Origin of the sequence: Phycicoccus mangrovi (genome assembly GCF_018729305.1) — a bacterium.
Lineage (GTDB): Bacteria > Actinomycetota > Actinomycetes > Actinomycetales > Dermatophilaceae > Phycicoccus > Phycicoccus jejuensis.
The window spans coordinates 1-55,328 of sequence record NZ_JAHHWP010000008.1; the positions used below are offsets into that span (position 1 = coordinate 1).

The following is a 55,328-nucleotide window of genomic DNA, read 5'->3' on the forward strand; positions in this document are numbered from 1 at the left end:
CACCCACGTTCGGGGAAGGTCGGGGCGGTGTGGGGCGGCTCACGCTTGCCCGAGTTTGCATTTTGCTAACTGGAGCAAGCAGAATGGGGGCATGAGCAAGAACCCGCTGAACGACCTGGGCGAGAGCCTCGGCGAGTACCTGCGCGACCAGCGCCGGTCCGCCCGGCTCTCCCTGCGTCAGCTCAGCGAGCTCGCCGGGGTGTCCAACCCCTACCTGTCGCAGATCGAGCGCGGGCTCAAGCGCCCGAGCGCCGAGATCCTCCAGCAGCTGGCCAAGGGTCTCGAGGTCTCGGCCGAGTCGCTCTACGTGCGCGCCGGCATCCTCGACGCCGAGCACGCGCCCTCGTCGGACGAGGCGCCGGACGTGCGCCGGGCCATCGCCGAGGACCCGCGCCTCACCGCGCGCCAGCGCAAGACCCTCCTCGACATCTACGAGTCCTACGTCGAGGACGACGCCCGGCCCTGAGGCCGCACCGCCCCACGGCAGCGCCGCCCGCCGGGCCACCCAGACACCGTCAGTACTGCAGTCCCACCACGAAGGAGCCCACCATGGCCGTCAAGGACGACCTCCGCAAGACCGTCGACACCACCCCCCTCTACGCCCTCGCCGGCGCCACCGACCTCGCCGTCGAGAAGGTCCGCGAGGCCCAGAAGCGCGCCGACGCGCGCCGCGCCGAGATGACCAAGCGCGCCGAGGCCGCGCGCGCCGACCTCGCGCCGGCCGCCATCCAGGCCCGCGTCACCACGGTCGCCGGCCAGGTCAAGGAGCTTCCGGCGCTCGCCGTCAACCAGGGCCTCGTCGTCGGCGGCAAGGTCTCCGAGGGCTACGACGACCTCGTGACCCGCGGCAAGGACATCGTCGCCCGCCTCCGCCGCCAGCAGGCCACGCAGGACCTCGTCGCGCAGGCCGAGACGACCGTCGCGCAGGCCAAGGGCGCCGTCACGACCGCCCGCAAGGCCGTCGCCGAGGTCGAGCGCTCCGCCAAGGCCACCGTCACCGTCGGTCGCAAGGAGGCCGCGAAGGCCTCCGACGTCGTCGCCGAGACCGTCGAGCAGGACGCCAAGGTCGCCGAGACCGAGGTCAAGACCGCCGCCAAGCGCACCCGCACCGCGGCCAAGCGCACGAGCACGACGACCAAGAAGGCCGCGAAGAAGACGACCTCCTCCACGAAGGCCGCGACGACGAGCGCGCGCAAGACGGTCAAGGCCGTCGAGAAGGCCGTCGAGGCCGGCGCCGCCAAGGTCGGCGACTGACCCTCGCACCACCTCCCGGGGCCCGACCCCGTCGAGTGAACAGGACACGCCGTGTGGGCAGCAGCCCGCGCGGCGTGTCCTGTTCACTCGACGGGTGGGGCGGCGGTGGGGGCGCACCCGGCGGGACCCACCGGCGCTAGGGTCGCTGGCGTGTCCGACCCCGCCGCACCCGCCCCGCTGCCCGCCTCCTCGCTCGCGTCCTCCGCGATGCCCACCCCGCCCGCGCTCGCGGACGCCCCCGTCCTCGCCCACGTCGTGCGCGGCGGGGTCGTCGAGTCCGCGCACCGCGCGAGCGTCGCCGTCACGGCGCCCGACGGCACCCTCGAGCACGCCTGGGGCGCCGCCGACGACCCGGTCTTCCCGCGCAGCTCGAACAAGCCGGTCCAGGCCCTGGCGATGCTCCGCGCCGGCCTGCACCTGCCCCCGCCGCACCTCGCCCTCGCGAGCGCCAGCCACAGCGGCGAGCCGTTCCACCTCGACGGCGTCCGGGCGATGCTCGAGGCCGCCGGGTTCACCGAGGCCGACCTCCAGAACACCCCGGACCTGCCCTACGACCCGCAGGAGCGCGACGCCTGGCTCGCCGCCGGCCGCGCCGCCTCGTCCATCGCCCAGAACTGCTCGGGCAAGCACGCGGGGATGCTCGCCGCCTGCCGCGCCGCCGGGTGGGACCCCGCCACCTACATCGACCCGCAGCACCCGCTCCAGCGGCTCATGGACGCCACCCTCGAGGACCTCACCGGCGAGCCGGTCGCGGCGACGGCGGTCGACGGCTGCGGCGCACCGGTCATGGCCGTCTCGCTCGCCGGCCTCGCGCGGGCCCTCGGGCGGATCGCCGCCGCCGACCCGGCCACCGACGAGGGCCGGGTCGCCGACGCGATCCGGTCGCACCCCGAGATGCTCGGCGGGACCCGGCGCGACGTCACCGCGCTGATCCGCGGGACCGAGGGCGTCGTCGCGAAGGACGGGGCCGAGTCGGTCTACGCGGTCGGTCTGCCCGACGGCCGGGGCATCGCCCTCAAGGTCGCCGACGGCGGGCAGCGCGCCCGCCCGGTCATCCTCGCCGCGGTGCTGCGCCGGCTGGGCGTCGCGTCCGACGCCTACACCCGCCTCGAGGACGCACCCGTCCTCGGCCACGGCGCCCCCGTCGGGGCGGTCGTCGCCGTCGGGCTCGACGAGGGCGCTGCGTGAGGGCGGTCCTCCAGCGCGTCTCGCGGGCGGCCGTCCGGGTCGAGGGAGAGGTCGTCGGGTCGATCGACCGGCCGGGGCTCGTCGCCCTCGTCGGTGCGACCCATGACGACGGGCCCGAGCAGGTCGCGACGCTCGCCCGCAAGATCGCGGAGCTGCGCATCCTCCACGACGAGCGCTCGGTGCTCGACGAGGGCGCACCGGTGCTCGTGGTCAGCCAGTTCACGCTCTACGCGGACACCCGCAAGGGCCGCCGGCCGTCGTGGAACGCCGCGGCGCCGGGGCCGGTGGCCGAGCCGCTCGTCGACGCCGTCGTCGGGGCCCTGCGCGAGCGCGGGGTCGAGGTGGCGACCGGCCGCTTCGGGGCGCACATGGAGGTCGAGCTGGTCGGCGATGGCCCGGTGACCATCGTCCTCGACGTCTGACACCTAGGCTGTCGGCATGACTTGGCTCCGGTCCGCCCAGGACATCGTCTACCTCGTGCTCTCCGTGGCCGCCCTCGGCGTCGAGCTCTGGGCCCTCGTGGACTGCCTGCGCCGCCGCCCCGACGCGTTCGTCGCCGCCGGCAAGCGGACGAAGAACTTCTGGATGCTCGTGACGGGCGTCGCGGCCCTCATCGGGTTCGCCACCGTGGCGAGCCCGGCCGCGCTGGGGCTCCTCGGCATCGCCGCGCTCATCGGCTCCGGCGTCTACCTCGCCGACGTCAAGCCGGCCCTCGACCAGGTGACGGGCCGCGGCAGCACCGGCCGGCAGGGTCCCTACGGCCCCTGGTGAGGCGCGACGGCGGACCACGCGAGCGTCAGCTCACCGAGCCGCCAGCGTGACGGGCCGTCGACGAGCGGCCAGCCGGCCTCCCGCAGCGCCGTCGCCGTCGCGATGAAGCGCTGCCGCACGCCGTAGGACGCGAGCGGCGCCTGCCGCAGCCACGCGTCGTCGAGCGCCCCGAGCAGCGTGTGCACCGGCTCGCCGGGGACGTTGCGGTGGATGAGCGCCTTGGGCAGCCGCTCGGCGACCACCCCCGGCCGCTCGAGCCCTCGCAGCCGCCACGACAGGGTCAGCGTCTCAGGGCCGTCGGCGCCGACCGCCACCCACGCGGCGAGCCGGCCGAGCTCGTCGCACGTGCCGTCGACGAGCAGCCCGCCCGGTGCGAGGCGCTCGACGGTGGTCGCCCACGCCTGCCCCACCTCGTCCTCGTCGTACTGGCGCAGGACGTTGAAGGCGCGCACGAGCACCGGTCGCGCGCCGGCCGGCAGGGGCACCTCGAAGCCGCCGCGCACGAACCGCAGTCCCGGCCGCTCGAGGGGACGGGCGGCGGCCACCCGGGCCGGGTCGATCTCGATGCCGACGACCTGCACGTCCGGGCGCACCCGGCGCAGCCGCTCGTGCAGCTCGAGGGCCGTGACCGGCGAGGCTCCGTAGCCGAGGTCGACGACGACGGGCTCCGGCCCGGCCCGGCGCAGCCGCCAGCCCTGCGGCCCGGCGAGCCAGCGGTCGCACCGCCGCAGCCGGTTGGGGTTGGTGGTGCCGCGCGTGATGACACCCACGGGTCGCTGGCCGGCCACCGGACCAGCCTAGGGCGACGCAGCGCGGCATCCGCCCGCCGTCGAGGGACGTCCACCGCGCACCGGGTGCCCGGCCGGCCGACATACCCTTGAGCGGTGCTGACGTGGTGGCGCTCCGAGGGGCGGGAACAGCGGGTGAGCCTGTCGATGGTCTCGCTCGTGCTCTCGCTGACGGCCGCCCTCGTCCTCGGGCTGACCTCGTGGGTTCCTCGCGTGCTCGCCCGCGACATCGGCATCGTCGACGCCGAGCCCGGGCTGCTCCAGGTCTCCCAGAACGCCTTCGGGGTGCAGTCGCTCGGGGCCGGCCTCACCGTCACCCTCTACGACCGCGGGTTCCGGCTCTCGCGGGGCAGCACCGTCCTCGCCGACACGGTGACCAAGGGGGCGCCGGTCGTCGCGATGACCGGGACCGTCGACGAGACCGGTGACCACCCGCGCGAGACGGTCTCCCGCGTCTACTCGGCGGTCAGCATCGACGCCGTGAGCCGCGACGACGAGACCGTCACCTACAGCGGGGTCGTCCACGACGGGACGGGCAGCCTCCCGCTGCGCATCCGGTTCGAGCCGACCGACGGGCGCATCCGGATGGACGTCGCCGTTCGTGGTGCCTCCGCGGTCGCGGTCAACCTCGACTGGCGACCCGCGACCGTCGGCATCGCCCCGGCGCTGCCGGAGCGCAACCTGCGCGCCCGGGCGTACTGGGTCGACCCCGTCGAGACCGAGCAGCCGGCGTTCACGTGGGTGCTCGGGACCGACGTCTCCATCGCCCCGATCCAGGTCCCGCGCGCCGTCGACCTGCGCCAGGACGGCCGCATCGGGATCCACGTGTGGTCGCCGCGGGCCGTGGTGACCGTCACGGACACGCCCCGGCCGAGCGTGGAAGACTCGCTCCCATGATTGACCCGACCGGTGCGCCGCGCCCGCACCGCGTCGCCATGGTCACGGTGCACACCTCCCCGCTCGCGCAGCCGGGCACCGGGGACGCCGGGGGGATGAACGTCTACGTCCTCGAGGTCGCGCGCCGGCTCGCCCGCCTCGGGACGCAGGTGGACCTCTTCACGCGGACGACGAGCGCGGCGCAGGCCGAGGTCGTCGAGGTGGAGCCGGGCGTCGTCGTCCGGCACGTCGCCGCCGGCCCGTACGAGGGGCTTTCCAAGGAGGACCTGCCCGGCCAGCTGTGCGCCTTCGCCGCCGGGATGATGCGGGTCGCGGCCCACGCGCCCCTCGGCTACTACGACCTCGTCCACTCCCACTACTGGCTCTCGGGGCAGGTGGGGTGGCTCGCCGCCGACCGCTGGGGCGTGCCGCTCGTGCACTCGATGCACACGATGGCCCGGGTCAAGAACCTCCACCTCGCCGACGGCGACGAGCCCGAGCCCCGCGGCCGCGAGATCGGCGAGTCGCAGGTCGTCGAGGCGGCCGACCGGCTCGTGGCGAACACCGAGCGGGAGGCGCGCGAGCTCGTAGACCTCTACGACGCCGACCCGGCCCGGGTCGCGGTCGCCGCTCCCGGGGTCGACCTCGGGACGTTCACGCCCGGCCCGGTCGCGCAGGCCCGCGCCGAGCTCGGGCTGCCCGCCGACGCGGTGCTCCTGCTCTTCGTCGGGCGCGTGCAGCCGCTCAAGGCGCCGGACGTGCTCGTGCGGGCCGCCGCCGAGCTCGTGCGGCGGCACCCCGCGCTGCGCGAGCGGCTCGTCGTCGCGGTGCTCGGCGGGGCGAGCGGCGCCGGCGAGCGGACGCCGATGGGGCTGGACGCGCTCGCGACCTCGCTCGGGATCGGTGACCGGCTGCGGCTCGTCCCGCCGGTCGACCGCGCGACGCTGGCCCGCTGGTACCGCGCGGCCGACGTCGTCGCCGTCCCGTCGCACAACGAGTCGTTCGGGCTCGTCGCCGTCGAGGCGCAGGCCTGCGGCACCCCCGTCGTCGCCGCGAACGTGGGCGGGCTGCCGACGGCCGTCGGGGACGGTGGGCTGCTCGTGGACGGGCACGACACCGCCGACTGGGCGACGGCCCTCGGGCGGGTCGTTCTCGAGCCCGGGCTGCGGGACGCGTTGTCCGCGAGGGCGGTCGAGCACGCCCGCGGGTTCGGGTGGGAGCGGACGGCCGAGCGCCTGCTCGAGGTCTACGGCGAGGCGCTGGCCCGGCCGAAGGACGTCTCCATCCACGACGCGCAGCGCATCGCCGGTGTGCCGCAGGCGGTCATCCCGTGAGCACCCCCGACCTGCTCGCCACCGTGCGGGCGTTCCTCGACGAGTCCGGGCTCGAGTGGGAGGCCGGCGCCCGCGACGACGAGGTCGTCGTCGCGCTCCCCGGCGAGAAGAAGCTGAAGACCGTCGTGTCGCTCGTCTGCGGCGAGCAGGCGCTGTCGGTGTCGGCGTTCGTCATCCGCAACCCCGACGAGAACCACGGCGAGGTCTACCGGTTCCTCCTCAGCCGCAACCTGCGCCTGCCGGGGCTCGCGTACGCCGTCGACCGGTCGGGTGACGTCTTCGTGACCGGCCGGGTGCCGGCCGCGGGGGTGGACGCCGACCAGCTCGACCAGCTGCTCGGGGTCGTCCTGGCCGCGGCCGACGAGCCGTTCAACGAGCTGCTCGTCATGGGCTTCCTCTCCTCGATGCGCAAGGAGTGGGAGTGGCGGGTCTCGCGCGGCGAGAGCCTGCGCAACCTCGAGGCCTTCCGGCACATCCTCGAGCGGCCGGGCGACCCGCCGCGCGAGGGCTCCGCCTGACCCGGCTGCGGGTCCGGCTCCGGGCCGCGGCGCAGGGGTGTCCACGCGGGCGGATGGCGGGTCCCGCGTCGTCCGCGGCTCGCTAGGCTGGCGGCATGACGGAGCACACGCTGATCCTCCTGCGCCACGGCGAGTCCGACTGGAACCAGAAGAACCTCTTCACCGGATGGGTCGACGTCGACCTCACCGACAAGGGCCGCGCCGAGGCCGTGCGCGGCGGGCAGCTGATGCGTGACGCCGGCCTGCTGCCCGACGTCGTCCACACGTCGGTGCTGCGCCGCGCCATCACGACGGCGAACCTTGCGCTCGACGCGTGCGACCGCCACTGGGTGCCGGTGCACCGCAGCTGGCGCCTCAACGAGCGTCACTACGGCGCGCTCCAGGGCCTGGACAAGGCCGCGACCCGTGACAAGTACGGCGACGAGCAGTTCATGCTGTGGCGCCGTTCGTTCGACACCCCGCCGCCGCCCATCGAGACCGGCAGCGAGTTCGACCAGACCGGGGACCCGCGCTACGCCGGCGTCGACGTGCCCGCCACCGAGTGCCTCGCCGACGTCATCCCGCGGATGATGCCCTACTGGGAGAACGAGCTCCGCGCCGACCTCAGCGCCGGGCGGACCGTCCTCGTCACCGCGCACGGCAACAGCCTGCGCGCGCTCGTCAAGCACCTCGACGGCATCAGCGACGACGACATCGCCGGCCTCAACATCCCGACGGGCATGCCGCTGGTCTACCGGCTCGGCGAGGACTTCATGCCGACCGCTGCCGGCGAGTACCTCGACCCGGAGGCCGCGGCGGCCGCGGCGGCGGCGGTGGCGAACCAGGGTCGCTGAGCGCGGTCGGACGGCTCAGGCCGGGTTGGGCAGCACCGGCACCTCGCCGCTGGTGCCCCTGGCCGGCAGGCCGAGCCACCCCGTGTCCCGGTCGCCGAGCAGGGCCTGGCCGACCGGGGGCACGCCGGAGTGGACCAGGCGGCCGTCGGCGTCGCGCACGACGAGGCGGAACGCCGCTGCGTCGTCGGCGTTGACGACGGAGACCACCGCGGTGCGGCGCTTCATCGGCGTCACCTTCGAGACGGGGTAGGCGTTCGGGCTCGTCGCGAGCAGCTGGCAGGTGGCGCCGCCCTCGGGGACGACGACGAGGAAGCGGCCGGTGCCCGGCGGGTCGTCGTCGAGGCGGTAGACGGCCGGGGCGTCGGCCTGGTCGGACGCCACCGCGACGGCCGGGAGGACGAGGAACCCGCTGCGGCCCGAGCGCCCGTCGTCGCGGACGTCGAGCCGGCGGACGACGCCCCCGCCCGGGAGCCGCACGCTGCTGAGCAGGACGCGCCCGTCGCCGCCGGTGGGGGAGTCCGCGGCGGTGTCGAGGACGCTGCCGACGACCGGTGAGTCGCAGAGGACCTCGCCGCGCAGGTCGCGCCGGGGAAGGCCGGTGGCCGAGGCGACCTGGTCGAGGAGGCCGTCGAGCGGGGCCGCGGTGGCCGACGTGAACGCGGCGGCGTTCCAGTCCTCGGGGGTGACCGGCGGACCGTCGTAGGCCGAGACGGCCACGCGCCCGGCGATGCCCCACGGTCTGCCGGCGAGGGCGCCGACGCCGTCACGGAGCCGGACCGGGAGCGAGTCGCGTTCCACAGCACCGGTCTTCGTCGGGAGGACGAACGGGGAGAAGCGCGCCGACGTGACGGTCGGCCGGGTGAGCACGAGGAGGGCGGCGTCCTCGGCCCGCGGGACACCGACGGCGACGACGTCCTCGGCGCCGAGGATGGCGTCGAACCCGAGGCGTACCTCGTCGAGTCGCTCGGCGGGCGCGCGGGCGGGGCCGGTCCACACGCGCACCGAGGTGCTCGACGGACGCTCGCCGAGGAGGGTCGTCGCGACGACGGCCCTCGTGTCGTCGAGGTCGCCCGCCCACAACAGGCGGGTCCCCGGGCCGGCGCGGGCGACGAGGGCGAGAATGCCGAGGTCGCTGCGCAGCGGGCCGCGAGCCGGCCACCGGGACGCGGAGGCCCAGGCAGGGTCGTCCGGGCCGGCGGTCGTCGGGGCGGTCGAGGGGCGGGGTGGGGTGGCGGTGGTGCTGCTCGTCCGTCGGTCGACGACGGCCCAGGCGAGCGCGGCGGCGCCGGCTGCGGCGAGGCCGCCGAGCACCACAATGCGGCGGGAGCGCGAGGAGTGCTGGCCGGCGACGAGGGCGGCGGGGTCGGGGGGTTCGGGCTGGGAGCGGGCGAGGCGGACGACGAGGTCGTCGAGGTCCGTGCGCAGCCGTGCGTCGTCGGGGGCGAGGCCGACAGCGGCGCGGGCCTGCCGGTGCGCGGCGAGCATCCGGTGGTGGGTCTCCGCCGCGACGGGCGGGGTCGGTGTGGGGCCGTCGTCCCAGAGGACCTCGGCGGCGAGGGCCAGGCGCTGCTCCGGCGGGGTGGCGGCGAGGGCGTCGAGGAGGGCGGCGGGAACCGGGTCGTCGGGGTCGGCCACGAGCGCCGCGAGCTGGGGGAGGTGGGCGGGTGCCTCCTGCGCCTGAGATGCGGTGCCGGGGCGGGTCGGGGTGTGCGGGAGGCGGGTGACGAGCTCGCGGCGGGCGACGGCGGTGGGCGCGCCGTCCTCGACGGCGTCGGCCCAGCGCCGGCGGACGGCGACGAGGGCGTCGGTGGTGGCTCGGCGGGCGGCCACCGGGTCGAGGAGGGTGACGAGGGCGACGGCCTCGAGGTCGGGCCAGCGGGCGGCGACGAAGCGGTCGGCGTCGGCGGCGGTATCCGCGTCGGCCCGATGGCTCGTCGTCATGCGCCCATGATCACCCGGCGCGCCCGCCGGTGGGGCGGACCGGACGGTCGGGGGTCACGGCACGTTCCTGAGAGCGGCCGGGTCACATAGGTGCTCCCGGGATCCATGCGCCTCGGAAGGAATCCCTTGCCGGGTGGAAGGAATCCCTTGCCGCGCGGAAGGTTTCCCTTCCGCGCGCAGGGGAGACCTTGCCGAGCGGAAGGAATCCCATGCGGCGTGGAAGGAACTCTCTTCGGTGGGCAAGGGAAACCTTGCGGGGTGCAAGGGAAACCTTCCGCGGTGGAAGGGAAACCTTCCGCGGCGACAGGAGGCTGGGAGAGCACCATTGCTCCCGGCTCCCGGCTCCCGGCTCCCGGCTCCCGGCTCCCGGCTCCGGCTCCCGGCTCCCGGCTCCCGGCTCCGGCTCCCGGCTCACCCGTAGTAGGTGCCCGAGCCGCTGCCCACGTCGTAGAAGTCGAAGAGGTCGAGCACGTCGCGACCCGGCGGCGGGACGTCGTCGTAGAGGACCCGGCCGTCCGCCGCCCGCGCCACCACCCGCACGTCGCCCCCGGTGAACGCCGTCGTCAGCCGCGGCAGCGCGGCGCCGCCCCGCACCGGTGTCGGACGGCACAGCGGCGCCCCGCTCAGGGTGCGTAGCTGCACCGTCGCGGCGCGCGCCGGGGCGGTGACGAAGTACTTGAGGTGCTCGTCCGACCCCATGAGCGGGGTGACGTACGGTGCGCGGACCGCCGAGGCCGGGATGACGAGGGGCGCGTCTCCGTACTCAGCACTGCCGCCGCCCGCGCCTCCGCTCCGGAACGAGGCGAACCGTACGACGGCCCCGTCCGGTGTCCGCACGACGACGACCTCCGCAGAGGCCGCCCCCCTCTCCCCGAGGACGTCACGCAGGCTGTCGTCCGGGAGGACGTGGCCGGTGCGCTCGACCTCCAGCGAGCGGCGGGGCACGCCGAACGCAGCGGCGAGCTCGACCACCGTGCTCTCGGTGAACCCGCCCGGGCCGACGACCATGTCGTCGTCGGTCATCTCGCGGGGGAACGGGCCGTCGAGAGCGCCGAGCTGCAGCCGGGCGGCCGGCCCGGGTGACCGGGGCAGGACGGTCGTGGCGACGCCGTCGCGCACGGCGAAGCTGGTCCACGTACGGTCGACCCGGCCCCCGGGGGTCGGGCGCACGACGAGCGAGTAGCGCCCCTCGCGCACCCCGGGACGCGTCAGCGCGAGCAGCACGAAGCGTCGGCCGGACTGCACGGCGAGCCCGACGGCGTCCTGTGTGTCCCCCGCCCAGCTGTAGCCGAGCTGGAGCGTGGTGAGGCGCGACGCGGCGGTCCCCGCCGGTCCGCCCCACGCGCGCACCACGAACCCGTTGTCGGCGTCGACGGACGGGTCGGTCGACACGACGAGCCGTCGGTCCTCGACGTCCCCGGCGAAGAGCAGCCGGGCACCCTCGGCGTCCGAGGCGAGCATCGCCTGGACCCCGGGGTCCCGCGCGAGTGCTCCTCGAGGAGGCCAGCGGTCCACGGAGCCCCACGCCGGGTCGTCCGGCCCGGCGGTCGACGGGGCCGGGCGCGGGCCCCGGGCGACCGGGTCAGGGGTCGTCGGCCGCGACGCCACCGCCCAGCCGCCCACCCCCACACCGGCCACGGCCAGGGCTCCGACCACGACGAGCGAACGGCGGCGGACGCCGCGCTCCCGGGCCCGCACGAGGTCGGCGGGGTCCGGCGGGTCGGGCAGCGTGGCGGCGAGCCGGTCGAGGAGGTCGGCGAGGTCGATGTCCAGGCGGTGGTCCGCGGGCGCCGCCCCGGCCGCGGCGAGCGCGCCACGGTGCCCCTCGAGGAGCCGGTGTCGGGCGGCCGCGAGCGTGTCGTCGTCCGCGCCCCGCGCGCGACCGAGTCCCGCCCGGCCGAGGCCGCCGCGGTTCGGCACGAGCCGGTCCACCTCCTCGTCGGTCAGCTCCCAGAGCGGACCGGCGGCGAGCGCAGCCCGGACCGGGACCGGCTCGTGGGCCAGGGCAGCGAGGAGGGCACCGGGGACGGGGTCGTCGGGCGCGGAGGGGTCGCGCACCCCATCGCGCAACCGTTCCGGGACCGCGGTGCCGCCGGCCTCGCCGAGCGTCCGCATCCGCGCGAGGAGCTCGGTGCGCGCGGCCGCGGTCGGCGCGCCCTCCTCGACGACGTCGGACCACCGACCGTGCAGGGCGGCCACGGTGGACGCCGTCACCGCGCGGGCCCGGTCCGGGTCGAGCGTCGCGGCGAGCGCGACGGCCTCGAGGGCGGGCCAGCGCGCGGCCACGAACCCCTCGAACCCGTCCCCCTCGTCCTGCGTCACGCCGCCATGATCACCCACGAACGCGATCGTGTGCAGCCCTTCGCGACGAGCGGTCGGTCCGGACCCGCCGACGGGGCCAGGCCGACGTCAGAGCCGCGGGAGGACCCGCTCGGTGTGCTCACCCGGCTCGAAGATGCGCGAGGCCGGGCCGACGATGAGCGGGTCCGGGACCCCGACGAGGTCGACGTCCTTCGAGGCGTAGTCGACCCCGCTGAGCAGGACCCGCATCGCCTCGAGGCGGGCCCGCTTCTTGTCGTTGCTCTTGACGACGGTCCACGGGGCGTCACCGGTGTCGGTGTAGAAGAACATCGCCTCCTTGGCCTCGGTGTAGGCGTCCCACTTGTCGAGGCTCGCGAGGTCGGTCGGCGAGAGCTTCCACTGGCGCACTGGGTCGTTCTGGCGGGAGGCGAAGCGCGCGGCCTGCTCCTCCCGGCTGACGGAGAACCACAGCTTGACGAGGTGGATGCCCGAGTTGACGAGCATCCGCTCCAGCTCCGGTGCCTCGCGCATGAACTCGAGGTACTGGCTGGGGGAGCAGTAGCCCATCACGCGCTCGACGCCGGCCCGGTTGTACCAGGACCGGTCCATGAAGACGATCTCGCCGCCGCTCGGCAGGTGCTGGACGTAGCGCTGGAAGTACCACTGCGTCGTCTCGACCTCGGTCGGCTTCTCGAGCGCCACGACGCGCGCGCCGCGGGGGTTGAGGTGCTCCATGAACCGCTTGATGGCGCCACCCTTGCCGGCGGCGTCACGCCCCTCGCAGATGACGAGGACCTTGCCCCCGGTCTCCTTGACGTGCAGCTGCAGCTTGAGGAGCTCGATCTGCAGGCGGCGCTTGGTCCGCTCGTACTCGTCGCGCGGGAGCTTCCTGTCGTACGGGTAGCCGTGCTGCCACGCCTTGCCGGTCGCGGGCGCCCCGGCCCCGCCGGCCGCGTCCTCGACCTCCTCGAGGTCGTGCAGCTCCTCGAGCTCCTCGGCGTAGTCCTCCGTCACGGACCGGCGCTGGTCGTCCACGCCTCGAGCGTAGCCGCGTCGTCGCGGCCCGTCAGGGGGTCAGGCGACGGTGTGCTCGCCGACCTCGTCGTGGCCGCCGGCCGCCTCGTCGCCCCACTCGCCGGTGACGATCCAGATGACCCGCTCGGCGACCGACACGGCGTGGTCGGCGAAGCGCTCGTAGTAGCGGCCGAGGAGCACGACGTCGACCGCGGTCTCGGTGTCGTGGGCCCAGTCCCCGCCCGTCACGTGGGTGAAGAGGTCGCGGTGCAGGCGGTCCATCGCGTCGTCCTCGCGGGCGACGTCCCGGGCGGCGTCGACGTCGCGGGCCGCGATGACCGAGCCGGCCTTCTCGACGACGAGCTCGGCGACGGTACCCATCTCGCGGAAGGTGCCGCGCAGCTCCGGCGGGACCGCGGACGCGGGGTACCGCAGGCGGGCGACCTTGGCGACGTGGCGCGCCAGGTCGCCCATCCGCTCGATGTCGCTGCTCATCCGCATGCTCGTGACGACGACCCGCAGGTCCGTCGCGACCGGCTGCTGGAGGGCGATGAGGTCGAAGGAGAGGAGGTCGACCTGCTCGCGCATCCGGTCGATCTCGGCGTCGGCGGCGATGACGGAGTCGGCCAGGCTGACGTCGGCGTCGAGGAGGGCGGTCGTCGCGCGGCTCATCGCGGACGCCGCGAGGTGGGTCATCTCGACGAGGCTCTCGGCGATCCGGTCGAGCTCCTCGTGGTAGGCCTTGCGCATCACGGCTGGGGTCCTTCGTGGCTGGGGGTGCGTCGGCGCGCGACGGCAGCGGTCGGTCGCGCCGTCGCCCGGGAACCATCCCACCCGGGGATGAACCGCAGACGTGGCCGAGGTGAACTTCGGGCGTCCGGAGGCGCGGCAGGGCCCCGGATGGCGGGGAGCGGTCGGCGGACCCCCGTACCCTGACGTCGTGGATGCGACCATCGCGGCGAGCCTCGGCGGGGCGGCGGGCCTCGTCGTCGGCGCCGTCGCCGTGCTCGCGGCGCGCTGGTCCGAGCGCAGCCTCGACGACGCGCCCGTCGTCGACGAGCCGCCGCTGGCCCGCGGGGTCGGGGACGTCCTGTCGGTCCTGCGCTCCATCGCCGTCGTCGTCGACGCGTCCGATGCGGTGGTCAAGGCCTCGGCCCCCGCCGTCACCTACGGCCTCGTGCGCCACCAGGAGCTGGTCCACCACGAGCTGCGCCACCTCGCGCGCCAGGTGCGCCGCGACGGCGTCATCCGCGAGGCCGAGCTCGACCTCGCGCGCGGACCGAACCCCGACGGCAGCGTCGTCATGCGGGTGCGCGTCGCGCCGCTCGGCGTCGCGCACGTCCTCCTGCTCGCCGAGGACCACACCCACGCGCGCCGCGTCGAGGAGGTCCGCCGCGACTTCGTCGCCAACGTCAGCCACGAGCTGAAGACCCCCGTCGGCGGCATCTCGCTGCTCGCCGAGGCGGTGCTGGACGCCAAGGACGACCCCGTCGCGGTGACGCGCTTCGCGCAGCGGATCCGCGTCGAGGCCACCCGGCTCGGTCGGCTCGTGCAGGAGATCGTCGACCTCTCGCGCCTCCAGGTCGCCGACACCCTCCACGAGCCCGAGCTCGTCGACCTCGGCACCGTCGTCGTCGAGGCCGTCGACCGGGTCAAGGTCGCCGCCGAGGCCAAGGAGATCGAGCTCGGCCTCGCGACCGAGCGCGGGCTGCGCGTCTTCGGCGACCGCGAGCTGCTCGTCACCGCCGTGACCAACCTGCTGACCAACGCGGTCAACTACAGCGACCCCGGCACGAAGGTCGGGCTGGGGGCCCGCCGCGTCGACGAGACCGTCGAGGTCGCCGTCACCGACCAGGGGCAGGGGATCCCCGCGGCCGAGCTGGAGCGCATCTTCGAGCGCTTCTACCGCGTCGACGCCGCGCGCTCGCGGGCCACCGGCGGCACCGGCCTGGGCCTGGCCATCGTCAAGCACGTCTGCGCCAACCACGGCGGCGAGGTCACCGTGTGGAGCCAGGAGGGGCGCGGCTCGACGTTCACCATGAGACTCCCCGTCGCGGCCACCCCGGTCGACGACGACGACGCGACCGCGCCGGCCCCCGGCGCCGGGGTCGCCCGAGAAGAGAGCACCGCATGACGCGCATCCTGATCGTCGAGGACGAGGAGTCGTTCTCGGACCCGCTGAGCTACCTCCTGAGCAAGGAGGGCTACGAGGTCTCGGTCGCCGACAACGGGCACGACGCCCTGAGCGAGTTCGACGCCGGGGGCGCCGACCTCGTGCTGCTCGACCTCATGCTGCCCGGCCTCTCCGGCGTCGACGTGTGCCGAGCGCTGCGCCAGCGCTCGAACGTGCCGGTCATCATGCTCACGGCCAAGGACAGCGAGATCGACAAGGTCGTCGGCCTCGAGCTCGGCGCCGACGACTACGTGACCAAGCCGTACTCCTCCCGCGAGCTGCTGGCCCGCATCAAGGCCGTCCTGCGCCGCGGGGCCGAGCCCGAGGAGCTCCTGCCGACGACCCTCGAGGCCGGGCCGGTGCGGATGGACGTCGAGCGCCACGTCGTCACCGTCCGCGGCGAGCAGCGCTCGATGCCGCTCAAGGAGTTCGAGCTCCTCGAGATGCTCCTGCGCAACACCGGGCGGGTGCTGACCCGCGGGCAGCTCATCGACCGGGTGTGGGGCAGCGACTACGTCGGCGACACCAAGACCCTCGACGTCCACGTCAAGCGCCTGCGCGCCAAGATCGAGGACGACCCGGGGGCGCCGCAGCACATCGTCACCGTGCGCGGCCTGGGCTACAAGTTCGAGGCCTGAGGGCCGGCCGGGCGGCGCGCCGGGCCCGCGGCGCCGGCGCGCGGGGTCAGCTGGCGCTGGGCGACGGGGTGGCGCTCGGCGTCGCCGACGGGCTCGGCGCGAGGCCCTCGTAGTAGCGGTCGGACGGGAGCACCGGCACCTGGACGACGTTCTGCCCGGCCTGCCGGGTCGTGACGACGAGCTGGACCATCGAGCCCGGGCGCTGCGGCACGGTCGCGAGGGTGACCGCCTTGCCGTCGGCGGAGATCGCGTCGTCGGAGTAGGGCGCCACCGTCGTGGTCGTCGGGGACGAGCCCTCGAGCGAGAAGGACACCTCGACGGGGTCGCGACCCTCGTTGACCGCCTGCCCGACGATCGTGCCGGGACCGCCCTCCTCGTCCGAGACGATGACGAGGTTGCGCAGGTCCAGGCCCGGGATGGTGAGGGGCACGCCGTCAGCCGGGATGTACGGGTAGTCCGTCTGGACCGGCGAGAAGACGCCGCAGGCGGAGACCGTGAGGGTGGCGGCGGCGAGTCCGGCGAGCCGGAGGGCGGAGGCGGCGCGGGTCGTCACGCGCCCAAGGATAGCGGGGGGTCGGGTTCCGCCTCGCCCCGTGTCCCGGTGCGCGTCCTCGACCGGGCGTCGCGCCGCGCGGGGAGGCCGTCCCCACGGCGCGCCCGCGTCACGCGCGAAGCATGCCGCGGGGCCGTCTGTCAACCCCCGATTTTCTCCCGTGGATTGCCGTTTCAGGCCTCTGACCTGCGGAAACGTGCCGAGTTCCCGTTGGGCCGGATCGGCGTGTCGTGGTATTCTTGGGGCCTCGAAAGGGGACAACACCACATGGTTTTCAAGGTCGGCGAGACGGTCGTGTACCCGCACCACGGGGCCGCGCGCATCGAAGAGATCAAGACCCGCACGATCCGCGGAGAGGAGAAGCTCTACCTCAAGCTGAAGGTCGCGCAGGGCGACCTCGTCATCGAGGTACCCGCCGAGAACTGCGACCTCGTCGGCGTCCGTGACGTCGTCGACAAGGCCGGCCTCGACAAGGTCTTCGAGGTCCTCCGCACTCCGTACGCCGAGGAGCCGACCAACTGGTCGCGCCGCTTCAAGGCCAACCTCGAGAAGCTCGCCTCCGGCGACGTCATCAAGGTCGCCGAGGTCGTGCGCGACCTCTGGCGCCGCGACAAGGACCGCGGCCTGTCCGCGGGTGAGAAGCGGATGCTGGCCAAGGCGCGCCAGATCCTCGTCTCCGAACTCGCACTCGCCGAGAAGACCGACGAGGACAAGGCCGAGTCCATCCTCGACGAGGTCCTCGCGTCCTGACGCACCCGGTCGCCCCGGCGGCCGCTCCGACGTGACCGACGACGCCCACACCGCCCCGCGCGGTGTGGGCGTCGTCGTCGTCGCGGCCGGGTCGGGGACCCGCCTGGGCGCCGGGATGCCGAAGGCGTTCGTGCCCCTGGCCGGGCGCCCGCTGCTCGGCTGGGCGCTCGACACCGTCGCCCGCCTGCCGGGGCTGCGGTCGGTCGTCGTCGTCGCCCCGTCGGACCTCGCCGACCCCGCCGCGCCCGCGTGGACGGGCATCACCCTCCCGGCCGGGGCGGCCGTCGTCGCCGGAGGGGCGGAGCGCACCGACTCCGTCGCGGCCGGGCTCGCGGCCCTCGATCCCGCCTGTGACGTCGTCCTCGTCCACGACGCCGCGCGCTGCCTCACCCCGGTCGCGGTCTTCGTACGCGTCGCCGAGGCGGTGCGAGCCGGTGCGGCGGGGGTCGTGCCCGGGGTCGCGGTCGTCGACACGGTCAAGACGGTCGACGCGCGAGGGGTCGTCACCGGCACCCCGGACCGTGCGACGCTGCGCGCCGTGCAGACGCCCCAGGGCTTCCGCCGCGACGTGCTCGAGGCCGCCCACGCCGGTGGCGCCGGGGCCACCGACGACGCCGCCCTCGTGGAGCTGCTCGGCCACGACGTGCTCGTCGTCGACGGAGACCCTCGCTCCTTCAAGGTGACGACCGTCGACGACCTCGCCCACGCCGAGCGCCTGCTCGCCGGCGCCTAGCATCGGGGCATGAGCGTGCTGCCCCGGGTCGGTGTCGGTGTCGACGTCCACGCCCTCGCGCCGGAGGGGTCCGGCCGTGAGCTGTGGGTCGCGGGCCTGCACTGGCCGGGGGAGCGGGGCCTGGACGGGCACTCCGACGCCGACGTGGCCGCTCACGCCGCCTGCGACGCCCTCTTCTCGGCGGCCGGCATCGGCGACCTCGGGGCGCACTTCGGGACGGACCGGCCGGAGCTCGCCGGCGCCTCGGGGCTCACGCTGCTCGCCGAGGCCGCGCGCCTCGTCCGGGCCGCCGGCTTCGAGATCGGCAACGTCGCGGTGCAGGTCGTCGGCAACCGGCCGAAGGTCGGCACGCGACGGGCCGAGGCGGAGGCGGCCCTGTCGGCGGCGGCCGGCGCGCCGGTCTCGGTGAGCGGCACGACGACCGACGGCCTGGGGCTGACCGGTCGGGGCGAGGGGGCCGCCGCGATCGCGACCGCGCTCGTCGTCCCGCTCGCCTGACCCCGGCCGCGGCCCGGCCTCAGCCCACGGGTGGCGGGTCGATGCGCCGCGACCAGGTGACCTCCTGGGAGCCCGCGACGACGCACACGGTCGTGCTCGGGCAGTCGACGACGTCCGACTGGGTGTCCCGTCCGTAGCGCGTCCCCCCGGACCAGCCCGCGCCCCGCCACTGGACCGGCGCCGATGCGTTGGTATAGGGGTGGACGCCCAGGCACCAGTCGTCGGTCACGCAGGAGATGTCGCTGAGCCCGGTGCCGGGTCCGATGTCCTGCCCCGGGACCACGGTCCAGGAGCTGCCGTCCCACCGGGCGGTGGTGCCGATGCCGACGACGGCGAGGCACATCCGCGCGCTCGCGCAGTCGAGGACGACCGTGCCCTGCCGGGTGAGCGAGGCGGGGAGGGTGCGCGGGGTGCTCCAGGACCGGCCGTTCCACACCGACCACCAGCCGTCGAGCGCGGTGGCCATGCACCAGGAGGCTGCGGTGCAGCGCACCTCGGACTCCGACCCCTGGTAGGGCAGCCCGGTGAACGGCGCGCCCGCGGCGACGATCGACGAGCCGGTCCACCGCCAGGCGCGACCATCCATGTCGAGCGCCAGGCAGGAGGTGGCCGAGGAGCAGGAGGGGGTGCGCAGGTAGCTGCCGCGCGGCGCCGACCGCAACGGAGACCACCGGTTGTCGTTCGAGAGCGTCCGGTAGTGGCCCGCGTCGTCGACGGCGAGGCAGAAGCCGGTCGGGGCGCAGTCGGCCGTCGCGTGGCTGCGGAACGGCTGGCTCGGCCGACGCCACCCGGTGCCGTCGAAGCGGTAGGACCAGCCGTAGAAGTCGAAGGCGAGGCAGTCGGTCTCCGACGCGCACGACACCTCGGTGAGGTAGCCGGCGGTGGGGTCGAACACGCCCTCGGTCCGCCACCCGCCGGAGAGGCTCCAGCGGTGCTCCCGTCCCCGGTCGTCGACCGCCACGCACGGCGTCGCGCCACGGGGACAGGAGAGGTCGGCGACCATCCCGTTGCCGATCGGAGGGCCCGGGACCGACGCCCATCCGCGCCCGGTCCACCGCGTCGGCCGCAGCCACCCGTCGAGGCCGACGCACGTGGAGACGGACGCGCAGGCCAGCGCGGTGTCGGCGTTGGCCAGGGTGGGCTCGTGGCGGGCGCTCCACGTGGTCCCGGAGACGGTCCACGTCCCGTAGGCGCCGGACGCGATGCACCAGCTGCTCGTCGGGCACTCGACCTGGCGGATCGACCGACCCGGTCCGTCGAGCTTCGCCGTGCTCCACCGGCCGCCGACCAGCGTCGCGCGCCACGCCGAGCCGTCGCCGTCGGACTCACCGACGGCGACGCACCGCCCGGCCGCCTGGCAGGCGACGTCGAAGAACGTCGTGGCGCGCAGCGACGAGAGGTATTGGGGCGTGCTCCACCGGGTGCCGTCGAAGACGGTCGCGCGGGGTCCGGTGGTCAGCGCGACGCACCACGTGGGGGACGTGCAGGTGAGGCTGCGGACCTCGGTCCCCACCGGGGGCTGCGGTGTGTCCGCGGCGGACCGCCACGCGCCGCGCGTGTACTCGTGGGCGCCGTCCTCCCCGACGGCCAGGCACCATCCGACGACCGGGCACGACAGGTGCCAGGTGACCGACTGGGAGGTCCCCGGGGCCATCGTCACCGGTGCGGACCAGCCCGTGGACGTGCGCACGAGGTAGCTGCTGCTGCGGTCCAGCACCATGCACCACGTCGTCCGGGGGCACTCGACGTCCTGGGGTCCCCCGGACGGGGGCGCCAGGGTGGCGTGGGCCCAGCCGACGGTCGTCCGCGCCGTGACCTCGCGCGCCGGCGACTCCGCCCCGGCGTCCGAGACCGCGGCGACCGAGTACGAGTACGAGCGCTCCACGTCCAGGCCGGTGTCGGTGAAGGTCGTCGAGAGCCCACGATGGATCGCGGTGCGTACGCCGTCGTCCCCCACCCGCCGGACGACGACCGCGGACGGGGCCGGGTCGGTCGGGAGCGTCCAGTCGAGCCGCACGGACGTCGTGCCCGCGGTCGCGGTCAGGCCGGACACCGGGTCCACGGGGAGGGTGGTCGCCGTGACGCGCTGCGGCACCCGGCGGAGCCGGCCGTCGACGTCGTAGCTGCGGGCCTCGTAGCAGGACCTGGTCGTGGGGGCGAGGCCCCCGTCGACCCAGGAGGTGGTGGGCAGCGCGACGTCGACGGTGCGCAGGACCGTCCCCGCATCCGCGCAGTCGACGACGGCGATGCGCATGCCGACCGGGCGCGCGTCCAGCGGGCGCCGCCAGGACAGGGTGATGCTCCGGCTCGCCGGGGTGGCCACGACGGTGGACGTCGAGAGGTCGAGGGCGGCCCCCGTCACGGACGCCGGCGGGGACCACTGGCCGGCGGCGTCGCGTGCGAAGACCGAGTAGGACCACGTGCCGACCCAGTCCAGGTCGAGGTCGCTCCAGCGCGAGATGAGCCCCGAGGCGACCTGCGTCCCGTCGGTGGGTGTCGCCGGGGCGGTGGTGCCCGGGAGGCGACGGACGACGACCTCGGCGAGGTCCGCGTCGGTCGGCAGCGTCCACCCCAGGGCCACGGAGGTCCTCTGCGGCAGCAGGGACAGGCCGGTGACCGGACCCGGGGGCGCGTCGACCGTCGGCGCGGCGAGGGCGCCGGTCGGTGCGCCGACGAGGAGGGTGACGAGCAGAGTCGTCAGGAGCAGGCCGAGACGGCGGGTGGTGCGCACGCGGTGGGTCCCCCGGGATGGTGCGACGGGCGCTGTCGCTCGGCCCGGATGGCGTGAGTGTAGAGGGCCGACCGGCTGCGGCACAGGGGTTCTGCGCTCCGTCCGGTCGCGACGTCGGTCAGCCGACCGGAGCCGGGTCCACCGTCCACAGGGCCTCGACCGGCCCCACGACGACGCACCGGCGCGCCGTGGGGCAGTCGACGCTGTCGCCGTACGTCTCGCGGCCGTAGGGCCCCGCGTCCTCCCAGCCGTCGCCGGTCCAGCGGACCGGGCCCGTCGTGTTCGTGTAGGGGTGCACGGCGAGGCAGGTGGTGACCCCCGAGCAGGACAGGTCCGCCAGCCGGGCGCCGGGGGTCCGGCCGTTGAGCGTCAGCTCGGTCCAGTCGCGTCCGTCGTACCGCGCGGTCGCCCCGGAGTCCACGACGGCGAGGCACATCGAGCCGGTGGCGCAGTCCATGACGACGGTGCCGGCGCCGGCGAGCGCCCCGGGCAGGTGGGCACGGGTGCGCCACGTGGTGCCGTTCCACCGCGACCACCAGCCGCCGTTGGAGACCGCGATGCAGAAGGTCGCACTCGTGCAGCGCACCCGCACGTCCCACCCTCCGTCCGCGGTGCCGCTGAAGGGGGTGCCGGACAGCACGAGAGAGGTCCCGTTCCACTGCCAGGCCCGGCCGTCGATGTCGATGACCATGCACAGTGTGGACGAGTAGCAGTGGGGGCTGCCGAGCTGCGACGCACCGGAGAGAGCGCGCACCGAGGACCAGGTGCCGGCGCTCGACAGCGTGCGGTAGCGCGCCGGCGGCATGGACTCCACGGCGAGGCAGAAGCCGGACGCCGCGCAGTCGAGCTCCGCGGGGCCGGTGAGGGGCTTGCTCGGCGAGCGCCAGCTCGTCCCGTCGAAGCGGTAGAACCAGCCGCGCTGGTCCATCGCCATGCAGCTCGTCGCGGACGGGCAGGACACCCGGGTCAGCCCGCCGGAGGTGAGGTCGAAGGTGCCGATCCGTCGCCAGCCGGCGGCGGTGCTCCAACGGTAGTCGCCGCCGCGGTCGTCGACCCCGGTGCACGGGGTCGCGCCCTTCGGGCAGGAGAGCGAGGTGAGGGTCACCCCGGTCGCGACGAAGCGGGTGGCCGAGCCCCAGGAGGATCCGTTCCACCGCACGCCGCGGCCGCCCCCGTCGATCCCGATGCACGTCGACGCGGAGGCGCAGGTCACCGCCCGCTCGGCGTTGGACGTGGAGGCGGCGCGCTTGGCGCTCCACGTCGTCCCGGCGACCGTCCACGTGCCGTAGGCGCTGGAGGCGATGCAGAAGCTGCTGGTCGGGCAGTCGACCTCGTCGACGCCTCGGCCCGCCGTGTCGAGCGCGGCGGTGCTCCACCGGCCGCTGACCAGGCTCGCGCGCCACGCCGAGCCGCTCGTCGCGGACCGTCCGACGGCGAAGCACCGGCCGGCGACCTGGCACGAGACGTCGAGGAAGTCGACGCCGCGCAGGCTCGAGAGGTACGTGGGGGCGCTCCAGCGGGTGCCGTCGTAGACCGTCGCCCGGGGGCCGGTGGTCATCGCGACGCACCACGTGGGCGAGGTGCAGGTCAGGGCGGTCACCGTCGTGCCGGCCGGCGGCTGGGGCACCGAGGACAGCGGCTGCCACGCACTCCGCGTGTACTGGCGGACGCCGTCCGCCGACGCGGCGAGGCACCAGCCCACGACCGGGCACGAGAGCTCCGTGGGGCCGGACTCCACCGCCGGGTCGATGGCGACCGGGCTCGACCAGCCGCTACTCCCGAGGACCTGGTAGCGGTTCGAGGCGTCGGTCGAGAGGCACCACGACGTGCGCGGGCACTGGACGTGCTGGGGCGAGCCCGTCATCGGGGCGACGGTGGCGCGCGTCCAGGTGTGGACCGTCGTGGCCCCGACCGACGCAAGGGGTGAGGCCTTGCCGTCCGCGGTCATCGCGTTGGCCGTGTAGAGGTAGTGCTGCTCCGGCAGGAGGTTGCGGTTGACGACGCTGGTCCCGCGGCCCCGGTAGACCTCGACGGGCGAGGAGCTCGGCGCCTGCCGCCAGACGACGACCTCCGCCGGCGCCGGGTTGGTCGGCAGGGTCCACCGGAGGCTGACGGTGGTGCCGGAGACGGTGGCGGTCAGGTCCGTGACGGGGTCGATGAACAGGGTCTTGAACGCCGCCCGGCGCGGGGTGCGCTGCGTCCGCCCGTCCTGGTCGTAGGTGCGCAGGTCGTAGCAGTACTGCACCCCGGGGGAGAGCCCGGTGTCGGCCCAGGACGACGTGGGCCGGGGCACGTCGACGTGGGAGGTCTCCGTCCACGGGTCGCTGCAGCCGATCCGGGCGATGCGCAGCCCGGCGACGCGCTCGTCGGTCGGCAGGCCCCACTCCAGGGAGACCTGTGAGGCGGTCGTGGAGTGGGTGAGCGAGGCTCCGGGCAGGTCGAGGGTGGCGCCCGTGACCGAGACCGGGGCGGACCACTGGCCCGCGGCGTCGTGGGCGAAGACCGAGTAGGACCAGGTGTCGACGAAGTCGAGGCCGGTGTCGCTCCACTGCGTCAGCAGGCCGCTCGCCACCTGCGTGCCGTCGGTCGGCGTGGCCGGAGCGGTCGTGCCCGCCGCGCGGCGGACGACGACCTCGGCCAGGTCGGCGTCCGGCGGCAGCGTCCAGGCGAGGCCGACCCCGTCGCGCAGCGGCGTGAGCGTCAGCCCGGTGACCGGGCCGGGCGGGGCGTCGGCCGTGGGGGCCGCGACGGCGCCCGTGGGCGTGGTGGCGAGGAGGGCGACGAGCAGCGTCGTCAGGAGCAGGCCGAGGCGGCGGGTCGTGCGCACGATGGTTCCCGAGAGGTGCGACGGGCGCTGTGGTCCGGCCCGGATGCCGCGAGTGTAGGTTCGGCCGCCGACGGTGGCGAGGGGTTCTGCGAGAACCTGCAGCGAACGGTGGATGGCGCTCGGCCCGGAGGGTCAGCGGCCGCGCGGGCCGCCCTGCACGCGCCGGTCGGCCCCGACGATGCGGGCCATCCGCTGGAGCTCCGCGACGTGCCCGCAGAGCGCGTCACGGCCGGCGCCGGTGAGCACGACGGTCGTCACCTGGCGCCCCTCGCGCGACCCGCGCTCGAGCCGGGTGTAGCCCTTGCCCGACAGCGCCTTGAGGTGCTTGGACAGGGCGGAGTCCGACAGGCCGATCTCGTCGCGGACCTCGCCGAACTCTCGTCCGGCGCTGGGCACGAGGAAGGCGCAGATCCGCAGGCGGTGCGGCTCGTGGATGACGTCGTCGAACACCGGGTACGGCATGTCCGCAGGATACGTCGGCTTGCCCGTCGGGAAAGGGGCATCGGTCGCCCGCGGGCGGCCCGCCCCCGGGCCCCACCCCCCTCGGCACTGCCGTCGACGTCCGGCCTTCGCTAGCGTGGCGAGACCCAGCACCGCCCACCCAGGAGGAACCGTGCCGCAGACCGTCAAGGGCGTCGTCGCCCGCGCCAAGGGCGCCCCCGTCGAGCTCGTCGACGTCGTCGTCCCCGACCCCGGGCCGGGCGAGGCCGTCGTCGTCGTCGAGGCCTGCGGGGTCTGCCACACCGACCTGCACTACCGCGAGGGCGGGATCAACGACGAGTTCCCCTTCCTCCTCGGCCACGAGGCCGCGGGCCGGGTCGAGGCCGTCGGTGAGGGCGTCACCGAGGTGGCCCCCGGCGACTTCGTCATCCTCAACTGGCGGGCCGTGTGCGGGCAGTGCCGCGCCTGCCGCAAGGGCAAGCCCTGGTACTGCTTCGCGACGCACAACGCGACGCAGAAGATGACGCTCACCGACGGCACGGAGCTCTCGCCGGCGCTCGGCATCGGGGCGTTCGTCGAGAAGACGCTCGTCGCCGCCGGCCAGTGCACGAAGGTCGACGAGGCGGACGCGGCCGCGGTCGGGCTGCTCGGCTGCGGGGTGATGGCCGGCTTCGGCGCGGCGGTCAACACCGGCGGGGTCGGCCGCGGCGACTCGGTCGCGGTCATCGGCTGCGGCGGCGTCGGTGACGCGGCCATCGCCGGCGCCAAGGTCGCCGGCGCGACGACCATCATCGCGGTCGACGTGGATGCGAAGAAGCTCGCCTGGGCCAAGGACCTCGGCGCGACGCACACCGTCGACGCCTCCACCGAGGACGCCGTCGAGGCCGTCCGGGCGCTGACCGGCGGGCACGGCGCGGACGTCGTCGTCGAGGCGGTCGGGCGCCCCGAGACCTACGAGCAGGCGTTCTACATGCGCGACCTCGCCGGCACGGTCGTGCTCGTCGGGGTGCCGACGCCGGAGCAGCAGGTGACGCTGCCGATGATCGAGATCTTCGGGCGCGGCGGCGCGCTGAAGTCCAGCTGGTACGGCGACTGCCTGCCCTCGCGGGACTTCCCGATGCTCGTCGAGCTCTTCCGCCAGGGCCGCTTCCCGCTCGACGCCTTCGTGTCGGAGCGGATCGGCATCGAGGGGGTCGAGGAGGCCTTCACGAAGATGCACGACGGCGACGTGCTGCGCTCGGTCGTCGTCATGGGCGGGTCGGCGTGAGCGCGGCGGTCGCCGTCGACGGCGTCCCGACCTCGCCGGGCGGGGTGCGGGTCGAGCGGCTCGTGACGTCGGGCGTGTTCGAGCTGGACGGCGGCTCGTGGGACGTCGACAACAACGTGTGGCTGCTCGGGGACGACGACGAGGTGCTCGTCGTCGACGCCGCACACGACGCGCGCGCCATCCTCGAGGCGATCGACGGCCGGCGGGTCGTCGGCATCGTCTGCACCCACGGCCACAACGACCACGTCAACGCGGTGCCCGACCTCGTCGCCGAGACGGGCGCGAGCGTCTGGCTGCACCCGGACGACCGCGTGCTGTGGGACATGAGCCAGGACGAGGCGCCGGACGAGGACCTCGCCGACGGCACGACCTTCACCGTCGGTGACGTCGGGGTCGTCACGCTGCACACGCCCGGCCACGCGCCGGGGGCCTGCTGCCTCCACGCGCCGTCGCTCGGGGTGCTCTTCAGCGGCGACACCCTCTTCCAGGGCGGGCCGGGCGCGACGGGTCGTTCGCACAGCGACTTCCCGACCATCGTGCGGTCGATCAGCACCCGGCTGCTCTCCCTGCCGCCCGAGACCGTCGTCCTCACCGGCCACGGCGACGCGACGACCATCGGGGACGAGGCGCCACACCTCCAGGAGTGGCTCGACCGCGGCCACTGACCCGCCGGCTCACCGCGAGGTTCCGCGCCGTCACTGTCACGGCGCGGAACCTCGTCCGTGACGGGGATGTGTCCGCGTCCGGACGGAGCAACCGCGTCATCACTGTGACGACGCGGATGCTCAGGGCCCGGGCAGCAGCCCACGAGCCGCCGCGCGGTCGAGCGCGGCCCGGACGAGGGCGGCCACCCGCTGCGGGCTCGCCAGGTCGGCCCAGGTGAGGCGCACGACCTCGTAGCCGAGGGCCCGCAGTCGGTCCTCGCGCACCTTCTCGGCGGCGAGCGCGGCTCGTCCTTCGGCCCCCTCGTACTTGACGAGACCGTCGAACTCGACGACGACGCAGCCCTCGACGAGCAGGTCGACCCGGGCGAGGACGGCCCCGCGCCCGTCGGCGATGCGGACCTGCGACCGCACGTCGTGGCCGAGGTCGATGAGCATCAAGCGGGTCCGGGTCTCGCCCACGGACTCGCTGAGCGGGTCCGCGAGGTACATCCACCGGAGTGCGCGGGTGGCCCGGCGAGGGGACTCGGCCAGCTGCTCGACGAGGCTCGTCACCCGCACGAGGTCGCAGGACCCGTCGTGCAGCGCCCGGTCGGTCGCCACCACGACCGCATCGCGTCCCCCGCGCAGCGCGAGCTGGGCCAGGGCGACGTCGACGGGGACCGTCCGGCAGCCGTCGACGGTCTCGACGGGGAGGTCGGCTGTCGGATGGATGCGCAGGCCGCTCGCGCGGCGGACCCGCGTGACGGTGCCGCACACGTCGACCACGTCGAGGGGCACGTCGTGCAGGGGCAGCCCGTGGACGGCGAGGGCGCTCTGGTGGGTCGCGGCCTCGTGCGGCCGGCCCCGCGCGTGGAGGACGGCCCGAGTGCGCAGGTCGAGGCGACGCTCGGGCGTGGCCGGTGCCCAGACCGTGCCGAGGACGTAGGCGCCGCGCCGGACCCGGACGAGCGTCCCGGCGTCGACGAGCGCGGCGAGAGCGTTGGGGTCGACGTCGAGCCGGGTGGCGTCCGGGCTCGAGACGACGCCGTGCTGCGCGGTGGCGAGGGCCAGGAGTCGGTCGGACATCGACCGATCGTGCCCGGTTCGGCGATGACGCCCGGCGCGTCATCCACAGGCCCCGGCCGGCGAGGCCGTCGAGGATCCGCGTCGTCACGGTGACGGCGCGGAAGTTCCACCCGGACGGGGATGCATCCGCGTCCGGGCTGAAGAACCGCGTCATCACGGTGACGTCGCGGAAGTTCCGGGCGGTTGCCGCGATGCGGGGCGCCCGGGACCCGGCCGGTAGCCTGTCGAGGGTGACCCTCAGGCTGTTCGACTCCCTCACGCGCGAGCTGCGTGACTTCGTCCCCGTCGTGCCCGGCAAGGCGGGGATCTATATCTGTGGGCTCACGACGCAGGCGCCGCCGCACATCGGGCACGTCCGCTTCGCCGTCGCGTTCGACGTCCTGCGGCGCTGGCTGGCGGTCGGGCACGGCTACGACGTCACGCTCATCCGCAACGTCACCGACATCGACGACAAGATCCTCGCGAAGTCGGCCGAGGCCGGCGAGCCGTGGTTCGCGCTCAGCTACCGCAACGAGATCGAGACGGCCGAGGCGCTCGCCGCGCTCGGCGTGCTCCCGCCCACGTACGAGCCCCGCGCGACGGGCCACGTGCCCGAGATGGTCGAGCTGATGGAGACCCTCGTCGGCTCCGGGCACGCCTACGCCGCCGCGGACGACTCCGGCGACGTGTACTTCGACGTGCGCAGCTGGCCGAGCTACGGGGAGCTGACCCGCCAGAGCGTCGAGGACATGTCCGACGCCGAGGACGCCGACCCGCGCGGCAAGCGCGACCCGCGCGACTTCGCCCTCTGGAAGGGCCGCAAGGCCGACGAGCCCGCGACCGCGTCGTGGCCGACCCCCTACGGCGCCGGCCGCCCGGGGTGGCACCTCGAGTGCTCCGCGATGGCCCGCAAGTACCTCGGCGACACCTTCGACATCCACGGCGGCGGCGTCGACCTGCGCTTCCCCCACCACGAGAACGAGGTCGCGCAGTCGCGCGCCGCGGGGCTCGGGTTCGCCAACTACTGGCTGCACAACGCGTGGGTGACGATGGGCGGCGAGAAGATGAGCAAGTCGCTCGGCAACTCGCTGCGCGTCTCGGAGGTCGTGCGCGAGCACCGGCCGCTCGCCGTGCGCTACTACCTGACGGCCGCGCACTACCGCTCGACGATCGAGTACCACGAGGGCTCCATCGAGGAGGCCACCGCCACCGTCGAGCGCATCGAGGGCTTCCTGCGGCGCGCGCTGCCCGGTGTCGACACCCTCGTCCCCGACGGCTCGGCCGAGCTGCCCGTCGACTTCCGCGAGGCGATGGACGACGACCTCGGGGTCTCGGACGCGCTCGCCGCGCTGCACCAGGCCGTCCGTGCCGGCAACACCGCGCTCGACGACGGCGACCACGACGACGCCGCGACCATCGCGCGGCAGGTCGTCGCGATGGCCGACGTCCTCGGCGTCAACCCGCTCGACCCGCACTGGGCCGCCGGTGGGTCGGAGTCCGACGAGATGACGGCGGCGCTCGACGCGCTCGTCGCCGACCGCGTCGCCGCCCGGGCCCAGGCCCGCGCCGCCCGCGACTACGAGACCGCCGACGCCATCCGCGACGCGCTGACCGCGGCGGGGATCGCCGTCGAGGACACCGCCGCCGGAGCGCGGTGGACCATCATCCGAGGAAAGGGCGACTGACGTGGCCGGCAACTCCCAGCGCCGCGGCGCCGTGCGCAAGAGCAACAAGAAGGGCTCCACCGTCGGCTCCGGTGGCCAGCGCCGCCGCGGCCTCGAGGGCAAGGGCCCGACCCCGAAGGCCGGCGACCGCCCGAACCACAAGGCCCACAAGATGGCCAAGGCCGCCGAGAAGCGGGGCGGCGGCCGTCCGCCGCAGCGCTCGCCGAAGAAGTCGGCCGCCTCGAGCGAGGTCGTCGCCGGGCGCAACTCCGTCGTCGAGGCGCTGCGCGCGCACGTCCCGGTGACGACGATGTACGTCGCCGGTCGCATCGACTCCGACGACCGCGTCCGCGAGGCGATCAAGACCGCGACCGAGCGCTCCATCCCCATCCTCGAGACGCCCCGGGGCGAGCTCGACCGGCTGACCGACGGCGCCGTCCACCAGGGCCTCGCGCTCCAGGTCCCGCCGTACGCGTACGCCGACCCGCGCGACCTCGTCGACCCCGAGCAGCCGGGCATCCCGCTCGTCGTCGCCCTCGACGGGATCACCGACCCGCGCAACCTCGGCGCGATCGTCCGCTCCGTCGCCGCGTTCGGTGGCCACGGCGTCGTCGTCCCGAGCCGTCGCTCGGCCGGGATGACCGCCAGCGCGTGGAAGACCTCCGCCGGCGCCGCGGCCCGCATCCCGGTCGCGCAGGCCACCAACCTCACGCGGGCGCTCGAGGACTTCCGCAAGGCCGGGTTCTTCGTCATCGGCCTTGACATGGACGGTGACGTCGAGCTGCCCGACCTCGAGCTGGCGTCCGAGCCGCTCGTCGTCGTCGTCGGCTCGGAGGGCAAGGGCCTCTCGCGGCTCGTGCGCGAGACGTGCGACCAGATCGTGTCGGTGCCGATGAGCTCGGCGGTCGAGTCGCTCAACGCCGGCATCGCCACCGGGGTCACCCTCTACGAGGTCGCGCGCCGGCGTCGCCGCTGACGCGGGGGCTTGCGGGACAGGCCGGTCCGGCCCGTCGCTCCGGCTGGCGCGGGCGCCGGTGTGCCACGATCGAGGGGATCGCGGTCCACCGACGACCGCCGTCGCCGCTCGCGAGGAGGAAGACCGACGATGTCCGACCAGTACCCGCCGCCCCCGCCCACCGGCCCGGGCACGCCCCCGCCGCCCGGAGGCAGCGCCCCGCAGTACGGCACCCCGGCCCCGGCCGAGAACCCTTACGGCGCACCGCCGCCCGCGCCGGCGTATGGCTACGCCCCACAGACGGGTCCGGTGACGCGCCCGAAGTCGATGGACACCGCCGTCCTGCTCATGCGCGTCGGTGCGGCCCTGTCGATCGTGACGTTGCTGCTGAGCTTCCTCTTCGCCGGAGACATCCGTGAGCAGGTCGTGAAGACCCTCGAGGACTCCGGGCAGACCGTCGACCAGGCGCTCGTCGACACCACGGTGACCGTGGGCATCGCCTTCGCGGTCGTCCTCGGCCTGCTCGGTGCGGGCCTGTGGCTGTTCATGGCCTGGGCCAACGGCAAGGGCAAGTCGTGGGCCCGGATCGTCGCCACGATCCTCTTCGGTCTCTCGCTCCTGTCCTTCCTCGCCGGGCTCACGCAGGCGTCCCCGACGCTCTCGCGCGTCCTGAGCGTCGTGCAGATCGCCCTCGGCGGGTACATCGTGTACCTGCTGTGGCGCAAGGAGTCCTCGGAGTTCTACGCGGCGAGCAACGCGCCCCGCTACTGACGTCGCACCACCCACGGGGACGCCCCGCACCGCTCGTCGGTGCGGGGCGTCGTCGTCCACGGGCACGACGAGACCGTCTGCCCGCGAACCCGGCTCGTGCCAGGAGCGACGCCGCCGGACGAGCCGAGACCGCCCTCGCGTGCCTGTCGGCAGGCGGCGCGACTACGCGGGGGAGAGGAACTCGGCGCCGGGCAGGTTGCGCACCACGCCGAACACGAGCACCGCGAGGGCGATCGCGACGGGAAGCCAGTTCGGGACGACCGTGCGGACCGGGCGCCCCTGGCGCGCGCGCACCAGGCGGTAGCCGAGGTACAGGGCGACCGCGAGGTACAGCGGCGGCACGAGGGGATGGCGCTCGAACGCGGCGCCGACGTGACCGTGCAGCAGCTCGTAGGTGGAGCGCGTCCCCCCGCACGCAGGGCAGTACAGGCCGGTGGCCGAGTAGAGGACGCACCCCGGGTAGTGGCCGGCCTCGTAGGGGGAGTGGGTGGCGAGCCACGCCGCCCCACCGGCGACGGCGACCCCGGCCGCCCCCCACCACACGCGTGGCGAGAGGTGACCGAGACCGCCGACGGGGGTCGTCATCTCAGTTGGAGAGGTTCGCGGCGACGTTGGCCGCACCGAGGGCCATCAGGATGAGGGCGAGCACCACGGCGATGATGCCGGTGACGAACCCACCCTGGGCGAGACCGCGACCGGCCTGGCCGGTGCGGCCGATCTCCTGCTTGGCGAGGTAGCCGAGGACGGCGCCGCCGATGCCGAGCAGCAGCCCGACGATCGAGCAGCAGATGGCGAAGACGAGTCCGGCGATGCCGAGGACGAGGGCGATGACCGCCTTCGTGTTGTTGCCGCCGAGGCCACCGGCGGGGGAGCCGCCGGGGATGGGCATGCTCGGCGGCGCGGTGTAGCCACCGCCGGCACCGGGCGGCGGCGGGGGCGGCGGGTAGCCACCGGTGGCCGACGAGTCGCTCGGCTCCTCGGGCTCCGGCGGGGGCGGGTAGCTCCCACCGGGCGGGGGCGGCGGGGGCGGGGGCGTGCTGCTGCTCATGGGTCCTCCGTCGTCAGGGAGCCGACGGCTGCCGGCTCGCGTTCACCCTAGCGGCAGCGCGGTCGCGGACCTCGGCACTTCCCGGGCGTCACCGGAGGCCCCGCCGCCGCCACGGCCCAAGACGGGTCGAGGTGATACCCGACCGCCGGAAGGTCGCCCATCACCTCGACCCGGAGGGGTCAGGCCTTCGGGACCTTGATGACCGTCGAGTGGACGGCCTTGTCGGCGAGCGTCTGCCGGTTGTCGTCCCAGAGCATCCAGAGGTAGGACAGGTAGACGACACCGTTGACGACGCCGCTGACCAGCTCGCGCAGGAAGCAGCTGCCGGCGCCGATCGGGGCGCCGGTGCGGGCGTCAACGAGCCGCAGGCCCACGACCGACTTGCCGATGCTCTGGCCGCGGCGGCCCATCCGGAACACCCGGTTCCACAGCTGGAAGCCGACGCCGACGAACCAGAACAGCACCATGACGCCGATGCCGACGGCGATGAGCGCGCCGTTGGTGTCACCGTAGGTCGTCATCCCGTACTCGTCGACCCCGGTGCGGTCCGGCGCCCCGGCGACGATGAAGGGGATCCCGCCGAGCATCAGGAGGAAGGGGAGGAACGAGAGGCCGACGTCGACGAGGAGGGCGAGCACCCGGTCGCCGAACGACGCGACGGGGCCGAAGTGGGCCTCGACGTAGGGCACCGACTCGGGCACGGCAGGGCCGGACGCGTACGTCGACGCGGTGGTCCACCCGCCGTACGGGTTCTGCTGTGGCGCAGGCTGGCTCGGAGGCGCGGACGGGGAGGGCGGGGGCGGGGGCGTCGGCGCGGCGGTGCCGGACGGCGGGGCGGGCTGCTCCGGGGTGGGGGGCTGCTGGTCGCTCATCGAGGTCCTCCGTCGGCGTGCGGCGGGGCGCCGGCCCCGCGCCGTGGCGTTGCCACACCGACGATCCTAGGGGGCCGGCCGCATCCCGTCCCGGACCTCACCGGTCGGCGATGACCGGCAGCTCCTCGGTGTCGACCCCGAGGACCGCGCGCTCGTCCGGCTTGCCGGGGAGCACGTTGGCCACGTAGTCCTCGACGACCTCGCGGATGGGGATGTCGTGCTGCGCGCGCTCGGCCATGTACCACCGGTGCTCGAGCACCTCGTGGAACACCTCGGCGGGCTCGAGCTTCGCCACGAGGTCACGCGGCACGCCCCGGGTCACGGGCTCGTAGACCTGCGCGAGCCAGTCGTGGGCGATGATCTCCTCGTCTTCCCCCTGGCGCCCCGTCGCGGCCGAGTACACCTCGAGGTCGTTGAGCAGCCGGCGCGCCTGGTTCTCACGGACGTCGAGACCGGTCAGCCGCAGCAGCCGCCGCGAGTGGTGGCCGGAGTCGACGACCTTGGGCTGCAGCCGGATCGACGTGCCGTCGATGTCGGTGGTGATCTCCAGCTCGTCAACGTCGAAGCCGAGCTTGTTGAGGCGCCGGATGCGGTCGTCGACCCGCCAGCGCTCCGTGTCGTCGATGGTCTCGGCGTTGGTCAGCTCGGCCCAGAGCTCGCGGTAGCGGGTGACGATGCGCTCGCTGACGTCGACGGGGTCGCGCTCCTCCTGGAGCAGGCCGCCGGCGTCGAGGTCCATCAGCTCCCCGGCGATGTTGACCCGCGCGATCTCGAGGTCGTGCTCGCGCTGGCCGTCGCTCAGCCGGTTGCGCAGCTCGCCCGTCTCGGCATCGACGAGGTAGGCCGCGAACGCGCCGGCGTCGCGGCGAAAGAGGGTGTTGGACAAGGAGACGTCGCCCCACCAGAAGCCGGTGAGGTGCAGGCGGACGAGCAGCACGGCGAGGGCGTCGATGAGGCGGGTGGCCGTGCCCTTGCGCAGCGACTGGCTGTAGAGCGCGCGGTAGGGGAGGGAGTACTGGAGGTGCCGGGTCACGAGGCACGCGTCGAGCGGCTCGCCGTCGAGGCCGACGCGCCCGCTGACGACCGCGAAGGGCTCGACCGACGGCAGGTGCAGCCGCCGCAGGTTGCGCAGCATCTCGTACTCGCGGCGCGCGATGTCGTCCTTGATCTCCTTGATGGCCAGGACGCGGCCGGAGAGGCGGACGAACCGCACGACGTGCCGGGAGATGCCGCGGGGGAGCGCGGCGAGGATGTCGTCCGGCCACTCCTCGAGCGGGATGCGCCAGGGCAGGTCGAGCAGGGCGGGGTCGGGGCGGGCGGCGGTGAGCTCGAGGGCCATGACGGGCTTCCGGGGTCGGGGGACTCGGGACGGCGGGCGGGCCGGGGACGGGCAACGCCCCGGACGAGTGTCTCGTCCGGGGCGTCGTCGCGTGCGGGTGAGTCGGCGGAACGCCTCAGAGGCGCTTGCCGCTCTCGGGGTCGAAGACGTGCATGTGCTGCGCCTTCGGGTAGACGTAGACCTTCGAGCCCTTCGGGGGGACCGAGCGGCCGTCGACCCGGGCGATGAACGGCTTGGCGAGGTTGTCGTCGCCCCCGACGAGGCTGATGTTGCTGTCGGTCGGCGTGCCGTAGACGTACGCGTCGGCGCCGAGCTCCTCGACGACGTCGATCGTCAGCTCGAGGCCGTCGTTGTTCGTCGTGATCTCGACGTCCTCCGGGCGGACGCCGACGACGACGTGCGAGCCGCCGTGCTCGACACCCTCGCGGGGGATGGTGACCGTGTGGTTGCCGAACTTCGCGCCGTCGGACGAGGCCGGGACGGTGACGAGGTTCATCGCGGGGGAGCCGATGAACCCGGCGACGAACAGGTTCGCCGGGTTGTCGTACATCTCGCGCGGGGTCGCGCACTGCTGGAGGACGCCGTCCTTGAGCAGGGCGATGCGGTCGCCCATCGTCATGGCCTCGACCTGGTCGTGCGTGACGTAGACGGTCGTGACGCCGAGGCGGCGCTGGAGGCTGGCGATCTGGGTGCGGGTCTGGACGCGGAGCTTGGCGTCGAGGTTCGACAGCGGCTCGTCCATGAGGAAGACCTGCGGGCTGCGGACGATCGCCCGGCCCATCGCGACGCGCTGGCGCTGGCCACCGGAGAGGGCCTTCGGCTTGCGCTCGAGGTACTGGGTGAGGTCGAGGATCTTCGCGGCCTCCTCGACGCGCTTGCGGATCTCGCCCTTGTCGACGCCGGCGATCTTCAGGGCGAAGCCCATGTTGTCGGCGACCGTCATGTGCGGGTACAGCGCGTAGTTCTGGAAGACCATCGCGACGTCGCGGTCCTTCGGCGACAGGTCGGTGACGTCGCGGTCACCGATCCAGATCTTGCCGCCGTTGACCTCCTCGAGGCCGGCGAGCATGCGCAGCGAGGTGGACTTGCCGCAGCCGGAGGGACCGACGAGGACGAGGAACTCCCCGTCCTGGATGTCGATGTTCAGCTTGTCGACCGAGGGGGTGTCGTTGCCCGGGTAGATGCGGGTGGCCTCGTCGAACTTCACAGTTGCCATGGCGTCGTTGCCTTTCCTTCACCGGCAGGAACGTGCCGGACGATCCGTTGTAAAGGGGTGGAGCTCCCGCCTGCGTCGGTGCAAGCGGTTTCGCCAGTATGCCGGACGACCCGCCCGCGCCGCGAGGACCGTCCCAGGGGGTGGCGCGGCGGCCGCCCTTCCTCTGGCGCGTCCCGCCGGGAGTCCCTACGGTTGGGCCATGAGGATCGCGGACGTCGTCAAGCGCAAGGGTGATGCGGTCGTCACGGTGCGACCCGACGCCACCGTCACCGAGCTGCTGGCCCTCCTGGCCGAGCACCGGATCGGCGCGGTCGTCGTGAGCGGCGACGGCTCGTCGGTGCACGGCATCGTCAGCGAGCGCGACGTCGTGCGGCACCTGCACTCCGACGGTGCCGGCGCGCTCGACGCCCCCGTCGAGCAGATCATGACCGCCGACGTGCACACCTGCACCCCCGACGACTCGCTCGAGGACCTCGCCACGCGGATGACCGAGCGGCGCATCCGGCACGTGCCGGTCGTCGTCGACGGCGCGCTCGGGGCGATCGTCAGCATCGGCGACATCGTCAAGTTCCGGATCGACACGCTGCAGGCCGAGCGCGACCAGCTGCGCGACTACATCCAGCAGTAGCGCCCCCGGGACCCTGTCACCGCGGACCTCCGGGGGCGGCCCTCCCGGAACCTCCCGCTTCGCCGCGCAGGTGCTGCGTGCCGCGGGCGCATCCCGGTGCCGCGCCGCCCGGGTGTGCAGGAAGTGACACATTCGTCGGTTTCTGCACGGATGGGTCTCCGCGGCTGTGCAGCAATCGACACATTCGTCGATTCCTGCACGGATGGGTCCCCGCGGGTGTGCAGCAATCGACACATTCGTCGATTGATGCACGGGCGGGGCACGGGGAGCGCCCGGGGTGCACCCGTCCAGCGCGTACCCAGCCCCAGCGAATACCGTGGAGCCATGACCGCCGACGCCCCCGTGGACGGACATCCGTCCCCGGACCCCGACGACCCGGGGACGCACGCCCGGCTCGGGCCGTACCGGCTGGTCCAGCGGCTCGGCGAGGGCGGGATGGGCGTGGTCCACCTCGGGCTCGACCGCCACGGCCGGGCGGTCGCCGTCAAGGTCCTGCGCCCCCACGTCGCGCACGACCCGGACGCCCGCCGGCGCCTCGCCCGGGAGGTGGAGACGCTCGAGCGCATCCGCAGCCCCTTCGTCGCGCCCGTCGTCGACGCCGACGTCGACGGCGACACCCCCTACGTCGTGACCCGCTTCATCGACGGCCCGGCGCTCGACACCCACGTCGCGTCGCGCGGCCCGCTGCCCCCGCCGGAGCTGCACCGCCTCGCCGACGGCCTCGCCCAGGCGCTCGAGGCGATCCACGCCGCCGACGTCGTGCACCGCGACGTCAAGCCGGGCAACGTCCTCCTCGTCGACGGCGACCCGGTGCTCATCGACTTCGGCATCGCCCACGTCGTCGACGACGTCCGGCTGACGAGCGTCGGGCTCGTCATGGGCACGCCGGGCTACCTCGCCCCCGAGGTCGTCCACGGCGACGACGTCACCGACGCCACCGACTGGTGGGGATGGGCGGCCACGACCGCCTTCGCGGCGAGCGGCACGCCGCCGTTCGGCAGCGGCGGGATGAACGCCGTCCTCGCGCGGGTGGCGGCCGGGGAGCCCGACCTCGTGGCCGTCGACCCCCGCATCGAGCCCCTGCTCTACGCCGCGCTCTCGCCCTACCCGGACGAGCGCCCGCACCAGCACGAGGTCGTCCGGGCCCTCGAGCGCTACGCCCGCGGCGAGCTCGCGACCTCGGCCATCGAGGTCCGCCGCGCCCGGCCCGAGACCCGGGCCCTCCCGACCGCCGGCACCGCGGTCCTGCCCGTGCCCGCCGCGGCGTCACCCACCCCGCTGCCCCCCGTCGCCCCGCGCGTGCTCCCGCCGCCGCCCACCGGCGCGGGCCGACCCGGGCCGCCGCCCGGGGTGCTGCCGCCCGGCCCCCCGCCCTCCGCGCTGCCCCCGGGCCGCCTGCCCGGCGAGCCGGACGACGACGTGGACGAGGCGCGGGTCGACCCCCGGATCGGTCTGCCCAGGCGGTCGGGGGTGCTCCTCGCGCTCCTCGCCCTCCTCGCCGGGACGGCGGCGGCCGCCCCGCTCGTCGCCCTCGGCGCGCTCGCCGCGTGGATGGTCCTCGCCCGCACCGCCGACCGGTCGGTCACCTCGCTCGTGATGCGCCGCCACGACCGCGGAGCCCGCGGCACCGACGTCGCGGTCGCCGTGGTCAGCAGTCCCTGGCACGTCGTCGTCGGGGCGGTGGGCACGCTCGTCACCCTCGCGCTCCCGCTGCTCGTCGGGGTCTCGGCGATGTTCGCCGCGGCCCTCGTCGTGGGCGGCGCGACCTCCGCCTCGACGCGGGCGGACGGCGTGGTGCCGCTGCTCGCGGCCGGTGTCTTCACCGCCCTCACCGCCTGGTGGGGGCCCGGCGGCGCGAGCCTGCGCCGCGGCAGCCGCAGCCTCGTGCGGGGCGCCACCGGGCGTCCCCCGGTGCGGCAGGTGCTCGTCGTCGCGCTCCTCCTCGGTGGGGCGCTGCTCACCGCTCTCACCGCATCCCGCGGGGGGCCGGAGTGGTGGCCGCTGCCGCAGGCCCCCTCGTGGGTCGACCAGGTGGTGCCGCAGCTGTGACCGACCCCCGGACCCGACGGGCCCGCATCCTGCGCGGTGACCTGCCCACCGAGCCGATGCCGATGGCCGACCTGCTCCGCCGGACGCCGTACCGGCACGCCCGCATCCCCGGCGCCTCCGCCCCGGACCCGACGATCGAGCGCGGGCTCGACCTCGCGCTGCGCGTCGGTGCGCTGATGCTCCGCTGCGGGGCGGGCGCTCCCCAGGTCGAGGGCGCGATCGCCGCGACGGCCGCGGCCGCCGGCGTCGACCAGGTCGAGCTCGACATCACCCTCCAGTCGATCCTCGTCCAGGCGCGCAGCGCCGAGGGCCGCCAGCACACGATGCTCAAGGTCGTGCGGCACACCCGCTTCGACTACGCGCGCCTGGTCGCCGTGCACCGTCTCGTCGAGTCGCTCGTCGCCGGCGAGGTGACCCCCGACGAGGCCTCCGACCGGCTGCGGCAGATCAAGCGGACCCCCCGCACCTACCCGAAGTGGGCCATCTCGCTCGCCAACGCCGTGCTGGCCTCCGCCGTCGCGGTCGTCATCGGCGCGAGCGCGCTCGCGGCCCTCGCGACCATCGGGGTCGTCCTCGCGGTCGCCGGGATCGCCCGGCTGCACGCCCGGGTCGACCTGCCCGAGTTCTACGGCAACGCGATCAACTCCTTCGCGGCGACCCTCCTCGCCGGAGGCCTCTACGCCGTCGGGGCCACCGGGGCGATCCCCTTCACGGAGGCCGACTTCGCCTTCGTCGTCGCCGGCGGCATCGTCGCGATGCTGCCCGGACGCACGATGGCCTCCGCGATCGAGGACGTCATCTTCGGCTACCCGCTGACCGGCGCCGGGCGCCTGCTCGCCGTCCTGCTGTCGCTCACCGGGCTGATCATCGGGATCGCGTCCGGGCTCGGGGCGATGCTCACGCTCACCCGCTGGACCAGCAGCAGCTTCGTCTCGCCGGACGTGCTGGACCTGCGGGTCAGCCAGGCCCCGATCGTCCCGGCCCTGCTGGCGTCCCTCGTCGTCGGTCTCGCGGCCGGGGTCACCGTGCAGAGCCGCCGGGGGCTCATCCTCCCGATGGGGCTGCTGACCATCGTCGGGGTCGCGGTCTCGGCGGTGCTCACCCGCGGCCCGGGGGTCGGTTCCGTCACGGCCACCGGCATCGCGGCGGTCGTGGTCGGTGTGTTCGGCCGGCTGCTGGCCCAACGGATGGATGCTCCCTCCCTCGTGCTCGTCGTGCCCGCGAGCTTCGGCCTGCTGCCCGGTCTGACGATCTTCCGAGGCCTCTACGAGCTCGTCGCCCAGGGGCAGGACTCGGGGCTGCTCACCTTCCAGTCCGGTCTCTCGACGCTGCTGTCCGCGGGCGGGGTCCTGCTGGCCATCGCCACCGGGACCGTGCTCGGCGAGTACCTCGCCGCCCCGTGGGACCGCCACGTGCGCGGCTCGCGCCGCCCGCGCACCGACGCGGTCCCGCGCTGAGACACGCCTGAGCCCGGTCCCGGACCGCGCGGGGTGGGGGCCTACCCTCCTGCCCATGTCCTCCGCGTCCCGTCGCTCCCCGGCCGCGTCCCTGCGCCCGGTCGCCGTCGCCACCGTCGCGCTGCTGCTCGCCGGGTGCACCGGCGACCCCGCGCCGACCACCTCCTCGACCGCCCCCGCACCGACGAGCGCCTCGCCGACGCCGAGCCCGACGGAGGCCGCCGTCACGGTCGAGGGAGCCGACGCCGCCCTGACCAAGGCGGTGGCCGCCGTCTACGCGGGCTGCACCGGGGTCGAGGCGAAGGCCTCGCTCGGCACGTGGGGCAAGGAGAAGGTCGCGGTCGTCACCTCGGGCGACGACGTGACGCTCGCCGTCGGTCCGCGCTGGAAGGTCGTCGGTGGATGGTGGCCCTCGCTCGACAAGGGGGCCTCCCTCGGCAAGGGGCCGCGCTTCGTCCTCGTCATGGGCAGCGACGCGCGCTCGACGAACCTCAAGGGGTCCCGGGCCGACACGCTGCAGGTCGTCGGGGTTGACGGCAAGGGTGGCGCGGGGGTCGTCGGCATCCCCCGCGACCTCTACGTGCCCCTGTCGACCGGCGGCACCTCGAAGATCAACGCCGCCTTCGCCTACGGCGGGGGCCGGGCGCAGGTGCGGACGGTCGAGTCCCTGAGCGGCCTGCCGATCGAGGGCTACGTCGTCACGGGGTTCTCCGGGTTCCGCAAGATCGTCGACGACGCGGGCGGGCTGCCGCTGACGATCGCCCGCAGCTTCACCTTCCTCGGGCTGCTGGACGTCGAGAAGGGCCGGCAGAAGGCCGACGGCAACACCGTCCTCGCCTACGCGCGCGAGCGGAAGTCGCTGCCGGACGGCGACTTCGGCCGCTCCCGCCACCAGCAGGAGATCATCCTGGCGGCGGCGGCCGCCGCCCGGGCGCAGGGGGTCGGCTCGCTCGCGCGGGCGATGACCATCACGTCGCGGCACTCCGAGACCGACCTCGGCGCGGAGGAGGCGCTGACCTTCCTCGCGTCCTTCTACCGCGCCGACCCCGCCGAGGTGGACCACACGGTCGTCGACGGCGCGATCGGCACGAGCGCCGACGGGCAGTCCATCGTCAAGGTCACGTCCTCGACACGCAAGCCCTTCCAGCGGCTGGCCGACGGCCGCCTCTGACCCTCCCCGGTGCGCGCTACACCGCAGTAACCGTCGTCCTGACGACACGTACCGCGGTGTAGCACGCAGCTGACGGTGGGGGAGGGGTCAGGCGTCGCGGGGGCCGGCGGGCGGGCGCGGGGCCGGCCGTCCGGGGGCCGCCGGGGTGGGCCCGGCCGGCCGCGCGGGAGCCTGCGGAGAGCCCGAGCCACGCGGTGCGGGAGCGGGGGCCCCGCTGCCGAGCGCGCGCGCGAGGTCACCGGCGGCGCCGGGGCGGGCCGTGGCCTCCTCGTTGGCCGCGCGCACCGCGAGGTAGATCTCCTCGCGGTGGATCTGGACGTCACCCGGCGCCTCGATCCCGAGGCGCACCTTGTCGCCGCTGATCTCGAGGACCGTCACGACGATGTCGTGCCGGATCCGGATGGCCTCGTGGGGGCGTCGGCTCAGGACGAGCACGCGAGCACCCCCCGGCCGAGCATCCCGGCGCCGGTCATGCGGCCACCAGGGGCGCCCGGAGGGGGAGGTCCTGCCCGGTGAGGACGACCTGCTCGGCGTCGGAGGTGCGGGTGTTGACGACGAGGGGGGCGAGGAGGTTGGCCGTCGAGCGGGTGATGTCCTCGGCGATCGTCACGACGACGAGGACGAGGGCGTCCTCGGCGGTGGTCAGGTGCAGCCGGTCGGCCGTCGCGTCGTCGATCTCGGGGTGGTAGTCGGGGAAGAACGCGGCCGCGTCGGCGGTGACGAAGCTCGGGCCGGCGTCCCCGACGGGCGCGAGGTCGAACAGCCCGGTGGCGACCGCCCGCACCTCGTACTCGGTGGCGGGGAAGCCCACGAGGCCCTCGGGCAGGTGGATCCGACGGACGTCGAGGTCCGCCTCCTGGGTCTGCTGGGTCATCCGGTCCCTCACGTGGTCTCGTCGAAGAGGCGGCCGGCGGTGTCCCGGTCACGCCGTCCGGTGGCGGTGTAGGTGGAGCCGGCCCCGGCCCCGTGGAAGCGCGAGAGCGCCTCCTCGATGGCCTGTGCGCTCGAGGCGAGCAGCTCGCGGTTGGCGAGGGCCGCCTGGAGGAGCGCGGCGGTGGCCTCGCCCAGGGCGTGCCGGTGCTCGGCGAGCACCTGGTCCCAGGGCGCGGGCACGGCCTCGGCCAGCTCGCGCAGGCTGGCCTGCGGCGAGAGCCCGAGGGCCTCGGTCAGGGGGAGGAGGTCGACCGAGCGCGCGAGCTCCGAGGAGCGGATCGTCGCGATCGTGTCGTCGACCTCCCGGGTGGAGCGGGCGAGCCAGCCGGAGCGCGCGGTCTCGACGAGGGCCCGCTGCACCTCGATGCGGTAGGCGAGCACGTCGAGCAGCTCGCGGGTGCGCCACAGCGACTCGGACAGGTCCGCGCAGGCGGCGGCGATGTCGGTCTGGCTGTCGGGCACGGTGTCCTCATCGGGTCGGGCGGGGCGGACTTGAGCGGCTCCGCGGCACGGATCCCGCCCTGGGTCGTCCAGCCAGTCTGCCACGCGCGCGCGCACGCGTGGCGCAGGCGCGGATCGGCACGACAACCGGCCGTTCGGACGACCCCGGTTGACCGGTCGGAGACGCCCCCGGTGGCCGAAGGGATCGAAGTCGGCCCCGGAGCCTCCTACCGCTGGCGGCGGCGGCCGCGCGTCGGGAATCTGGACCCATGACCACCACGGCCTCCCCTGCGGCCCCCCGTCACGACGTGGACGCGCTCTGCCGCGAGCACCTCCCGATCGTCACCTACGAGGTGCGCGCCCTCAGCGCCCGCCTCCCCTCCCACGTGGCGACCGACGACCTGACGTCGGCCGGCCTCTTCGCCCTCGCGTCGGCCGCCGAGTCGTTCGACGCGAGCCGGGGCGTGCCGTTCGGCCGCTACGCGGCGACCCGCATCAAGGGGGCCCTCCTCGACGAGCTGCGCTCGATGGACTGGGCGACGCGCTCGGTCCGGACCCGGGCCCGCGAGCTCGACGCCGTCCGGGGCGCGATGACCTCCGAGCTGGGCCGCGAGCCGGGCGAGCGCGAGCTCGCCGACCGCCTCGGCGTCGGCGTCGACGCGGTCCGCCAGGTCTCCGAGGCCGTGCACCGCTCGGTCGTCGTGCGCCTCGACTCGCTCGTCGACGCCGGCGTCGCGGACGCCGCCCTGCCGCGTGACGAGCGCACCCCCGAGGACGTCGTGGTCCAGCGCGAGCGCGAGAGCTACCTCTCGGCCGCGGTCGCCGCGCTGCCCGAGCGGCTGCGCATCGTCGTCCAGGCCACGTTCTTCGAGGACCGGCTCCTCAAGGACGTCGCCGAGGAGCTCGGGGTGACCGAGTCCCGTGTCTCGCAGCTGCGCACGGAGGCCCTCGGGATGCTCCGCGACGGGATGCGCGCCACGCACGGCGAGGAGCGACCCGCCGCCGCGGCCGCCGCGACGACCGCCGCCGCCCGCCGCCGCGCGGGCTACTACGCCGACATCGCCCAGCGCGCCTCCATGGCGCAGCGGGGCTCCCTCGCCGGCCGCTCGGCCGGCGTCCGGTTCGCGGGCTGACCGCCCGCGACCACCCCTGAACGGCCCCGGCGGAAAAAGTTCGCCGGGGCCCTCAAGTCCCTCACGGCGCCGCCGATGAGGGGTGTGCCGCCCCGACTGGGAGCGGCACGGATCGCCACGGACGGCGGTCCGAGACCCCATCCAAGGAGGAAACATCATGGGTCTGCAGGTCAACACCAACGTCGCCGCTCTGAACACCTACCGGCACCTCAGCTCCACCCAGAGCTCGATGAACACCAGCCTCGAGCGCCTGTCCTCGGGTCTGCGCATCAACCGCGCCGCGGACGACGCCGCCGGCCTGGCGATCAGCGAGAAGCTGCGCGCCCAGACCAACGGCCTCTCCCAGGCCACGTCCAACGCCCAGGACGCGATCTCCCTCGTCCAGACGGCTGAGGGTGCGCTCAACGAGACGCACTCGATCCTCCAGCGCATGCGTCAGCTGGCGGTCCAGTCGGGCAACGACACGAACACCGCGGACGACCGCGCCGCCATCCAGAGCGAGGTGACGGCCCTCAACGAGGAGCTCGACCGCATCGCCAACACCACGCAGTTCAACGGGCAGAACCTGCTCGACGGCACGGGTGGCACCACGGGCACGTTCACCTTCCAGATCGGCGCCAACAGCGGCCAGACCGTCGACGTCACGTTCGACAAGGCGGACACGACCACCCTCGGCACCGGCTCCCTGGACGTCTCGACCGCGGCCGGCGCGGCGACCGCCCTGACCGCGATCGACACCGCGATCAAGACCGTCTCGGGCAACCGGGCCGACCTCGGTGCGGTGCAGAACCGTCTGCAGCACACCATCAACAGCCTGAGCGTCGCGTCGGAGAACGCGGCCGCCGCCGAGTCGCGCATCCGTGACACCGACATGGCGAAGGAGATGAGCTCCTTCAGCCGGAGCCAGATCCTCTCCCAGGCCGGCGTCTCGATGCTCGCCCAGGCGAACAGCGCCCCGCAGTCCGTCCTCAAGCTCCTCGGCTGAGCCTGAGCACTGACTGACACCGTCGCCCGGGTCCGGCTCTCGCACGGACCCGGGCGCACGGTCACCGCCAGCAGCGAGGAAGGAGCAGGACCATGCCGGGAGTCGACGGGCTGATCTCCGGCCTCAACACGACGCAGATCATCAGCCAGCTGATGACCGTCGAGCGGCAGTCCGGCGCGGGCCTCACCAAGGGTAAGACCGCCAGCCAGACGATGGTCAGCGTCCTCCAGTCGCTCAACACGCAGATGCTGTCGCTCCGCGACGCCGCGAAGTTCTTCGTCCCCGACCCGCTCCTCAAGACCTCGGGCTGGACGACCACGACCTCCACCTCCTCCGCCCCCAGCGCCGTCTCCGTCGTCACCGACGGCACGGCCCTGCCGGGGACCACGACCTTCACGGTGTCGAGCGTCGCCTCCGCCGGGTCCGCGGTCTCGAAGGGCTCGGTCGCCTCGACCTCGACCGCCGTCACCTCCGGCCCGGTCGTCGCCGCCAAGGGCCTCGCCGCGCTCGGCGCCTCGGCCCTCCTCTCCGGCACGACGCTCGCGGCCGGGTCCCACACCGTCAAGGTGACCCAGGCCTCCGGCGGCGCCACGCTCTCCGGCGTCCCGCTCGGCTCGACCGTGACCATCGGTTCCGGCGCCCAGCTCGTCGTCGACCTCGGCTCGGGTCCCCAGAGCATCAGCCTGGCCGCCGGCGTCTACACCCCTGCGGCACTCGCGGCCGAGGTGACCCGCGCGGCCGGCGGTGGCCTCACCGCGACCGCCGGCGACGACGGCGCGCTGCGCCTGGCCACCACCCGCGAGGGCAGCGCCGCCTCGCTGCAGGTCGTCTCCGCCGACCCCGCGCTCGGCCTCACCGACACGACCACGACCGCCCACGGCACCGACGGCGTCGTCGAGCTCGACGGCGTCGCGACGACGCTCACCGACCTCGGCCCCGGCTCCACCGTCACCCTTGCCGGCGCGGGCACGGACTCCGTGCAGCTCTCGCTCGCGGGCGGCCTGCGGGCCGGCACCGCGACCCTCGCGGACCTCGGCCTCGCGGCCGGGTCGACCATCGCCCAGGTCGCCTCGGCCGCGACCTCCTCGTCGCTCGGGCTGTCCGGAACGACCGTCAAGGTCGGCGACGCCGCCTACAAGCTCCAGCTCACCTCCGCGACCACCGGCGCCGCGTCCGACGTGATGGTCTCGGCCGGCGCGTTCGGGACGAGCGGCCTCGGCGACCTCGTCGAGCTGCAGACGCCGACCGACACCGTGCTGCGCGTCGGCACCGGCCCGGGCGCCTTCGACGTCCGCTCGGCGAGCAAGGACGTCACCGGACTGCTGCCGGGGACGACCATCACGGCGACCAAGGCCGACCCGACGACCCCGGTCACCGTCACCGTCGCCGGCGACTCCTCCGGCATCGCCGACAAGATGCAGGCCCTCGTCGACGCGGCGAACGCCGCCATCTCGTTCATCGGCGCGCGCTCGGGCTTCAACGGCGACACCAAGACCGCCGGTGTGCTGCTGGGCAACTCGCTGACCCAGAACATCGTGCGGCGGGTCACCGACGCCGCCGTCGGCGGCTCGGCCTCGCAGCCCTCCGCCGCCGGCATCACCGTCGGGCGCGACGGCAAGATCGCCCTGGACAAGACGGCCTTCCTCGCCGCCTACGCCAAGGACCCGGCCAAGGTGACGGCCAACCTCACGACGATGGCGTCGACCATCGCCGACGTCGCCCAGCAGGCCGCCGACCCGCTCAAGGGCTCGATCACCAACGCGGTGAAGTCAGAGCAGGGCCGGATCCGCGACTACACGAACCAGATCGCGTCCTTCGAGACGCGGATGTCGCTGCGCGAGGACACCCTCAAGCGGCAGTACGCCGCCCTGGAGTCCCTCCTCGGGACCGTCAAGTCCCAGGGCGACTGGCTGACCGGCCAGCTCAAGACCCTCCCGACCAACTCGAGCTCGAACTGAGCCAGGAGACGACGACGTGACCACCACCGCCACCCTGCGCCGCCTCTACCAGAGCGACTCCGTGACGACGGCCTCCCCGAGCCGCCTCGTCGTGCTGCTCTTCGACCGGCTCGTCAAGGACCTGCACCTCGCGACCATCGCCATCGAGAAGCGCGACATCCAGGGCTCGCACCACGCCCTGCGGCACGCGCAGGACGTCGTCACCGAGCTCTCGACCTCGCTCGACCTCGAGATGTGGCCCGAGGGTCGCGGCCTGGCCGCGCTCTACGACTACGTGGTCGAGCGCCTCGTCCGGGCCAACGCGACGAAGTCCCACGAGCTCGTCACCGAGGTGCTCGAGCTCGTCGAGCCGCTGCGCGAGGCCTTCACGACCGTCTCGGCCACCGCGGAGGCGTCGTGACCGTCGCCGACCTCTCCTGGGACGACGCGCTCGACGCGGTCGAGGGCGACCTCGCGCGCGCCGAGCACGCCGTGCGCTCGGGGGACCTCGTCGACCTCGCGGAGGTGCTCGGCCGCTCGCCGCGCACCACCGGCCCGCTGCCGGAGCGCCTCGCCCCTCGCGTCACCGCCGCGCTCGAGCGCACGCGCGCGCTCGAGGCCGAGATCGGCGAGCGGATGGCCGCCACGGTCCGTGCCCTCGGCGCCGACGAGCGCCGCCCGCACACCACCCCCGTCCGGCAGACGCCGGCCTACGTCGACGCGAGGGCCTGAGATGTCCAGCGCCTCCTCCCTCGGCATGGGCCTGAGCGCCCTCCAGGCCGCCCAGCGCGGCCTCGAGATCGCCGGCCAGAACATCAGCAACGTCAACACGCCCGGCTACACCCGTCAGCGCATCGACCAGGCGGCGGCGTCGAGCACCGACGTGCCGTCGATGTTCGGGCGCATCCCGGCGATCGGCGAGGGCGTCGTCGTGCTCGGCACGACCCGCATCCAGGACCAGCTCCTCGAGGTCCGTGCGCAGCAGACCCGCGGCGCCGCGACCGCCGCCACCCAGGTCGCCAACGGCTACTCGATGGTCGAGTCGGCCTTCGGCGAGCCGGGCGACACCGGGCTGCAGGCCGGCATGGCCGAGTTCTGGAGCACGTGGGGCGACCTCGCGACCGACCCGACGAGCAGCGCGGCCCGCACGAGCGTGCTCGAGGAGGGCGGCCGCCTCGCCTCCCAGTTCCGCGAGCTCGCCGGCCGGCTCTCGACCCAGTGGGGCGGCACCCGTGAGGCGCTCAACTCCTCGGTCGACCGCGTGAACCGCCTGGCCCAGGACGTGGGTGACCTCAACGACGCCATCCGCGCGTCCAAGGTCGCGGGCGTCAACACCTCCGAGCTCGAGGACCGCCGCGGCCAGCTCATCGGCCAGCTCGGCGACGTCGTCGGCGCCATCGCGCAGCCGATGGAGGACGGCACGATGACGCTGACGGTCGGCGGCTCGGTGCTCGTGTCCGGCGCGCACGTCAGCAGCCTCGCCGTGTCCGGCCCGTCCACCGGCCCCGGTGGCGCGAGCCCTGTGTCGGTCGTCTGGGCGGCCAGCGGCACCCCGGCCACGGTCGGCGCCGGCGAGATCGGCGGGATGCTCACGACGCTGGACAGCACGATCCCGACCGTCATGTCGCGCCTCGACGCCGTCGCCGCCTCGCTCGCGAGCACGGTCAACGCCCAGCAGGCCGCCGGGTACGACGCCACCGGCGCGACCGGGTCCCCGTTCTTCGCCGGCACCTCCGCGGCGTCGCTGCGCCTCGCGCCGCTCACCGCGGCGGGGGTGGCCGCCTCCTCGGCGCCGCCGCCGGCCAGCGACGGCAAGAACGCCGACGGGATGTCCGCCCTCTCGGAGCTGCAGTCCGGCCCCGACGCCACCTACCGCGACCTCGTCGTCTCCATCGGCGTCCAGGTGCAGGGTGCCTCGCGGCGGGCCGACGTCCAGACGGCGCTCGCCGGCCAGGCCGAGTCGGCGCGGCTCGGGGTCTCGAGCGTCAGCGTGGACGAGGAGATGGTCTCGCTCATGGGCTTCCAGCACGCCTACGAGGCGGCCGCGCGCTTCATCAGCGCGGTCGACGAGACGCTCAACACGCTCATGCAGATGGCACGATGACCATGTCCAGCGCCTCGCCCGTCCCCGGAGCACCGCGATGAACCGCGTCACGCCCAGCGCCACCCGCCAGCAGGTCGTCTCGTCGCTGCAGGCCAGCCTCGCGCGCCTGCAGGCGACCCAGGACCAGATCAGCTCGGGCAGGCGCCTCGGCAAGCCCTCGGACTCGCCGACCGACACCGCGACCGCGATGTCGCTGCGCTCCGAGAGCCTGCGCAACGAGCAGCTGCAGCGCGCGATGGACGACGGCGCCGGCTGGCTGGCCAGCGCGGACTCCGCCCTCATGCAGAGCGGCCCCCTGCTGCAGCGCGCGCGCCAGCTCGTGCTCGCGGGGACCAACGACACCAACAGCACCGACGAGCGCGCGGCGATGGCCGCCGAGCTCGACCAGCTGCGCTCGAGCCTGCTCGACGTCGCCAACACCCGCTACCTCGGCCGCGCGGTCTTCGCCGGCACGCAGGACACCGAGAACGCCTACGCGAGCAACGGGGCCTACCTCGGCAACACGACCGCGGTCGAGCGCCGCATCACGACGGGTCCGGACCGGCTGGAGGTCAGCATCGTGGGACCGCAGGCCTTCTCGACCCTCTTCGCCGACCCGAGCGACCCTGCCGGGGCCGGCATCCTGCAGCGGCTCTCCGACGCGCTGCGCAGCGGCGACAAGACGGCGATGGAGCAGGGCCTGAGCGACCTCGACGCCGCGAGCTCGACGCTGCGCACGAGCCAGAGCATCATCGGGTCGCGCACGACGCGGCTGGAGTCGGTCCGCAGCGTCAGCGAGACCGCGGCGACCCGCGCGTCGGTGCAGCTGTCGACCGTCGAGGGCATCGACCTCGCGAAGGCGCTGACCGACCTCAGCGTGCAGCAGACCGCCTACCAGGCGGCGCTCCAGGCGACGGCCAAGGTCGTCCAGCCCTCGATCCTCGACTTCCTGCGCTGACCCCGCAGCCGGTGTAGGCACCGGGAGGGGCTCCGCGCAAGCCGAGCGGGGAGGTCGGGCCGAGCGTCGGAACGTGACTCGGCCGTTCGGCCACACCGTCGTTGGCGCCTCAAGTCGCCCGGGGGGACGCCGATGGGGCAGGCGGTCATGGATGGCCGTCAGCCGCCAGGGACGCGCGGCGTACCCGACGCACCACCGTTCGCGGATGGTGCGTGACGCCTCCAGGAGAACCATGATCGACCCCGTCGGCGACAGCACGTTCCGTGCTCTGGGCCGGGCGCTCACCGGTCTGTCGGTGCGCCAGCGCACGATCGCGGACAACATCGCGAACCTCCAGACCCCCGGGTACACCGCCGCGCGCGTCGACTTCGAGAGCAGCCTCGCCTCCGCGTGGGCCTCCGGCGGCGACACCGGCTCCTCCGCCATCCGCACGATGGCGTCCTCCGACCCCGCCGGCCTCAACGGCAACAACGTCAACCTCGACGAGGAGACCCTCGCCGCCACCGAGACCGGCCTGTCCTACCAGCTCGGCGTCCAGGCGATGACCGACCGCTTCCAGCGCCTGCGCAACGCGATCGGCGGTGCGTGATGGCCCTCTTCGGTGCGATGAACACCGCGGGCAGCGGCCTCCTGCTGCACCGCACCTGGCTCGACGCGATCTCCGACAACATCGCCAACGTCAACACGGTCCGCCCGACGAGCGAGAACGCCTTCCAGGCCCGCTACGTCGTCGCCCAGTCCCGCGGCAACGGCACCGGCGTGGACGTCGCCGGCATCCAGCTCTCCTCCGCGCAGGGCCGGCTCATCCACGACCCGAGCAACCCGATGGCCGACGCGCAGGGCTTCGTCCGCGCCCCCGACGTCGACCTCGGCGAGCAGATGACCCAGCTGATCATGTCGCAGCGCGGCTACCAGGCGAACCTCGCGACCGTCGAGCGCGCCCAGGCGGCCTACCAGCAGGCGATCGGGCTGGGCCGCTGATGAGCATCAGCCCGATCTCGTCGCTCGGTGCGCTGCCCCCCGTCGGGGCGACCCAGCGCCCCGCCGGCCCCCAGGCCACCGGCTTCGGTGACGCCGTCACGCAGGGCCTCGAGAAGCTCGACCAGCTCCAGAAGGTCAGTGACACCAAGGCCGTCGAGGCCGTCACCGGCCAGCTGAGCGACGTCCACGACTACACGATCGCCGCCAACCAGGCGGCCGTCGCCACCCAGCTGACGGTCGCCGTCCGCAACAAGGCCGTCGAGGCCTTCACCGAGATCATGAGGATGCCCGTATGACCGGCCCGGACCCCAAGGCCCTCCTCGCGCGGGGCGGGAAGATGTTCTCCGACCTCACGGCCGGCCAGAAGATGGTCGCGATGGTCGCGGTCCTCGGGGTCGCGATCGGCGGCTTCTTCTTCGTCCGCTGGGTCTCCACGCCGGCCTACGCGCCCCTGTTCACCGGCCTCAGCGCCTCGGACGCCGGCGCCGTCACCTCCGCGCTCACCGACGCGGGCACGCCCTACCAGCTCGCCGACGGCGGCCAGACCGTCCTCGTGCCGCAGGCGCAGGTCTACCAGCAGCGCATCTCGCTCGCGGGCCAGGGCCTGCCGGCCGGCGGCGGCGAGGGCGCGACCGGCTACTCGCTGCTGGACCAGCAGAGCATGACGAGCAGCGACTTCCAGCAGAAGGTCACCTACCAGCGCGCGCTCGAGGGCGAGCTGGCCAAGACCGTCCAGGCGCTCGACGGCGTGCAGTCGGCCGTCGTCCACCTCGCGGTCCCGCAGGAGGACGTCTTCACCTCCGACGCGGCGAAGCCGACCGCCTCGGTCCTCGTCAAGACCGCCCCCGGCAAGACGCTCTCCTCCGGCGCGGTCGACTCGATCGTCAACCTCGTCTCCGGCTCCGTGCCGAAGCTCGCCGCGGCCGACGTCACCGTCTCGGACGCCACCGGCCAGGTCCTCAGCGCCGGCGGCAACGGCACCGGTGCCGGGGGGACCGACGCGCGCCAGACCCAGCAGCGCGCCGTCTCGGACGCCGCCGCCGCCAACCTCCAGTCGATGCTCGACAAGGTCGTCGGCCCGGGCAAGGCCGTCGTCCGCGTCGACGCCACGCTCAACTTCGACGCCCAGCAGACCGACCGCGAGACCTACATCCCGACCAAGCCGCAGACCACGACGCAGCTGCAGACCTCCAAGGAGACCTACACCGGCACCGGCGCCCCCGCCGGCGGTGTCCTCGGCGGCACGACGACCACGGGAACCGGTGGCACGGGCTCGTACTCGAAGACCGAGACCAGCCAGACCAACGCGCTCGGCACCCTCAAGGAGTCAGTCAAGAGCACCCCGGGAAAGGTCGAGCGGATGTCCGTCGCGGTCCTCCTGGACTCCGCCGCCTCCGCCTCGGTCAGCTCCAACGACATCACCCGCCTCGTCACCGCGGCCGCCGGCCTGGACCCCAAGCGCGGCGACCTCGTCGAGGTCACCTCGCTGCCCTTCGACACCTCCGCCGCCGCCGCGGCGCAGAAGGAGCTTGAGGCCGCCGCCGCGGACGCCAAGCAGCAGAACATGATCGACCTCGCCAAGACCGGCGGGCTCGCGCTCCTCGTCCTCCTGGCCCTCGTCTTCGGGTTCCTCCGCAGCCGCCGCCGCAAGGGCGACGCGGAGCCCGAGGAGCTCGAGTACTACCGCGTGCCCGAGGGCCCGGCCCCCGCCGACGCCGTCCTCGAGATGGCCGAGGCCCGCGCGGCCCTGCCGATGCGCGAGCCGGCCGAGACCCAGCTCGTCACCGCCGGCTCCGGCGCGGTCGAGTCGATGGCCCGCGACAACCCCGACGACGTGGCCCGCCTGCTGCGCGGCTGGATCTCGGAGGGGGCGAAGTGACCGTCACCGCCCAGCCGATGAGCGGCCTCCGCAAGGCGGCCCTGCTCCTCATCCAGCTCGGCCCGGACCAGTCGGCGCCGGTGCTGCGCTCGCTGCGCCCGGAGGAGATCGAGGCCCTCATGGCCGAGGTCGCCGCGATGGACGTCGCCGACGAGGAGTCGCGCGAGGCCGTCCTCGCCGAGTTCCAGGACATGGTGCGGGTCAGCAAGCAGCGCACCCGCGGCGGCTTCGACATCGCCGAGGAGATGCTCGTCAAGGCCGAGCACGAGCAGTCGCGCGAGATCCTCGGGCGGCTCTCGACCGCCATCAGCCACGCCCCGTTCGCGTCGCTGCGCACGGTCGACGGCGCCCTGCTGCGCCCCTTCCTCGAGGACGAGCACCCGCAGACCATCGCCCTCGTCCTCGGGCACCTCTCGAGCGAGCAGGCCGCGCTCGTCCTCTCCGGGCTGCCGGACGCGGTCCGCGCCGACGTCGCCCACCGCCTCGCGACGATGGACAAGACGAGCCCCGAGGTCGTCCGGGTCGTCGAGTCCCACCTCGTCCGCAGCCTCGCCACCCTCGGCGACGCCCGCGACCACGTGACCGTCGGCGGCCTCGACCCGCTCGTCGGCATCATGAACCGCTCGCAGCGCGAGACCGAGCGCGCCATCCTCCTCGGCATCGAGGAGCGCGACCCCACCCTCGCCGAGGACCTGCGCTCGAAGATGTTCGCGTTCACCGACATCGTCGACCTCGACGACCGGACGATCCAGCTCGTCCTGCGCCAGGTCGACGCCAAGGAGCTCGCGCTCGCCCTCAAGGGTGCGACGCCGGCGGTGCGGGACAAGGTGTTCCGCAACATGTCCGAGCGCTCCGCGGCCGCCCTCCAGGAAGAGGTCGAGGTGCTCGGCCCGGTCCGCACGGCCCAGGTCGAGGAGGCCCGCTCCGCCGTCGTCAAGGGCATCCGTGCCCTCGAGGAGGCCGGCGAGATCGTCATGTCCCGGGCGGGAGGCAGCGATGACCTCGTCCACTGACCTGCGTCCCACGACCCTCCTGCGCGGTGCGGACGAGCTGCGCCCGGCGAGCTTCGGCCGCCAGCTCGCCCCCGCCGGCGACCCCGCCGGCGTGGGCATCCCCGCCGAGTGGCTCGAGGGCCGCGAGGCCGGGATCGCCGCCGGCCGGCGCGAGGCCGCCGCCGAGCAGGTCGCCTGGCTCGAGCGTGCGGAGGCCGCCGCCGCCGCCGAGCGCGCCGAGCACGCCCGCCGCGTCACCGCCGCCCTCACCGGCATCGGTCGCGCCGCCGAGGACGCCGTCGCCGGGCTCACCGTCCGCGACGTCCTCACCACCGCCGCCGCGCTCGCCGTCGACATCGCCGAGGCGCTCGTCGGCCACCACCTCGAGGTCGACGGCTGCGCCGCCCGCGACGCCGTGGCCCGGGCGCTCACCGAGGTGCCGCGCGGTGGCACCGTCCTCGTCCGCCTCAACCCGGACGACGCCGAGCTGCTCGCAGCGTCCGCCGAGGACCTCGGCGCGCTCGCCCCCACCTCCGTCCTCGAGGTCGTCGCGGACCCCACCGTCGAGCGCGGCGGCTGCCTCGCCGACGTCGGCGACCGCACCGTCGACGCGCAGCTCTCCTCGGCCCTCACCCGCGTCCGCGAGGTGCTCGCGCGATGACCACGACCCTCCACGACGAGCTCGTCGCCGCGGCCCGCCCCCGGGTCACCGGCCGGGTCACGCGCGCCGTCGGCGTCGGCCTCGAGGTCAGCGGCCTCGACGTCGCCGTCGGCGAGGCCGTGCGCGTGGTGGGGGAGCGCGGCTCGATCCTCGCCGAGGTCGTCGCCCTCGACGACGGCGCCGCGCGCTGCATGCCGGTCGGCGAGCTGCGCGGCGTCCGCGTCGGCGACCGCGTCGAGGCCACGGGCGGCCCGCTGCGCGTGCCGGTCGGCGACGGCCTCGTCGGCCGCGTCGTCAACGCGCTCGGCCAGCCGATCGACGGCGGCCCGGCGCTGACCGACGTCCAGTGGGTCGGCACCGACGGCACGCCGCCGCCCGCGATGACGCGCGAGCGCATCAACACCCAGCTCGGCCTCGGCATCCGCGCCTTCGACACGCTCATCCCGTGCGGCCGCGGCCAGCGCATGGGCATCTTCGCCGGGTCCGGCGTCGGCAAGTCGAGCCTGCTGTCGATGATCGTCCGCGGCACCGACGCCCCGGTCACCGTCCTCGCCCTCGTCGGCGAGCGCGGCCGCGAGGTGCGCGAGTTCGTCGAGCACGACCTCGGCCCCGAGGGCCTGGCCCGCGCCGTCGTCGTCGTCGCGACCTCCGACGAGCCCGCCCTCGTCCGCCTGCACGCCGCGTTCACCGCGACCCGCATCGCCGAGTGGTTCCGCGACCAGGGTCGCGACGTCCTCCTCGCGATGGACAGCGTCACGCGCGTGGCGATGGCGCAGCGCGAGGTCGGCCTCGCCGCCGGCGAGCCGCCGACGACCCGCGGCTACCCGCCGTCGGTCTTCGGCATCCTGCCCCGGCTGCTCGAGCGCGCCGGCACGGCCGAGCGCGGCAGCATCACCGGTCTCTACACCGTGCTCGTCGAGGGCGACGACATGAACGACCCGGTCGCCGACGCCGTGCGCTCCATCCTCGACGGCCACGTCGTGCTCGACCGCCGCCTCGCGACCGCCGGCCACTACCCGTGCATCGACGTGCTCGAGTCGGTCTCGCGCGCCAACCGCGCCCTCACCGACCCGCAGCAGCGCGCCGCGGCCGACACCCTGCGCAGCCTCCTCGCGGCCCGCCGCGACGCCAAGGACCTCGTCGAGATCGGCGCCTACGTCGCCGGCACCAACCCGCTCGTCGACCGCGCCCTCGCGCAGAGCGGCGCCATCGACGCCTTCCTGCGCCAGGACCTCGACGACGTCACCGACGCCCGCGACAGCTGGGCCGCCCTCTCGAGCCTGGCGGGTGCGCTGTGAGCACCCGCACCGAGCGCCTGAAGACCGTGCTGCGTGTCCGCACCATCCAGGAGGAGCAGCGCCGCGGCGACCTCGCCCGCGCCGCCGCCGCGCAGGGCCGCGCCGCCGAGGCCGCCGTCGAGGCCGCCGCCCGCTACGGCGCGCGCGAGGTCTGCGGCGTCGGCGTGCCCGTGGACCTCGCGACCTTCCTCGGCACACGTGCCGCCGAGACCCGCCGCGCCGACGGCGTGGCCCACGCCGTCCGTGAGCAGGCCCTCGCCGAGGGCGAGACCGACCGCGCCCGCGCCCTGCTCACCGAGGCGCGCACGCGCACCTCCGGTCTCGAGCGGCTCGTCGAGCGCGCGGCCGAGGAGCAGCGCCTCGAGGTCCTCGCGGCCGACGAGCAGACCGCCGAGGAGTCGGTGCGCGGCCGCCGGACGGAGGACGAGGCGTGAGCGTCGACACCTCCGGCCCCGCCGCCGCCCTCGCCCGGATGGCCGCCATCCAGAGCACCATCGCGTCCGTCTCCGGCGGCGCCCGCACCCAGACGGCGGCCGCCACGGGCGCGTCCTCCTTCGACTCCGTCTACGGCGCGGCGCTCGAGGGCGTCGACGGCAGCGCGGACCTCGGGGCCGGCTCCTTCGGGGGCGGCACCGACGTCGGCTCGCGGGCGGTCGCCGCCGCGAAGAAGTACCTCGGCGTCCCCTACGTGTGGGGTGGCACCTCGCCGAGCGGCCTCGACTGCTCGGGCCTGGTCCAG

At 74.5% G+C, this 55,328-nt stretch carries 57 protein-coding genes (1 of these 57 running past the window's edge); 39 read left to right on the forward strand and 18 right to left on the reverse strand.

Features of this window, described 5'->3' with window-relative positions:
• The first annotated feature begins 91 nt into the window (after positions 1-91).
• The 5 genes from KMZ30_RS04790 to KMZ30_RS04810 all read left to right on the forward strand — a co-directional run bounded on the left by KMZ30_RS04790 (position 92) and on the right by KMZ30_RS04810 (position 3,213).
• Positions 92-466 carry a helix-turn-helix domain-containing protein gene (locus tag KMZ30_RS04790; protein ID WP_215512223.1) on the forward strand — a complete coding sequence of 125 codons (375 nt, stop codon included), beginning with the start codon at positions 92-94 and terminating at the stop codon, positions 464-466.
• 83 nt (positions 467-549) lie between these two features.
• A complete protein-coding gene (locus KMZ30_RS04795) occupies positions 550-1,254 on the forward strand; it encodes a hypothetical protein (protein WP_215512224.1) in 705 nt (234 codons plus the stop codon).
• A 207-nt stretch (positions 1,255-1,461) separates the two neighbouring features.
• A complete protein-coding gene (locus KMZ30_RS04800) occupies positions 1,462-2,442 on the forward strand; it encodes an asparaginase (protein ID WP_215519892.1) in 981 nt (326 codons plus the stop codon).
• Entirely contained in the window at positions 2,439-2,864 is a 426-nt protein-coding gene (gene dtd, locus KMZ30_RS04805) for a D-aminoacyl-tRNA deacylase (RefSeq protein ID WP_215512235.1), read from the forward strand. Before KMZ30_RS04800 ends, dtd begins: the two co-directional genes overlap by 4 nt.
• Before the next feature lie 16 nt (positions 2,865-2,880).
• A complete protein-coding gene (locus KMZ30_RS04810) occupies positions 2,881-3,213 on the forward strand; it encodes a DUF2516 family protein (RefSeq protein WP_215512236.1) in 333 nt (110 codons plus the stop codon).
• Here the strand turns inward: KMZ30_RS04810 and KMZ30_RS04815 are convergent.
• Positions 3,198-4,001 carry a class I SAM-dependent methyltransferase gene (locus KMZ30_RS04815; RefSeq protein WP_215512237.1) on the reverse strand — a complete coding sequence of 268 codons (804 nt, stop codon included), beginning with the start codon at positions 3,999-4,001 and terminating at the stop codon, positions 3,198-3,200. The two genes, KMZ30_RS04810 and KMZ30_RS04815, sit on opposite strands and share 16 nt — an antisense overlap.
• A 96-nt stretch (positions 4,002-4,097) precedes the next feature.
• Between KMZ30_RS04815 and KMZ30_RS04820 the strand changes: the two genes are divergently transcribed.
• From KMZ30_RS04820 to KMZ30_RS04835, 4 genes are all read left to right on the forward strand, one after another.
• Positions 4,098-4,898 (forward strand): hypothetical protein, encoded by an 801-nt coding sequence (locus KMZ30_RS04820; RefSeq protein ID WP_215512238.1) that lies wholly within the window; start codon positions 4,098-4,100, stop codon positions 4,896-4,898.
• Entirely contained in the window at positions 4,895-6,211 is a 1,317-nt protein-coding gene (mshA, locus tag KMZ30_RS04825; RefSeq protein WP_215512239.1) for a D-inositol-3-phosphate glycosyltransferase, read from the forward strand. The genes KMZ30_RS04820 and mshA overlap by 4 nt, the downstream gene beginning before the upstream one ends.
• On the forward strand, positions 6,208-6,729 hold the full coding sequence (locus KMZ30_RS04830; RefSeq protein WP_051750509.1) for a type III secretion system chaperone family protein: 522 nt from the start codon (positions 6,208-6,210) through the stop codon (positions 6,727-6,729). Before mshA ends, KMZ30_RS04830 begins: the two co-directional genes overlap by 4 nt.
• A 95-nt stretch (positions 6,730-6,824) precedes the next feature.
• Positions 6,825-7,562, forward strand: coding sequence for a phosphoglyceromutase (locus tag KMZ30_RS04835; protein ID WP_215512240.1), 738 nt, complete (start codon positions 6,825-6,827; stop codon positions 7,560-7,562).
• Positions 7,563-7,577: 15 nt separating this feature from the next.
• Here KMZ30_RS04835 and KMZ30_RS04840 read toward each other — a convergent pair whose 3' ends face one another.
• The 4 genes from KMZ30_RS04840 to phoU form a co-directional block, all read right to left on the reverse strand.
• Positions 7,578-9,503 carry a hypothetical protein gene (locus KMZ30_RS04840; RefSeq protein WP_215512241.1) on the reverse strand — a complete coding sequence of 642 codons (1,926 nt, stop codon included), beginning with the start codon at positions 9,501-9,503 and terminating at the stop codon, positions 7,578-7,580.
• A 411-nt stretch (positions 9,504-9,914) separates the two neighbouring features.
• Entirely contained in the window at positions 9,915-11,825 is a 1,911-nt protein-coding gene (locus KMZ30_RS04845; protein WP_215519878.1) for a SigE family RNA polymerase sigma factor, read from the reverse strand.
• Positions 11,826-11,912: 87 nt separating this feature from the next.
• Complete coding sequence (gene ppk2 / locus KMZ30_RS04850) at positions 11,913-12,839, reverse strand: polyphosphate kinase 2 (RefSeq protein ID WP_215512243.1); 927 nt, start codon at positions 12,837-12,839, stop codon at positions 11,913-11,915.
• Between the two features lie 39 nt (positions 12,840-12,878).
• Positions 12,879-13,568: a phosphate signaling complex protein PhoU gene (phoU, locus tag KMZ30_RS04855; RefSeq protein WP_030528496.1), complete on the reverse strand. Its 690-nt coding sequence runs from the start codon at positions 13,566-13,568 to the stop codon at positions 12,879-12,881.
• 190 nt (positions 13,569-13,758) lie between these two features.
• On the opposite strand from phoU, the gene KMZ30_RS04860 reads away from it, so the two are divergent.
• Both KMZ30_RS04860 and KMZ30_RS04865 read left to right on the forward strand, forming a co-directional pair.
• Positions 13,759-14,952 carry a sensor histidine kinase gene (locus KMZ30_RS04860; RefSeq protein WP_215512244.1) on the forward strand — a complete coding sequence of 398 codons (1,194 nt, stop codon included), beginning with the start codon at positions 13,759-13,761 and terminating at the stop codon, positions 14,950-14,952.
• Positions 14,949-15,629, forward strand: a complete 681-nt coding sequence (locus KMZ30_RS04865; protein ID WP_215512245.1) for a response regulator — start codon at positions 14,949-14,951, stop codon at positions 15,627-15,629. Before KMZ30_RS04860 ends, KMZ30_RS04865 begins: the two co-directional genes overlap by 4 nt.
• Before the next feature lie 46 nt (positions 15,630-15,675).
• Here KMZ30_RS04865 and KMZ30_RS04870 read toward each other — a convergent pair whose 3' ends face one another.
• Positions 15,676-16,182 carry a hypothetical protein gene (locus KMZ30_RS04870; RefSeq protein WP_215512246.1) on the reverse strand — a complete coding sequence of 169 codons (507 nt, stop codon included), beginning with the start codon at positions 16,180-16,182 and terminating at the stop codon, positions 15,676-15,678.
• Between the two features lie 267 nt (positions 16,183-16,449).
• On the opposite strand from KMZ30_RS04870, the gene KMZ30_RS04875 reads away from it, so the two are divergent.
• The 3 genes from KMZ30_RS04875 to ispF are packed head-to-tail and all read left to right on the forward strand — an operon-like array spanning position 16,450 to position 18,163.
• The gene (locus KMZ30_RS04875; RefSeq protein WP_030528500.1) at positions 16,450-16,932 is read left to right on the forward strand and encodes a CarD family transcriptional regulator; all 483 of its coding nucleotides are present in this window, start codon (positions 16,450-16,452) and stop codon (positions 16,930-16,932) included.
• A 31-nt stretch (positions 16,933-16,963) separates the two neighbouring features.
• Complete coding sequence (gene ispD, locus KMZ30_RS04880; protein ID WP_308279640.1) at positions 16,964-17,665, forward strand: 2-C-methyl-D-erythritol 4-phosphate cytidylyltransferase; 702 nt, start codon at positions 16,964-16,966, stop codon at positions 17,663-17,665.
• A 9-nt stretch (positions 17,666-17,674) separates the two neighbouring features.
• Entirely contained in the window at positions 17,675-18,163 is a 489-nt protein-coding gene (ispF, locus tag KMZ30_RS04885) for a 2-C-methyl-D-erythritol 2,4-cyclodiphosphate synthase (protein ID WP_215512247.1), read from the forward strand.
• 19 nt (positions 18,164-18,182) lie between these two features.
• On the opposite strand, the gene KMZ30_RS04890 is transcribed toward ispF, so the two are convergent.
• From KMZ30_RS04890 to KMZ30_RS04900, 3 genes are all read right to left on the reverse strand, one after another.
• Positions 18,183-20,894, reverse strand: a complete 2,712-nt coding sequence (locus KMZ30_RS04890) for a fibronectin type III domain-containing protein (RefSeq protein ID WP_215512248.1) — start codon at positions 20,892-20,894, stop codon at positions 18,183-18,185.
• Between the two features lie 118 nt (positions 20,895-21,012).
• Positions 21,013-23,721, reverse strand: a complete 2,709-nt coding sequence (locus KMZ30_RS04895; protein WP_215512249.1) for a fibronectin type III domain-containing protein — start codon at positions 23,719-23,721, stop codon at positions 21,013-21,015.
• 132 nt (positions 23,722-23,853) lie between these two features.
• Complete coding sequence (locus KMZ30_RS04900) at positions 23,854-24,183, reverse strand: transcriptional regulator (RefSeq protein WP_215512250.1); 330 nt, start codon at positions 24,181-24,183, stop codon at positions 23,854-23,856.
• A 151-nt stretch (positions 24,184-24,334) separates the two neighbouring features.
• On the opposite strand from KMZ30_RS04900, the gene KMZ30_RS04905 reads away from it, so the two are divergent.
• Both KMZ30_RS04905 and KMZ30_RS04910 read left to right on the forward strand, forming a co-directional pair.
• Positions 24,335-25,429, forward strand: a complete 1,095-nt coding sequence (locus KMZ30_RS04905) for an S-(hydroxymethyl)mycothiol dehydrogenase (protein ID WP_215512251.1) — start codon at positions 24,335-24,337, stop codon at positions 25,427-25,429.
• The gene (locus KMZ30_RS04910) at positions 25,426-26,094 is read left to right on the forward strand and encodes an MBL fold metallo-hydrolase (RefSeq protein WP_215512252.1); all 669 of its coding nucleotides are present in this window, start codon (positions 25,426-25,428) and stop codon (positions 26,092-26,094) included. The genes KMZ30_RS04905 and KMZ30_RS04910 overlap by 4 nt, the downstream gene beginning before the upstream one ends.
• A 120-nt stretch (positions 26,095-26,214) precedes the next feature.
• Here the strand turns inward: KMZ30_RS04910 and KMZ30_RS04915 are convergent, their stop codons facing one another.
• Positions 26,215-27,159 carry a type IV toxin-antitoxin system AbiEi family antitoxin domain-containing protein gene (locus KMZ30_RS04915; protein ID WP_215512253.1) on the reverse strand — a complete coding sequence of 315 codons (945 nt, stop codon included), beginning with the start codon at positions 27,157-27,159 and terminating at the stop codon, positions 26,215-26,217.
• A gap of 230 nt (positions 27,160-27,389) precedes the next feature.
• On the opposite strand from KMZ30_RS04915, the gene cysS reads away from it, so the two are divergent.
• The 3 genes from cysS (at position 27,390) to KMZ30_RS22010 (ending at position 30,528) form a co-directional block, all read left to right on the forward strand.
• Positions 27,390-28,823, forward strand: coding sequence for a cysteine--tRNA ligase (gene cysS, locus KMZ30_RS04920; RefSeq protein WP_215512254.1), 1,434 nt, complete (start codon positions 27,390-27,392; stop codon positions 28,821-28,823).
• Position 28,824: 1 nt separating this feature from the next.
• Positions 28,825-29,778, forward strand: a complete 954-nt coding sequence (gene rlmB / locus KMZ30_RS04925; RefSeq protein WP_207024454.1) for a 23S rRNA (guanosine(2251)-2'-O)-methyltransferase RlmB — start codon at positions 28,825-28,827, stop codon at positions 29,776-29,778.
• Between the two features lie 129 nt (positions 29,779-29,907).
• Entirely contained in the window at positions 29,908-30,528 is a 621-nt protein-coding gene (locus tag KMZ30_RS22010) for a hypothetical protein (protein ID WP_215512255.1), read from the forward strand.
• Positions 30,529-30,690: 162 nt separating this feature from the next.
• On the opposite strand, the gene KMZ30_RS04935 is transcribed toward KMZ30_RS22010, so the two are convergent.
• From KMZ30_RS04935 to KMZ30_RS04955, 5 genes are all read right to left on the reverse strand, one after another.
• A complete protein-coding gene (locus tag KMZ30_RS04935) occupies positions 30,691-31,113 on the reverse strand; it encodes a DUF2752 domain-containing protein (protein ID WP_215512256.1) in 423 nt (140 codons plus the stop codon).
• Between the two features lies 1 nt (position 31,114).
• The gene (locus tag KMZ30_RS04940; RefSeq protein ID WP_215512257.1) at positions 31,115-31,576 is read right to left on the reverse strand and encodes a DUF4190 domain-containing protein; all 462 of its coding nucleotides are present in this window, start codon (positions 31,574-31,576) and stop codon (positions 31,115-31,117) included.
• Between the two features lie 179 nt (positions 31,577-31,755).
• Positions 31,756-32,448: an RDD family protein gene (locus KMZ30_RS04945; protein ID WP_215512258.1), complete on the reverse strand. Its 693-nt coding sequence runs from the start codon at positions 32,446-32,448 to the stop codon at positions 31,756-31,758.
• Positions 32,449-32,545: 97 nt separating this feature from the next.
• On the reverse strand, positions 32,546-33,787 hold the full coding sequence (locus KMZ30_RS04950; protein ID WP_215512259.1) for a DUF4032 domain-containing protein: 1,242 nt from the start codon (positions 33,785-33,787) through the stop codon (positions 32,546-32,548).
• Positions 33,788-33,902: 115 nt separating this feature from the next.
• A complete protein-coding gene (locus KMZ30_RS04955) occupies positions 33,903-35,003 on the reverse strand; it encodes an ABC transporter ATP-binding protein (protein ID WP_215512260.1) in 1,101 nt (366 codons plus the stop codon).
• Positions 35,004-35,202: 199 nt separating this feature from the next.
• On the opposite strand from KMZ30_RS04955, the gene KMZ30_RS04960 reads away from it, so the two are divergent.
• The 4 genes from KMZ30_RS04960 to KMZ30_RS04975 all read left to right on the forward strand — a co-directional run bounded on the left by KMZ30_RS04960 (position 35,203) and on the right by KMZ30_RS04975 (position 40,308).
• Positions 35,203-35,631 carry a CBS domain-containing protein gene (locus tag KMZ30_RS04960; RefSeq protein ID WP_215512261.1) on the forward strand — a complete coding sequence of 143 codons (429 nt, stop codon included), beginning with the start codon at positions 35,203-35,205 and terminating at the stop codon, positions 35,629-35,631.
• 324 nt (positions 35,632-35,955) lie between these two features.
• Positions 35,956-37,680: a serine/threonine-protein kinase gene (locus tag KMZ30_RS04965; protein WP_215512262.1), complete on the forward strand. Its 1,725-nt coding sequence runs from the start codon at positions 35,956-35,958 to the stop codon at positions 37,678-37,680.
• A complete protein-coding gene (locus tag KMZ30_RS04970; RefSeq protein ID WP_215512263.1) occupies positions 37,677-39,137 on the forward strand; it encodes a threonine/serine exporter family protein in 1,461 nt (486 codons plus the stop codon). Before KMZ30_RS04965 ends, KMZ30_RS04970 begins: the two co-directional genes overlap by 4 nt.
• Positions 39,138-39,192: 55 nt before the next feature.
• Positions 39,193-40,308, forward strand: coding sequence for an LCP family glycopolymer transferase (locus KMZ30_RS04975; RefSeq protein WP_215512264.1), 1,116 nt, complete (start codon positions 39,193-39,195; stop codon positions 40,306-40,308).
• 87 nt (positions 40,309-40,395) lie between these two features.
• Here KMZ30_RS04975 and csrA read toward each other — a convergent pair whose 3' ends face one another.
• The 3 genes from csrA to flgN are packed head-to-tail and all read right to left on the reverse strand — an operon-like array spanning position 40,396 to position 41,703.
• Positions 40,396-40,743 (reverse strand): carbon storage regulator CsrA, encoded by a 348-nt coding sequence (csrA, locus tag KMZ30_RS04980; protein WP_215512265.1) that lies wholly within the window; start codon positions 40,741-40,743, stop codon positions 40,396-40,398.
• Positions 40,744-40,777: 34 nt separating this feature from the next.
• A complete protein-coding gene (gene fliW / locus KMZ30_RS04985) occupies positions 40,778-41,182 on the reverse strand; it encodes a flagellar assembly protein FliW (protein ID WP_215512266.1) in 405 nt (134 codons plus the stop codon).
• A gap of 8 nt (positions 41,183-41,190) precedes the next feature.
• Entirely contained in the window at positions 41,191-41,703 is a 513-nt protein-coding gene (gene flgN / locus KMZ30_RS04990) for a flagellar export chaperone FlgN (protein ID WP_215512267.1), read from the reverse strand.
• A 248-nt stretch (positions 41,704-41,951) separates the two neighbouring features.
• Between flgN and KMZ30_RS04995 the strand changes: the two genes are divergently transcribed.
• From KMZ30_RS04995 to KMZ30_RS05070, 16 genes are all read left to right on the forward strand, one after another.
• Positions 41,952-42,815 (forward strand): sigma-70 family RNA polymerase sigma factor, encoded by an 864-nt coding sequence (locus KMZ30_RS04995; RefSeq protein WP_215512268.1) that lies wholly within the window; start codon positions 41,952-41,954, stop codon positions 42,813-42,815.
• A gap of 157 nt (positions 42,816-42,972) precedes the next feature.
• On the forward strand, positions 42,973-43,800 hold the full coding sequence (locus KMZ30_RS05000) for a flagellin N-terminal helical domain-containing protein (RefSeq protein WP_215512269.1): 828 nt from the start codon (positions 42,973-42,975) through the stop codon (positions 43,798-43,800).
• Positions 43,801-43,892: 92 nt separating this feature from the next.
• Positions 43,893-45,758 carry a flagellar filament capping protein FliD gene (gene fliD / locus KMZ30_RS05005; protein ID WP_215512270.1) on the forward strand — a complete coding sequence of 622 codons (1,866 nt, stop codon included), beginning with the start codon at positions 43,893-43,895 and terminating at the stop codon, positions 45,756-45,758.
• 16 nt (positions 45,759-45,774) lie between these two features.
• Complete coding sequence (gene fliS, locus KMZ30_RS05010) at positions 45,775-46,158, forward strand: flagellar export chaperone FliS (protein ID WP_215512271.1); 384 nt, start codon at positions 45,775-45,777, stop codon at positions 46,156-46,158.
• Positions 46,155-46,469, forward strand: a complete 315-nt coding sequence (locus KMZ30_RS05015; protein WP_215512272.1) for a hypothetical protein — start codon at positions 46,155-46,157, stop codon at positions 46,467-46,469. Before fliS ends, KMZ30_RS05015 begins: the two co-directional genes overlap by 4 nt.
• Position 46,470: 1 nt before the next feature.
• Positions 46,471-47,841 carry a flagellar hook-associated protein FlgK gene (gene flgK / locus KMZ30_RS05020; RefSeq protein ID WP_215512273.1) on the forward strand — a complete coding sequence of 457 codons (1,371 nt, stop codon included), beginning with the start codon at positions 46,471-46,473 and terminating at the stop codon, positions 47,839-47,841.
• Between the two features lie 37 nt (positions 47,842-47,878).
• Positions 47,879-48,778, forward strand: a complete 900-nt coding sequence (gene flgL, locus KMZ30_RS05025) for a flagellar hook-associated protein FlgL (protein ID WP_215512274.1) — start codon at positions 47,879-47,881, stop codon at positions 48,776-48,778.
• Between the two features lie 232 nt (positions 48,779-49,010).
• The gene (locus KMZ30_RS05030) at positions 49,011-49,367 is read left to right on the forward strand and encodes a flagellar basal body rod protein FlgB (protein WP_215512275.1); all 357 of its coding nucleotides are present in this window, start codon (positions 49,011-49,013) and stop codon (positions 49,365-49,367) included.
• A complete protein-coding gene (locus tag KMZ30_RS05035) occupies positions 49,367-49,759 on the forward strand; it encodes a flagellar basal body rod protein FlgC (protein WP_030528531.1) in 393 nt (130 codons plus the stop codon). The genes KMZ30_RS05030 and KMZ30_RS05035 overlap by 1 nt, the downstream gene beginning before the upstream one ends.
• Positions 49,759-50,055, forward strand: coding sequence for a flagellar hook-basal body complex protein FliE (gene fliE / locus KMZ30_RS05040; protein WP_215512276.1), 297 nt, complete (start codon positions 49,759-49,761; stop codon positions 50,053-50,055). The genes KMZ30_RS05035 and fliE overlap by 1 nt, the downstream gene beginning before the upstream one ends.
• Positions 50,052-51,638 (forward strand): flagellar basal-body MS-ring/collar protein FliF, encoded by a 1,587-nt coding sequence (gene fliF, locus KMZ30_RS05045; RefSeq protein WP_215512277.1) that lies wholly within the window; start codon positions 50,052-50,054, stop codon positions 51,636-51,638. The genes fliE and fliF overlap by 4 nt, the downstream gene beginning before the upstream one ends.
• On the forward strand, positions 51,635-52,651 hold the full coding sequence (fliG, locus tag KMZ30_RS05050) for a flagellar motor switch protein FliG (RefSeq protein ID WP_308279641.1): 1,017 nt from the start codon (positions 51,635-51,637) through the stop codon (positions 52,649-52,651). Before fliF ends, fliG begins: the two co-directional genes overlap by 4 nt.
• Positions 52,635-53,291 carry a FliH/SctL family protein gene (locus tag KMZ30_RS05055; RefSeq protein ID WP_215512278.1) on the forward strand — a complete coding sequence of 219 codons (657 nt, stop codon included), beginning with the start codon at positions 52,635-52,637 and terminating at the stop codon, positions 53,289-53,291. The genes fliG and KMZ30_RS05055 overlap by 17 nt, the downstream gene beginning before the upstream one ends.
• Positions 53,288-54,589 (forward strand): FliI/YscN family ATPase, encoded by a 1,302-nt coding sequence (locus KMZ30_RS05060; RefSeq protein ID WP_215512279.1) that lies wholly within the window; start codon positions 53,288-53,290, stop codon positions 54,587-54,589. Before KMZ30_RS05055 ends, KMZ30_RS05060 begins: the two co-directional genes overlap by 4 nt.
• Entirely contained in the window at positions 54,586-55,023 is a 438-nt protein-coding gene (locus KMZ30_RS05065) for a hypothetical protein (protein ID WP_215512280.1), read from the forward strand. Before KMZ30_RS05060 ends, KMZ30_RS05065 begins: the two co-directional genes overlap by 4 nt.
• Positions 55,020-55,328 carry the 5' end (the start) of a transglycosylase SLT domain-containing protein gene (locus KMZ30_RS05070; protein WP_215512281.1) on the forward strand. 696 nt of this gene lie beyond the right edge of the window, so 309 of the gene's 1,005 nt are visible here — the first part of the coding sequence; it begins with the start codon at positions 55,020-55,022; its stop codon lies off the right edge, out of view. The genes KMZ30_RS05065 and KMZ30_RS05070 overlap by 4 nt, the downstream gene beginning before the upstream one ends.

Excerpts from the sequence above, each read along its gene's own strand:
- KMZ30_RS04800 (WP_215519892.1), top strand. The coding sequence starts at position 1,462 with ATGCCCACCCCGCCCGCGCTCGCGGACGCCCCCGTCCTCGCCCACGTC.
- KMZ30_RS04875 (WP_030528500.1), top strand. The coding sequence starts at position 16,450 with ATGGTTTTCAAGGTCGGCGAGACGGTCGTGTACCCGCACCACGGGGCC.
- KMZ30_RS04960 (WP_215512261.1), top strand. The coding sequence starts at position 35,203 with ATGAGGATCGCGGACGTCGTCAAGCGCAAGGGTGATGCGGTCGTCACG.
- mshA (WP_215512239.1), top strand. The coding sequence starts at position 4,895 with ATGATTGACCCGACCGGTGCGCCGCGCCCGCACCGCGTCGCCATGGTC.
- KMZ30_RS04950 (WP_215512259.1), bottom strand. The coding sequence starts at position 33,787 with ATGGCCCTCGAGCTCACCGCCGCCCGCCCCGACCCCGCCCTGCTCGAC.
- fliD (WP_215512270.1), top strand. The coding sequence starts at position 43,893 with ATGCCGGGAGTCGACGGGCTGATCTCCGGCCTCAACACGACGCAGATC.
- phoU (WP_030528496.1), bottom strand. The coding sequence starts at position 13,568 with ATGCGCAAGGCCTACCACGAGGAGCTCGACCGGATCGCCGAGAGCCTC.
- fliE (WP_215512276.1), top strand. The coding sequence starts at position 49,759 with ATGAGCATCAGCCCGATCTCGTCGCTCGGTGCGCTGCCCCCCGTCGGG.
- KMZ30_RS04945 (WP_215512258.1), bottom strand. The coding sequence starts at position 32,448 with ATGAGCGACCAGCAGCCCCCCACCCCGGAGCAGCCCGCCCCGCCGTCC.
- flgL (WP_215512274.1), top strand. The coding sequence starts at position 47,879 with ATGAACCGCGTCACGCCCAGCGCCACCCGCCAGCAGGTCGTCTCGTCG.
- KMZ30_RS05035 (WP_030528531.1), top strand. The coding sequence starts at position 49,367 with ATGGCCCTCTTCGGTGCGATGAACACCGCGGGCAGCGGCCTCCTGCTG.
- KMZ30_RS05030 (WP_215512275.1), top strand. The coding sequence starts at position 49,011 with ATGATCGACCCCGTCGGCGACAGCACGTTCCGTGCTCTGGGCCGGGCG.
- KMZ30_RS04795 (WP_215512224.1), top strand. The coding sequence starts at position 550 with ATGGCCGTCAAGGACGACCTCCGCAAGACCGTCGACACCACCCCCCTC.
- fliF (WP_215512277.1), top strand. The coding sequence starts at position 50,052 with ATGACCGGCCCGGACCCCAAGGCCCTCCTCGCGCGGGGCGGGAAGATG.
- KMZ30_RS04790 (WP_215512223.1), top strand. The coding sequence starts at position 92 with ATGAGCAAGAACCCGCTGAACGACCTGGGCGAGAGCCTCGGCGAGTAC.
- ispF (WP_215512247.1), top strand. The coding sequence starts at position 17,675 with ATGAGCGTGCTGCCCCGGGTCGGTGTCGGTGTCGACGTCCACGCCCTC.
- KMZ30_RS05000 (WP_215512269.1), top strand. The coding sequence starts at position 42,973 with ATGGGTCTGCAGGTCAACACCAACGTCGCCGCTCTGAACACCTACCGG.
- KMZ30_RS04865 (WP_215512245.1), top strand. The coding sequence starts at position 14,949 with ATGACGCGCATCCTGATCGTCGAGGACGAGGAGTCGTTCTCGGACCCG.
- KMZ30_RS04900 (WP_215512250.1), bottom strand. The coding sequence starts at position 24,183 with ATGCCGTACCCGGTGTTCGACGACGTCATCCACGAGCCGCACCGCCTG.
- fliW (WP_215512266.1), bottom strand. The coding sequence starts at position 41,182 with ATGACCCAGCAGACCCAGGAGGCGGACCTCGACGTCCGTCGGATCCAC.
- KMZ30_RS04965 (WP_215512262.1), top strand. The coding sequence starts at position 35,956 with ATGACCGCCGACGCCCCCGTGGACGGACATCCGTCCCCGGACCCCGAC.
- KMZ30_RS04995 (WP_215512268.1), top strand. The coding sequence starts at position 41,952 with ATGACCACCACGGCCTCCCCTGCGGCCCCCCGTCACGACGTGGACGCG.
- KMZ30_RS04810 (WP_215512236.1), top strand. The coding sequence starts at position 2,881 with ATGACTTGGCTCCGGTCCGCCCAGGACATCGTCTACCTCGTGCTCTCC.
- KMZ30_RS22010 (WP_215512255.1), top strand. The coding sequence starts at position 29,908 with ATGTCCGACCAGTACCCGCCGCCCCCGCCCACCGGCCCGGGCACGCCC.
- KMZ30_RS04835 (WP_215512240.1), top strand. The coding sequence starts at position 6,825 with ATGACGGAGCACACGCTGATCCTCCTGCGCCACGGCGAGTCCGACTGG.
- KMZ30_RS04940 (WP_215512257.1), bottom strand. The coding sequence starts at position 31,576 with ATGAGCAGCAGCACGCCCCCGCCCCCGCCGCCCCCGCCCGGTGGGAGC.
- KMZ30_RS04975 (WP_215512264.1), top strand. The coding sequence starts at position 39,193 with ATGTCCTCCGCGTCCCGTCGCTCCCCGGCCGCGTCCCTGCGCCCGGTC.
- KMZ30_RS05055 (WP_215512278.1), top strand. The coding sequence starts at position 52,635 with ATGACCTCGTCCACTGACCTGCGTCCCACGACCCTCCTGCGCGGTGCG.
- KMZ30_RS05060 (WP_215512279.1), top strand. The coding sequence starts at position 53,288 with ATGACCACGACCCTCCACGACGAGCTCGTCGCCGCGGCCCGCCCCCGG.
- KMZ30_RS04915 (WP_215512253.1), bottom strand. The coding sequence starts at position 27,159 with ATGTCCGACCGACTCCTGGCCCTCGCCACCGCGCAGCACGGCGTCGTC.
- KMZ30_RS04935 (WP_215512256.1), bottom strand. The coding sequence starts at position 31,113 with ATGACGACCCCCGTCGGCGGTCTCGGTCACCTCTCGCCACGCGTGTGG.
- flgK (WP_215512273.1), top strand. The coding sequence starts at position 46,471 with ATGTCCAGCGCCTCCTCCCTCGGCATGGGCCTGAGCGCCCTCCAGGCC.
- KMZ30_RS04955 (WP_215512260.1), bottom strand. The coding sequence starts at position 35,003 with ATGGCAACTGTGAAGTTCGACGAGGCCACCCGCATCTACCCGGGCAAC.
- KMZ30_RS04840 (WP_215512241.1), bottom strand. The coding sequence starts at position 9,503 with ATGACGACGAGCCATCGGGCCGACGCGGATACCGCCGCCGACGCCGAC.